Origin of the sequence: Rossellomorea aquimaris (assembly GCF_000935355.1) — a bacterium.
GTDB classification, from domain to species: Bacteria; Bacillota; Bacilli; order Bacillales; family Bacillaceae_B; genus Rossellomorea; species Rossellomorea aquimaris_B.
In genome coordinates this window covers 920,872-978,542 of record NZ_JXZC01000001.1, presented here as the reverse complement: position 1 = coordinate 978,542, position 57,671 = coordinate 920,872, and the positions used below count along the sequence as shown (strand labels likewise).

General features: G+C 40.3%; 58 protein-coding genes (2 of these 58 only partly in view). 47 read left to right on the top strand and 11 right to left on the bottom strand.

Annotation, left to right across the window (positions count from 1 at the left end):
- Positions 1–587 carry the 5' portion of a YhcN/YlaJ family sporulation lipoprotein gene (locus TV75_RS04930; RefSeq protein ID WP_044337528.1) on the bottom strand. Its footprint begins 16 nt before the window's first position, so only the first 587 of its 603 coding nucleotides appear in the window; its start codon is at positions 585–587; its stop codon lies off the left edge, out of view.
- Between the two features lie 177 nt (positions 588–764).
- On the opposite strand from TV75_RS04930, the gene TV75_RS04925 reads away from it, so the two are divergent.
- Positions 765–2,093, top strand: a complete 1,329-nt coding sequence (locus TV75_RS04925) for a PhoH family protein (protein ID WP_044337527.1) — start codon at positions 765–767, stop codon at positions 2,091–2,093.
- A gap of 123 nt (positions 2,094–2,216) precedes the next feature.
- Here the strand turns inward: TV75_RS04925 and TV75_RS04920 are convergent, their stop codons facing one another.
- Positions 2,217–2,714: a hypothetical protein gene (locus tag TV75_RS04920; RefSeq protein ID WP_044337526.1), complete on the bottom strand. Its 498-nt coding sequence runs from the start codon at positions 2,712–2,714 to the stop codon at positions 2,217–2,219.
- A gap of 136 nt (positions 2,715–2,850) precedes the next feature.
- Between TV75_RS04920 and glsA the strand changes: the two genes are divergently transcribed.
- From glsA to pyc, 4 genes are all read left to right on the top strand, one after another.
- A complete protein-coding gene (gene glsA / locus TV75_RS04915; protein WP_044337525.1) occupies positions 2,851–3,777 on the top strand; it encodes a glutaminase A in 927 nt (308 codons plus the stop codon).
- 231 nt (positions 3,778–4,008) lie between these two features.
- Positions 4,009–4,290 carry a YlaN family protein gene (locus tag TV75_RS04910; protein ID WP_044337524.1) on the top strand — a complete coding sequence of 94 codons (282 nt, stop codon included), beginning with the start codon at positions 4,009–4,011 and terminating at the stop codon, positions 4,288–4,290.
- A gap of 113 nt (positions 4,291–4,403) precedes the next feature.
- On the top strand, positions 4,404–5,621 hold the full coding sequence (locus TV75_RS04905; RefSeq protein ID WP_044337523.1) for an FtsW/RodA/SpoVE family cell cycle protein: 1,218 nt from the start codon (positions 4,404–4,406) through the stop codon (positions 5,619–5,621).
- A gap of 142 nt (positions 5,622–5,763) precedes the next feature.
- Positions 5,764–9,204, top strand: a complete 3,441-nt coding sequence (gene pyc, locus TV75_RS04900) for a pyruvate carboxylase (protein ID WP_044337522.1) — start codon at positions 5,764–5,766, stop codon at positions 9,202–9,204.
- Between the two features lie 35 nt (positions 9,205–9,239).
- Here pyc and TV75_RS04895 read toward each other — a convergent pair whose 3' ends face one another.
- Positions 9,240–10,160 carry a COX15/CtaA family protein gene (locus tag TV75_RS04895; protein WP_301280412.1) on the bottom strand — a complete coding sequence of 307 codons (921 nt, stop codon included), beginning with the start codon at positions 10,158–10,160 and terminating at the stop codon, positions 9,240–9,242.
- A gap of 491 nt (positions 10,161–10,651) precedes the next feature.
- On the opposite strand from TV75_RS04895, the gene cyoE reads away from it, so the two are divergent.
- The 8 genes from cyoE to TV75_RS04850 all read left to right on the top strand — a co-directional run bounded on the left by cyoE (position 10,652) and on the right by TV75_RS04850 (position 18,618).
- Positions 10,652–11,563: a heme o synthase gene (cyoE, locus tag TV75_RS04890; protein ID WP_044337521.1), complete on the top strand. Its 912-nt coding sequence runs from the start codon at positions 10,652–10,654 to the stop codon at positions 11,561–11,563.
- A 103-nt stretch (positions 11,564–11,666) separates the two neighbouring features.
- Entirely contained in the window at positions 11,667–12,743 is a 1,077-nt protein-coding gene (gene coxB, locus TV75_RS04885) for a cytochrome c oxidase subunit II (RefSeq protein WP_044337520.1), read from the top strand.
- A gap of 29 nt (positions 12,744–12,772) precedes the next feature.
- On the top strand, positions 12,773–14,644 hold the full coding sequence (gene ctaD / locus TV75_RS04880; protein ID WP_044337519.1) for a cytochrome c oxidase subunit I: 1,872 nt from the start codon (positions 12,773–12,775) through the stop codon (positions 14,642–14,644).
- A complete protein-coding gene (locus TV75_RS04875) occupies positions 14,644–15,273 on the top strand; it encodes a cytochrome (ubi)quinol oxidase subunit III (RefSeq protein ID WP_044337518.1) in 630 nt (209 codons plus the stop codon). The genes ctaD and TV75_RS04875 overlap by 1 nt, the downstream gene beginning before the upstream one ends.
- A gap of 4 nt (positions 15,274–15,277) precedes the next feature.
- On the top strand, positions 15,278–15,610 hold the full coding sequence (gene ctaF, locus TV75_RS04870) for a cytochrome c oxidase subunit IVB (protein WP_044337517.1): 333 nt from the start codon (positions 15,278–15,280) through the stop codon (positions 15,608–15,610).
- Between the two features lie 302 nt (positions 15,611–15,912).
- On the top strand, positions 15,913–16,818 hold the full coding sequence (gene ctaG, locus TV75_RS04860; RefSeq protein WP_044337515.1) for a cytochrome c oxidase assembly factor CtaG: 906 nt from the start codon (positions 15,913–15,915) through the stop codon (positions 16,816–16,818).
- A 73-nt stretch (positions 16,819–16,891) separates the two neighbouring features.
- Positions 16,892–17,353: a DUF420 domain-containing protein gene (locus TV75_RS04855; protein WP_044337514.1), complete on the top strand. Its 462-nt coding sequence runs from the start codon at positions 16,892–16,894 to the stop codon at positions 17,351–17,353.
- Positions 17,354–17,466: 113 nt separating this feature from the next.
- A complete protein-coding gene (locus TV75_RS04850) occupies positions 17,467–18,618 on the top strand; it encodes a GNAT family N-acetyltransferase (protein WP_044337513.1) in 1,152 nt (383 codons plus the stop codon).
- A gap of 106 nt (positions 18,619–18,724) precedes the next feature.
- On the opposite strand, the gene ytvI is transcribed toward TV75_RS04850, so the two are convergent.
- Both ytvI and TV75_RS04840 read right to left on the bottom strand, forming a co-directional pair.
- Positions 18,725–19,783: a sporulation integral membrane protein YtvI gene (ytvI, locus tag TV75_RS04845; RefSeq protein WP_044337512.1), complete on the bottom strand. Its 1,059-nt coding sequence runs from the start codon at positions 19,781–19,783 to the stop codon at positions 18,725–18,727.
- Between the two features lie 215 nt (positions 19,784–19,998).
- Complete coding sequence (locus TV75_RS04840; protein ID WP_044337511.1) at positions 19,999–20,358, bottom strand: YugN family protein; 360 nt, start codon at positions 20,356–20,358, stop codon at positions 19,999–20,001.
- 252 nt (positions 20,359–20,610) lie between these two features.
- Here TV75_RS04840 and TV75_RS04835 point away from each other — a divergent pair, with 252 nt between their 5' ends.
- Positions 20,611–21,045 (top strand): CBS domain-containing protein, encoded by a 435-nt coding sequence (locus TV75_RS04835; protein ID WP_156142316.1) that lies wholly within the window; start codon positions 20,611–20,613, stop codon positions 21,043–21,045.
- A gap of 213 nt (positions 21,046–21,258) precedes the next feature.
- Complete coding sequence (locus TV75_RS04830) at positions 21,259–22,308, top strand: CAP domain-containing protein (protein WP_253275466.1); 1,050 nt, start codon at positions 21,259–21,261, stop codon at positions 22,306–22,308.
- Between the two features lie 62 nt (positions 22,309–22,370).
- Here the strand turns inward: TV75_RS04830 and TV75_RS04825 are convergent, their stop codons facing one another.
- Entirely contained in the window at positions 22,371–22,859 is a 489-nt protein-coding gene (locus TV75_RS04825; RefSeq protein WP_044337509.1) for a PaaI family thioesterase, read from the bottom strand.
- A gap of 170 nt (positions 22,860–23,029) precedes the next feature.
- Here TV75_RS04825 and TV75_RS04820 point away from each other — a divergent pair, with 170 nt between their 5' ends.
- From TV75_RS04820 to TV75_RS04805, 4 genes are all read left to right on the top strand, one after another.
- Positions 23,030–23,446: a YlbD family protein gene (locus TV75_RS04820; RefSeq protein WP_044337508.1), complete on the top strand. Its 417-nt coding sequence runs from the start codon at positions 23,030–23,032 to the stop codon at positions 23,444–23,446.
- A 14-nt stretch (positions 23,447–23,460) separates the two neighbouring features.
- Positions 23,461–23,703: a YlbE-like family protein gene (locus TV75_RS04815; RefSeq protein ID WP_044337507.1), complete on the top strand. Its 243-nt coding sequence runs from the start codon at positions 23,461–23,463 to the stop codon at positions 23,701–23,703.
- A gap of 117 nt (positions 23,704–23,820) precedes the next feature.
- Positions 23,821–24,216 (top strand): hypothetical protein, encoded by a 396-nt coding sequence (locus TV75_RS04810; protein WP_052504421.1) that lies wholly within the window; start codon positions 23,821–23,823, stop codon positions 24,214–24,216.
- 166 nt (positions 24,217–24,382) lie between these two features.
- Positions 24,383–24,829: a YlbF family regulator gene (locus TV75_RS04805; RefSeq protein WP_044337506.1), complete on the top strand. Its 447-nt coding sequence runs from the start codon at positions 24,383–24,385 to the stop codon at positions 24,827–24,829.
- A gap of 67 nt (positions 24,830–24,896) precedes the next feature.
- On the opposite strand, the gene TV75_RS04800 is transcribed toward TV75_RS04805, so the two are convergent.
- Positions 24,897–25,211 (bottom strand): hypothetical protein, encoded by a 315-nt coding sequence (locus tag TV75_RS04800; RefSeq protein ID WP_052504420.1) that lies wholly within the window; start codon positions 25,209–25,211, stop codon positions 24,897–24,899.
- A 138-nt stretch (positions 25,212–25,349) separates the two neighbouring features.
- Here TV75_RS04800 and TV75_RS04795 point away from each other — a divergent pair, with 138 nt between their 5' ends.
- Positions 25,350–25,625, top strand: coding sequence for a YlbG family protein (locus TV75_RS04795; RefSeq protein WP_044337505.1), 276 nt, complete (start codon positions 25,350–25,352; stop codon positions 25,623–25,625).
- An 86-nt stretch (positions 25,626–25,711) separates the two neighbouring features.
- Here TV75_RS04795 and TV75_RS04790 read toward each other — a convergent pair whose 3' ends face one another.
- Positions 25,712–26,101, bottom strand: a complete 390-nt coding sequence (locus TV75_RS04790; RefSeq protein ID WP_044337504.1) for a DUF7147 family protein — start codon at positions 26,099–26,101, stop codon at positions 25,712–25,714.
- 99 nt (positions 26,102–26,200) lie between these two features.
- On the opposite strand from TV75_RS04790, the gene TV75_RS04785 reads away from it, so the two are divergent.
- The 4 genes from TV75_RS04785 (at position 26,201) to coaD (ending at position 29,358) form a co-directional block, all read left to right on the top strand.
- Complete coding sequence (locus TV75_RS04785; protein WP_044337503.1) at positions 26,201–26,515, top strand: hypothetical protein; 315 nt, start codon at positions 26,201–26,203, stop codon at positions 26,513–26,515.
- A gap of 90 nt (positions 26,516–26,605) precedes the next feature.
- Positions 26,606–28,015: a hypothetical protein gene (locus TV75_RS04780; RefSeq protein WP_044337502.1), complete on the top strand. Its 1,410-nt coding sequence runs from the start codon at positions 26,606–26,608 to the stop codon at positions 28,013–28,015.
- Between the two features lie 261 nt (positions 28,016–28,276).
- Positions 28,277–28,834: a 16S rRNA (guanine(966)-N(2))-methyltransferase RsmD gene (gene rsmD, locus TV75_RS04775; protein ID WP_044337501.1), complete on the top strand. Its 558-nt coding sequence runs from the start codon at positions 28,277–28,279 to the stop codon at positions 28,832–28,834.
- Positions 28,835–28,860: 26 nt separating this feature from the next.
- Positions 28,861–29,358 carry a pantetheine-phosphate adenylyltransferase gene (gene coaD / locus TV75_RS04770; protein WP_044337500.1) on the top strand — a complete coding sequence of 166 codons (498 nt, stop codon included), beginning with the start codon at positions 28,861–28,863 and terminating at the stop codon, positions 29,356–29,358.
- Positions 29,359–29,446: 88 nt separating this feature from the next.
- Here coaD and ylbJ read toward each other — a convergent pair whose 3' ends face one another.
- Positions 29,447–30,667 carry a sporulation integral membrane protein YlbJ gene (gene ylbJ, locus TV75_RS04765; RefSeq protein ID WP_044337499.1) on the bottom strand — a complete coding sequence of 407 codons (1,221 nt, stop codon included), beginning with the start codon at positions 30,665–30,667 and terminating at the stop codon, positions 29,447–29,449.
- A 177-nt stretch (positions 30,668–30,844) separates the two neighbouring features.
- On the opposite strand from ylbJ, the gene TV75_RS04760 reads away from it, so the two are divergent.
- Both TV75_RS04760 and TV75_RS04755 read left to right on the top strand, forming a co-directional pair.
- Entirely contained in the window at positions 30,845–31,624 is a 780-nt protein-coding gene (locus TV75_RS04760) for a patatin-like phospholipase family protein (RefSeq protein ID WP_044337498.1), read from the top strand.
- 4 nt (positions 31,625–31,628) lie between these two features.
- Positions 31,629–32,669 (top strand): SepM family pheromone-processing serine protease, encoded by a 1,041-nt coding sequence (locus tag TV75_RS04755; protein WP_044337497.1) that lies wholly within the window; start codon positions 31,629–31,631, stop codon positions 32,667–32,669.
- A gap of 35 nt (positions 32,670–32,704) precedes the next feature.
- On the opposite strand, the gene TV75_RS04750 is transcribed toward TV75_RS04755, so the two are convergent.
- The gene (locus TV75_RS04750) at positions 32,705–33,916 is read right to left on the bottom strand and encodes a nucleotidyltransferase (RefSeq protein ID WP_044337496.1); all 1,212 of its coding nucleotides are present in this window, start codon (positions 33,914–33,916) and stop codon (positions 32,705–32,707) included.
- A 239-nt stretch (positions 33,917–34,155) separates the two neighbouring features.
- On the opposite strand from TV75_RS04750, the gene TV75_RS04745 reads away from it, so the two are divergent.
- The 4 genes from TV75_RS04745 (at position 34,156) to TV75_RS04730 (ending at position 36,575) form a co-directional block, all read left to right on the top strand.
- The gene (locus tag TV75_RS04745) at positions 34,156–34,698 is read left to right on the top strand and encodes a YceD family protein (protein WP_044337495.1); all 543 of its coding nucleotides are present in this window, start codon (positions 34,156–34,158) and stop codon (positions 34,696–34,698) included.
- A gap of 64 nt (positions 34,699–34,762) precedes the next feature.
- On the top strand, positions 34,763–34,936 hold the full coding sequence (gene rpmF / locus TV75_RS04740) for a 50S ribosomal protein L32 (protein ID WP_044337494.1): 174 nt from the start codon (positions 34,763–34,765) through the stop codon (positions 34,934–34,936).
- 129 nt (positions 34,937–35,065) lie between these two features.
- Positions 35,066–35,824 carry an enoyl-CoA hydratase/isomerase family protein gene (locus tag TV75_RS04735; RefSeq protein WP_156142315.1) on the top strand — a complete coding sequence of 253 codons (759 nt, stop codon included), beginning with the start codon at positions 35,066–35,068 and terminating at the stop codon, positions 35,822–35,824.
- 130 nt (positions 35,825–35,954) lie between these two features.
- Positions 35,955–36,575, top strand: coding sequence for an RsfA family transcriptional regulator (locus TV75_RS04730; protein ID WP_044337493.1), 621 nt, complete (start codon positions 35,955–35,957; stop codon positions 36,573–36,575).
- A 742-nt stretch (positions 36,576–37,317) separates the two neighbouring features.
- On the opposite strand, the gene TV75_RS04720 is transcribed toward TV75_RS04730, so the two are convergent.
- The gene (locus TV75_RS04720) at positions 37,318–37,794 is read right to left on the bottom strand and encodes an N-acetyltransferase (RefSeq protein ID WP_044337491.1); all 477 of its coding nucleotides are present in this window, start codon (positions 37,792–37,794) and stop codon (positions 37,318–37,320) included.
- A gap of 232 nt (positions 37,795–38,026) precedes the next feature.
- On the opposite strand from TV75_RS04720, the gene TV75_RS04715 reads away from it, so the two are divergent.
- From TV75_RS04715 to TV75_RS04635, 17 genes are all read left to right on the top strand, one after another.
- A complete protein-coding gene (locus TV75_RS04715; protein ID WP_044337490.1) occupies positions 38,027–39,376 on the top strand; it encodes an acetyl-CoA carboxylase biotin carboxylase subunit in 1,350 nt (449 codons plus the stop codon).
- Between the two features lie 76 nt (positions 39,377–39,452).
- The gene (locus TV75_RS04710; RefSeq protein ID WP_044337489.1) at positions 39,453–39,668 is read left to right on the top strand and encodes a biotin/lipoyl-binding carrier protein; all 216 of its coding nucleotides are present in this window, start codon (positions 39,453–39,455) and stop codon (positions 39,666–39,668) included.
- 85 nt (positions 39,669–39,753) lie between these two features.
- Positions 39,754–41,295, top strand: a complete 1,542-nt coding sequence (locus tag TV75_RS04705; protein WP_044337488.1) for an acyl-CoA carboxylase subunit beta — start codon at positions 39,754–39,756, stop codon at positions 41,293–41,295.
- A 136-nt stretch (positions 41,296–41,431) separates the two neighbouring features.
- Positions 41,432–42,328, top strand: a complete 897-nt coding sequence (locus tag TV75_RS04700; RefSeq protein ID WP_044337487.1) for a ketopantoate reductase family protein — start codon at positions 41,432–41,434, stop codon at positions 42,326–42,328.
- A gap of 1 nt (position 42,329) precedes the next feature.
- The gene (locus tag TV75_RS04695) at positions 42,330–42,716 is read left to right on the top strand and encodes a DUF3397 domain-containing protein (protein WP_044337486.1); all 387 of its coding nucleotides are present in this window, start codon (positions 42,330–42,332) and stop codon (positions 42,714–42,716) included.
- Between the two features lie 90 nt (positions 42,717–42,806).
- Complete coding sequence (bshC, locus tag TV75_RS04690; RefSeq protein WP_044337485.1) at positions 42,807–44,426, top strand: bacillithiol biosynthesis cysteine-adding enzyme BshC; 1,620 nt, start codon at positions 42,807–42,809, stop codon at positions 44,424–44,426.
- A gap of 249 nt (positions 44,427–44,675) precedes the next feature.
- On the top strand, positions 44,676–45,107 hold the full coding sequence (mraZ, locus tag TV75_RS04685; protein ID WP_044337484.1) for a division/cell wall cluster transcriptional repressor MraZ: 432 nt from the start codon (positions 44,676–44,678) through the stop codon (positions 45,105–45,107).
- Positions 45,108–45,144: 37 nt separating this feature from the next.
- Positions 45,145–46,080, top strand: a complete 936-nt coding sequence (rsmH, locus tag TV75_RS04680; protein WP_044337483.1) for a 16S rRNA (cytosine(1402)-N(4))-methyltransferase RsmH — start codon at positions 45,145–45,147, stop codon at positions 46,078–46,080.
- Positions 46,081–46,106: 26 nt separating this feature from the next.
- Complete coding sequence (gene ftsL / locus TV75_RS04675; protein WP_044337482.1) at positions 46,107–46,469, top strand: cell division protein FtsL; 363 nt, start codon at positions 46,107–46,109, stop codon at positions 46,467–46,469.
- The gene (locus tag TV75_RS04670; RefSeq protein ID WP_044337481.1) at positions 46,469–48,670 is read left to right on the top strand and encodes a penicillin-binding protein; all 2,202 of its coding nucleotides are present in this window, start codon (positions 46,469–46,471) and stop codon (positions 48,668–48,670) included. Before ftsL ends, TV75_RS04670 begins: the two co-directional genes overlap by 1 nt.
- Positions 48,671–48,903: 233 nt before the next feature.
- The gene (locus TV75_RS04665) at positions 48,904–50,820 is read left to right on the top strand and encodes a stage V sporulation protein D (protein WP_253275465.1); all 1,917 of its coding nucleotides are present in this window, start codon (positions 48,904–48,906) and stop codon (positions 50,818–50,820) included.
- A 220-nt stretch (positions 50,821–51,040) separates the two neighbouring features.
- A complete protein-coding gene (locus TV75_RS04660) occupies positions 51,041–52,501 on the top strand; it encodes a UDP-N-acetylmuramoyl-L-alanyl-D-glutamate--2,6-diaminopimelate ligase (protein WP_044337480.1) in 1,461 nt (486 codons plus the stop codon).
- Between the two features lie 2 nt (positions 52,502–52,503).
- A complete protein-coding gene (locus TV75_RS04655) occupies positions 52,504–52,911 on the top strand; it encodes a hypothetical protein (RefSeq protein ID WP_052504419.1) in 408 nt (135 codons plus the stop codon).
- A 2-nt stretch (positions 52,912–52,913) separates the two neighbouring features.
- The gene (gene mraY, locus TV75_RS04650; protein WP_044337479.1) at positions 52,914–53,888 is read left to right on the top strand and encodes a phospho-N-acetylmuramoyl-pentapeptide-transferase; all 975 of its coding nucleotides are present in this window, start codon (positions 52,914–52,916) and stop codon (positions 53,886–53,888) included.
- A complete protein-coding gene (gene murD, locus TV75_RS04645) occupies positions 53,889–55,238 on the top strand; it encodes a UDP-N-acetylmuramoyl-L-alanine--D-glutamate ligase (RefSeq protein WP_044337478.1) in 1,350 nt (449 codons plus the stop codon).
- Positions 55,239–55,351: 113 nt separating this feature from the next.
- On the top strand, positions 55,352–56,452 hold the full coding sequence (gene spoVE / locus TV75_RS04640; protein WP_044337477.1) for a stage V sporulation protein E: 1,101 nt from the start codon (positions 55,352–55,354) through the stop codon (positions 56,450–56,452).
- Positions 56,453–57,118: 666 nt separating this feature from the next.
- Positions 57,119–57,671, top strand: the 5' portion of a protein-coding gene (locus tag TV75_RS04635) for a cell division protein FtsQ/DivIB (protein WP_044337476.1). It continues 233 nt past the right edge of the window; the window shows 553 of its 786 coding nt (coding positions 1–553); its start codon is at positions 57,119–57,121; its stop codon lies beyond the right edge, outside the window.

Below are 57,671 nucleotides of genomic sequence, written 5' to 3'. Positions count from 1 at the left end.
TACGTTTGATTTTCCTGTTTTTTCTGAAGTTGTTTTTCTTTCGTGTTATTCATTTTCTTATTGGGTTCATTCGGCGCATTTTCGGGGTCTGTTTGCTTTAACGATCTAGGAATTTCAGGCATGAGTCTGCCGGATATGTCAGCCAATTCATTCATGATACCTTGAACCGGTTCGCCCCTTTGAATGTCTTTGCTGATTTCATTTAAACGTGCATAAAGGTCCGGATCGGCGATGACAATGGCTTCTGCACCATATGGATCTTTCTGAAGTGCTTCTGCTACAGAATACTTGATGGAACCGACTTGAGAACGTTCAATATCGGAATCGATATCGATCCCAACAAATGCATACTTCCCAAAGACTACCGCGGTTGCGTCTTTTACATCAGGTACACTAGTCGTCAGGTCAACTAAATGCTTTGAGATTTGCTGTCCTGATTTTCGCTCAACATGTTGGATATTGCTATCCTGAACAGTGATCGGTTTATTGTTTTTACTGTTCGAATCATTATTATACCCGACCTCATTCTTGTTCGCGCATGCACCCAGAATGATGGTTACCATAAGTAGAGAGATGAGTTTAAACATGTGAAAACCTCCCGATTTAGAATCAATATCTTTCTTATTGTGTAATTTTCTTCTATCTTTATACGTTTATTCATATATTTTAAGAAACGGGCCGTCCTATTTGAGTAGCTGGGAATAACCGGAACAACATTGGCTACATACAATAGTAATAAGAAATCAGGAGCAGGAGGCATCGATTTGAATAAAATTTATGTATTAGATACCAATGTCTTATTACAAGATCCACAAGCCATCTTTTCTTTTCAAGATAATGAGGTGGTTATACCTGCAGTCGTTTTAGAAGAAGTGGACTCCAAAAAGCGTTATATGGATGAAATCGGAAGAAACGCAAGACATGTATCGAAGTTAATAGATAATTTACGGCAAGAAGGAAAGCTCCATGAAAAAATCCCCCTTTATACGGGAGGATCATTGAGAATTGAACTGAATCACCGCTCATTTCATCAGCTTCAAGAAATATTTGTAGAGAAGACCAATGATAATAGAATTATTGCCGTTGCAAAAAACTTATCTCTCGAAGAAGAAGCAAAAAAGGATGGGAAATCAGTCATACTTGTTAGTAAAGACACACTCGTAAGGGTAAAGGCTGATGCATTAGGGTTACAGGCAGAGGATTTCCTGAGTGACAGGGTTATCGAGGTAAATGATATCTACACAGGATTTATTGAACTATATACGGAGAGAGAGTTACTTGACAAATTTTATGATAAAGGGGAACTGACCCTTACTGATATAACGAAACAACGATTTTACTCCCACCAATTCCTTATTATGAAGGATGCACTTGGAAGCTCTGCTTCTGCATTAGGGATGGTGGATGCAACTGGACTGAAAGTAAAGAAGTTGGTATACGATCAAGAGCATATGTGGGGTATCAAGGCCAGGAATGTTCAGCAAACGATGGCAACTGAACTGTTACTAAGAGATGATATTTCATTAGTCACCATGATTGGAAAAGCCGGCACAGGAAAAACCTTGCTTGCACTGGCTGCTGGGCTCCTTCAAACAGAAGACTTTAATAAATTTAATAAATTGCTCGTTGCTCGTCCGATAGTACCCGTAGGAAAGGATATTGGTTATCTTCCAGGAGAAAAACAAGAAAAACTCAGACCTTGGATGCAGCCGATTTACGACAACCTGGAATACTTGTTCAATACAAAGAAGCCAGGTGAACTGGATGATATCCTCGCTGGTATGGGATCGATTGAAGTGGAAGCTTTAACTTATATCAGAGGTAGAAGCATCCCGGATCAGTATATCATCATTGATGAAGCTCAGAACTTAACAAAGCATGAAGTGAAAACAATCTTAACCAGGGTAGGAGAACGAAGTAAAATCGTTTTGATGGGAGATCCAGCTCAAATTGATCATCCATACCTGGATGAGTACAACAATGGCTTAACATATGTTGTAGAAAAATTTAAGGATCAAAAATTAGCCGGACATGTTAAACTCATGAAAGGTGAAAGATCCGGTCTTGCTCAACTTGCTGCTGACCTCCTTTAGTACTTTCATTATTTAAAACACAATTATAACGTATGAAAAAACCGGTTCAGAGGTTCCTGAACCGGTTTTTTGTAAACATTTTTAACTAAGGGCTCCCTTGAGTAGCAAATCCCTTATACGATCTTATTCTACCCGAAATGCTCTTACATCGGTAATTGGGTTGTCTCTATTCGATCCGTTTTTGTAGTAGATATGAACGGGACCGTTTTCCCTTAGGGGCTTTCCTTCTTTTGAGAATCCAATGAGTAATTGATCTGCCTGTGAAAGGTCCATGCGATAATCATCCGAGTCGGTTTCGATTACAAGAGATGACGCATTTTCAAGAGGTTCAGCATTTGTAAGAAACGGCTTTAACGGAATAGCGAATGTTCCGTTCAAAATCTTTTCCTTTTCATACTTTTTCTCTGTCTTAAGTGTTGGTGGGTAAGTTGCGCCTTCTTGAATTTCCCGGGACCAATGCTTGGACACGGCTTTTGTATATTCTTCTAATTCATCAATCGTCTCATTCGTTTCATCAAAATATGTAGTTAAATCCACTTTTCGATCATCAAATATCCAAACGCCCGAATCCAAGGTTATCGTGAATTTCACCTGACCTTTTATTGGTACTATGCTTTCCAATTTAGATTCCTCCTCTCGCTGATAGTTTCAGTATATCCGTTATCTTAAAGTTTGTCACACAAAGCTGAAAGCATTTTCAACGTTTTCAATCGGGGAAAGTAGGGAAACTAAAGGTAGGACTAAAGGAGCTGATACAATGGTGGTTAGAACCCAGGAGCTTTTGGAAGAATTAGTGGAGAAAGCAAGGCCTTTTGCTTCAGAGGGGAAGGTGGCGGATTACATACCTGCATTAAAGGATCAAAATCCCAGTGATTTGGCAATAAGTATATATACTTTGGACAATCACTCTTGTTATGCAGGGGATCACTTAAAGAAATTCACATTGCAAAGTATATCTAAAGTCATTACTCTTGCCCTTGTATTAATGGACTATGGGGAGGATCATGTGTTTTCTAAGGTTGGTATGGAGCCTACGGGTGATCCTTTTAATTCCATAGCAAAACTCGAAACCCATAAGCCCTCTAAACCCCTGAACCCGATGATCAATGCAGGTGCACTAGCTGTAACGAATATGATTAAAGGAAACACTGGAATGGAAAAGTGGGAACGATTAATCGAGTTCATCAATCACATGACTGGTGATACGGTATCATATAATGAAGATGTGGCTTATTCAGAACTCCAAACAGCAAATTTAAATAGATCGCTTTGTTATTATATGAAGCAGCACGGAGTGATTACTGGAAATGTAGAAGATTTACTCGTTCTCTATACGAAACAATGTGCCGTGGAAATGAGTTGTGTCGATCTTGCTAAGATGGGTGCTGTTTTCGCTAATGATGGCGTTGATCCTGAAAGCGGGAGAGAAATTATTACGAGGGATGTTGCAAGAATTTGTAAGACGTTCATGGTTACGTGTGGAATGTATAACACCTCTGGCGAATTTGCCATTAAAGTGGGCATCCCGGCCAAAAGTGGCGTGTCAGGTGGAATCATGGGGGCCGTTCCAGGGAAGTGTGGAATCGGAATCTTTGGACCTGCACTAGATAATGTCGGGAATAGCAATGCAGGGCTAAAGCTCCTTGAAATGCTCAGTGATGAATATTCCTGGAGTATATTTTAACCTAAGGGTCCCATCAATCGCATACGGGTATGAATCAAAAGCATTGGTTGTTTAGCGGGTTCTGGAAAAAGCGGTTATAAAAGAGATTTTTCACGGTGATCCCTCCGGAAAAATAATTCGAAAATCTGTCATTGAATCCCGCCGAATACACTTATTTTTCTTGCAATTTCTCTGATTTAACGATAAAATTTTAAGACAGGAATGCACTTTGTTCGGAATGGGGGGATCACTGTGGCGTCAGAAATGACAATCAATCATCGAGAAAAAGCCTATGAGCTGTTAAAGGCCGACGCAGAAAAGATTTTACAACTTATTAAAGTACAAATGGATAATTTAACGATGCCCCAATGTCCTCTTTATGAGGAAGTATTGGATACCCAAATGTTCGGATTATCTCGTGAAATAGAATTTGCAGTCCGTTTAGGGCTAGTGGATGATCATGATGGTAAAGAACTGATTGATTCTTTAGAAAGACAACTTTCTGCCCTTCATGAAGCATCTACAAAAAAGTAAAATAGTCATGACAACTCAAACAATACATGGATCTGTTGTTTGAGTTTTTTTGTTAAGGATATTGATTGCTTGGGATCTATTCTATGATATAAGAGAAAAAGGATTGAAATGTTATGATTAAAAAAATAGCAAAGTCCTATGATTATTCGTTAATCGCTGTATATGTATTTCTTTGTTTGTTTGGTCTGGTAATGATTTATAGTGCGAGTATGGTCATGGCTGTGGAACGGTTTGGTTGGGAAAGTGACCATTTCTATAAAAGGCAGATGCTCAATATCATCATTGGATTCATTGCCTTTACCGTAGCAGCGTGGTTTCCGTACAAAGCCTTCCAAGTGGGGAAAATAATCAAAGGTCTCATGTTTATTATTATTGGATTATTAATCGGGGTACATATCTTCGGTTATGAAGTAAACAACGCAAAAAGCTGGATCAATTTAGGCTTCATGCCCATTCAGCCATCGGAGTTCGCCAAGCTCGCAGTCATTATTTATCTTGGCTCTGTGTACTCCAAGAAACAGGCATACATAGATGATTTTAATAAGGGTCTTGCCCCGCCATTACTATTTTTGGGTTTTATATGTTTTTTAGTCTTTTTAGAGCCTGACTTTGGTACGGCGGCGATCATTTTCGCCATTGGAGCAATCGTCATTTCATGTTCCGGGATCAGTTATAAGACATTCTTCAAACTGGCTGGTTTAGGCGTAGGGCTGCTGATCGTACTATCACCTGTCATTTACCTGGCAAGGGGCTTCATTTTCACAAGAGAAAGACTTAGCCGGATTGAAGCTTATCTATCACCGTTTAAATATGCCCAGGGAGAGGGCTATCACTTAGTGAACTCTTATCTTGCAATCGGTTCCGGCGGGGTAAAAGGGCTTGGATTGGGACAAAGTGTTCAGAAACTGGGTTATCTGCCTGAACCACAAACGGATTTCATTATGGCTATCATCGCTGAAGAATTAGGTGTATTCGGTGTAAGCTTTGTGATCCTCGGTCTGTCTTATATCGTGCTCCGGGGGATCTATACTGGGGTTAAATGTCAGGATCCATTTGGAACGATGCTGGCAATCGGAATATCGAGCATGATCGGTATTCAGGCCTTCATTAATTTAGGCGGTGTATCTGGATTAATTCCGATTACAGGTGTCCCACTTCCATTCATCAGCTATGGAGGATCATCATTATTGGTTCTATCTTTGTCGATGGGTGTCCTTGTAAATGTGTCGATGTTTGTAAAATATGAAGAAAAATATAAAACAAAGAAGGAAAATGGCTATCCTTCGGAGAATATTGATAATAGCAAAAAAATATATGGTGTAAAAATGTAGGTCACTTTGATAGAGTATCTAAAACTCTAAGTCTAGGGTCTGCCCCCTAAGATACTTCTAAATTATCTTTCGGGTCAGTCCTTTTTTCATAGACTGCATTATAGAGATTTTCAATCATGAATAGCTTAAAGGAGAGAGAGTATTGAAGAAAATTAAAAAAGTACTAGTAGCAAATCGCGGTGAAATTGCCATCCGTGTGTTCCGTGCCTGTACGGAGCTTAGTATTAGAACCGTCGCCATTTACAGTAAGGAAGATTCGGGAGCGTATCATCGTTATAAAGCGGATGAGGCATACTTAATAGGTGAAGGGAAGAAACCTATTGATGCTTATTTAGATATAGAGGGGATCATTCGAATCGCAAAGAACTCTGATGTCGATGCCATCCATCCTGGGTATGGGTTCCTATCTGAAAACATTCATTTTGCCAGACGTTGTGAAGAAGAGGGGATTACTTTTATTGGGCCTCATTCAGAGCACTTAAATATGTTTGGGGATAAAGTCAAGGCGCGACATCAGGCTCAATTGGCCAATATCCCTGTTATTCCGGGAACAGATGGCCCCGTAGATACTTTGGAAGAGGTCATTGCCTTCGGTAAGGACCATGGCTTCCCAATCATCATTAAAGCTTCATTAGGTGGCGGCGGACGCGGAATGCGCATCGTCCGTAACCTGGAAAGCTTAAAAGAAGCTTATGAGCGCGCCAAATCTGAAGCGAAAGCAGCTTTCGGAAATGATGAAATATATGTTGAGAAATTTGTGGAGAATCCTAAGCACATTGAAGTCCAGATACTCGGGGATGAAGACGGCAATATTGTTCACTTATATGAACGTGATTGTTCCATCCAGAGACGTCACCAAAAGGTAGTTGAAATCGCACCATCCGTATCTTTGAGTGATCAGCTGCGTGAAGATATTTGTGAGGCAGCCGTCCGTTTGATGGATAATGTAAAGTATGTGAACGCCGGAACGGTTGAGTTCCTGGTAGCAAATGATCAATTCTATTTCATTGAGGTAAACCCTCGCGTTCAAGTAGAGCATACGATCACGGAAATGGTTACAGGTGTGGATATCGTTCAGTCTCAATTGATGATTGCAGAAGGTCATGCCTTACATAGCAGTAAGCTTGGGATCCCTGTTCAAGAAGAGATCCGGACAAATGGGTTTGCGATTCAATCCCGTGTTACAACAGAAGATCCATTAAATAACTTTATGCCTGACACCGGGAAGATCATGGCTTATCGTTCAGGAGGCGGATTCGGGGTTCGATTGGATGCAGGTAACGGCTTCCAGGGAGCAGTCATTACTCCATATTATGATTCACTTCTTGTTAAACTGTCTACGTGGGCCTTAACCTTTGAACAAGCTGCATCAAAAATGGTCAGAAATCTTCAAGAATTTAGAATACGTGGAATAAAGACGAATATTCCGTTCTTAGAAAATGTTGTTAAGCATGAAAACTTTATTACAGGCAGATATGATACCTCCTTTATTGATACGACACCTGAATTGTTTATTTTTCCGAAAAGAAAAGACCGTGGTACGAAGATGCTTACTTATATCGGAAATGTAACCGTAAATGGTTTCCCGGGTATCGAGAAGAAGAAAAAGCCTGTATTCTCTAAGCCAAGGATTCCAGTCCTTGACTTAAAACAAGATTTTAAACCGGGGACAAAGCAAATTTTAGATCAACATGGTGCCGAAGGGTTGGTTAATTGGGTCAAGGAACAAAACTCAGTACTGCTGACTGATACCACTTTCCGGGATGCACATCAATCTTTACTTGCTACGCGTGTCAGAACAAATGACCTCAAGCAAATTGCAGAGCCTACATCTCATTTACTTCCCGATATGTTCTCCTTTGAAATGTGGGGAGGTGCAACGTTTGATGTAGCCTATCGTTTCCTGAAGGAAGATCCTTGGAATCGATTATTAACAATGAGAGAGCGCATTCCAAATGTTCTTTTCCAAATGCTTCTGAGAGCTTCCAATGCTGTTGGTTATAAGAACTACCCTGATAATGTCATTAAAGAATTTGTTGAGAAATCCGCATTTGCAGGAATAGACGTCTTCAGGATATTTGACAGCTTAAACTGGGTCAAGGGTATGGAAGTAGCCATTGATGCTGTAAGGCAAAGTGGAAAAATCGCAGAGGCTGCCATTTGCTATACCGGTGACATAGAAGATCCTACCCGGACAAAGTACAGTATTGATTACTACAAGGATATGGCAAAAGAGTTAGAAGCAAGCGGCGCGCATATTTTAGCGATCAAAGATATGGCAGGGCTCTTAAAACCACAGTCTGCCTACCGCCTTATTTCGGAACTTAAAGATACGGTTAGCCTGCCTATCCACCTACACACTCATGACACGAGCGGTAACGGAATATACACTTACGCAAGAGCCATTGAAGCCGGTGTAGATATCGTCGATACAGCACTGAGCACCATGTCGGGACTAACATCTCAACCAAGTGCCAATACGCTATTCTACGCATTAAAAGGAACCGAAAGAGAACCGAATGTAAACATTGACTCCCTTGAAACTCTTTCTCACTATTGGGAAGACATCCGAAAGTATTATACAGACTTTGAAAGCGGCATGATGTCCCCACATTCAGAGGTGTATAAGCACGAAATGCCAGGGGGGCAGTATAGTAACCTTCAGCAGCAGGCAAAAGCTGTAGGACTCGGGCATCGTTGGGAAGAAGTGAAAGAAATGTATGCAAGGGTCAACCATCTCTTTGGGGATATCGTAAAGGTTACTCCTTCATCTAAAGTCGTTGGAGATATGGCGCTATTTATGGTTCAGAATGATTTATCGGAAGAAGATGTAATCGAGAAGGGTGAAAAGATCGATTTCCCTGACTCAGTGGTGGAATTATTCGAAGGGTATCTTGGGCAACCTCATGGAGGATTCCCGAAAGATTTACAAAATGTGATTCTGAAAGGGCGCACTCCATTGACCGTTCGCCCAGGGGAGCTCCTTGATGATGTTGACTTTACCGCCCTTAAAGAAAAGCTCTTCGAGGATCTTCAGCGACCTGTCACGAGCTTTGATGCCCTTGGATATGCCCTATATCCGAAAGTGTTCATGGAATACGCACAAACAATGGATCAGTTTGGAGATATTTCAGTTCTTGATACCCCGACATTCTTATTCGGGATGAGACTGGGTGAGGAAATAGAAGTGGAAATTGAAACTGGGAAAACACTGATTGTTAAGCTTGTTTCGATTGGTCAGGCTCAGGCAGATGGTACCCGTATTGTTTATTTCGAGCTGAATGGCCAGGCCCGTGAAGTTGTCATTAAGGACGAGAGTATTAAATCAACAGTCGCAGCCAAGATGAAGGCTGATGTGAAGAATGAAAATCATATCGGGGCTTCCATGCCAGGAACCGTTATAAAGGTCATTGCAGAAAAAGGTGAAACGGTTGAAAAAGGAGATCATCTAATGATCACAGAAGCCATGAAAATGGAAACGACCGTTCAAGCACCGTTTGCAGGGGTAGTGAAAGACATTTATGTACAAAACGGCGATGCCATTAATCCTGGAGATCTATTAATTGAAGTGCAAAAAGCATAAAGAAAAGGATTCCGGATAAATCCGGAATCCTTTTTCTATTCTTTAAGTTTACTTCTTGAAGCAAGTAAAATGAAGTAGCATAGTAATCCGAATAAACAAGAGATGATCAATGCGTGTAATAAAGCAATCCCAAGGTTCAATCGTGTGAACACAACGAGTGCTCCAGACATGACCTGAAGGGATACCAGCGTAAATGCAATGATCCATCCCCAATAAATAACCTTTTGATGTTTGTGCTCTTTAATTGCAATATAGGTGATATATGCGATCCATAAGAAAATGAGTCCTGCTGCCGCTCGATGTCCCATTTGAATCCATTCATAGAGATTTGCGGGCAGACCCGGGGACGAGTTAACGCATAACGGCCAATCTTTACAGACTAAGCTCGAATCCGTGTGCCTGACTAAAGCACCGGTATAAACCACAATATAACTATATAAAGTGACTCCTATTGTATGGAATCTCATACGTTTATTAATAACCAATGAGTTGGCATCAAATTTCTGATCGACTTCAAAAATCAGAAGTGTTAACAATAGAACTGAAGCAAATGATATAAGGGAAATCCCGAAATGCAGCGCAAGTACGAAGTCTGATTGACCCCAGAGTACAGCAGCAGCTCCGATTAGACCCTGTAATACTAAGAAAAAGAAAGAGAGTGCAGCAAGGAATTTTGTTTCACGCTTATATCCAATCGCTCTCCATGACCATATCGATAATGCTAATACTAATAACCCTACACCACCGGAGACAACCCGGTGTGCCAATTCTATAACAAGCTCGAACGTTATGTCGCTTGGAATCAATTGTCCGTTACATAATGGCCAAGATCGACCGCAGCCCATACCAGATTCGGTCTTCGTAACGAGGGCTCCTCCCAATAGAACAAATAACATACCAAGAGTAGTGAGAACGGCAAGCCACTTTAATCCTTTGTGGACACCTTTATTATGCAATCTATTCACCTTCTTAATTAATAGACTCTACACACTTTCTAATTTATAAATATAGTAGAAAAATATATATGCCCCTACGATAATACATAAAAGGTAAGTAAAACTCAACCGATAAAATGTTACAGAATTATGAGCATTATGAGGATGATAATTATTTATATGAAGAGAATAGGTATTAGTAGATAATGACTAATTTACAGAAAAACAAAATCTGTAAGCGCTTAGCTTCGTTTTATGGTATGATGGATTTAAAATGTTTGTAGAAATATGAAGAAACGTCTGCGATTTTCTTTCTTCACAATTTCTTCACATTATTGTTTAATTCTTCCCCAAAAAGGAAAAAATATATGGTTTAATATAATATTGATAGCATATATACTATTTCTTATCTGTGTATGAATTAGCAGATGGATATAGAAATAGAGAATCATTTCCTATATAGTATAGAGGTGGTAATTTGCCTCTTGCTTTTTATAGAGAGGAGGAAGAGTATGTCTAGTCGAATGATGACTAACGCTCAAGAAGCAGATTTGACAACCTCAACTGCTTGGAAGGATTTCTTAGCATTAATCAAAATTGGTATCGTTAATTCAAACTTAATTACAACCTTTACAGGTATGTGGTTAGCGTTTTACTTTACGAATACACACTTTCTAAATTCTCTTGATACAATGTTCCTGACGTTGATAGGTTCTTCCCTTATTATTGCGGGTTCCTGCTCCATAAATAATGTGTATGATCGAGACATCGATCCTCTGATGGAACGTACGAAGGGACGCCCTACCGTAACAGGTAAGATCAATGCTCCTAAAGCGTTGTCTCTGGGATTAATTATGATTGCAGTGGGAATTATAATGTTATTTATGACTACCGTCACTGCAGGTGTGATAGGAATCATTGGGGTTTTTAGTTATGTTGTATTATATACAATGTGGTCTAAGAGGAAATATGTAAGCAATACGATTGTAGGCAGTATCTCAGGTGCGGTCCCGCCACTAATTGGTTGGTCGGCTGTAGATGCAAATCTGGATATCATCGCATGGGTTCTGTTCCTAATGATGTTTATCTGGCAGCCCCCTCATTTCTACGCTTTAGCGATGAAGAGAGTGGAAGAATACAGAGCAGCGAATATACCGATGCTTCCAGTAGTAAAGGGATTTGCTACAACAAAGCACCATATCGTTGCATGGGTTGCAGCATTACTGCCCCTGCCATTCTTCTTGTTGGATTTAGGAATGTTTTTCTTTATTCTTGCAACAGCCTTTAATATTGGATGGCTTGCACTGGGCTTAGCCGGTTACAAAATGAAAGATGATATTAAGTGGTCGAAACTTATGTTTGTCTATTCACTCAATTATTTAACTATCTTGTTCGTAGCGATGGTAATCGTTACCGTAATTTAAGATTAGTGGGAATTCTTTCTGATAAGAAATCCAAATAGATATTTTTTATGAGTCCTTGTTTTATTCAAAAGTATATTACACGAAAGAGGGGTTTGATTAAGCTATGAAAGCAAGGCTATCTAAGTGGCGCTTATTCTCAATTGTAGCAATGTTAGCGCTAGTTCTTTCTGGTTGTGGAGAGCCATTTCTCTCCACTTTACAGCCAGCTGGTGAAGTAGCACAGACACAATATGATTTAATGATACTGTCTACATTAATAATGGTATTAGTAATCATTGTAGTAGTAATCGTCTATATGGTTGCGATTATTCGTTTCCGTAGAAAAAAAGGAGATACTACTATTCCCAAACAAGTTGAAGGAAGTCACACACTTGAAATTGTGTGGACAGTTATTCCGATCATCCTTCTTCTTATCCTGGCTGTTCCGACCGTTACGTCTACATTTGAATTAGCTGATACTAAAGCTATGGATAAGAAAGACGCAGACGGGAATCGCGAAGCACTAGTTGTAAACGTTCGCGCTAACCTTTACTGGTGGGAATTCGAATATGAGGATCAAAAAATCATCACTTCCCAGGATTTAGTTGTGCCAACTGATCAAAAGGTTTATTTCAATGTCACAGCTTCTGACGTTAAGCACTCCTTCTGGATTCCAGCTGCCGGAGGAAAGATTGATACTAACGTCGATAACGTAAACACATTTTTCCTTGAGTTTGATGGAGAAAAGTCTGAAGAAGCAGGTGGGTTATTCTACGGAAAATGTGCTGAGCTCTGTGGACCTTCTCATGCTTTAATGGACTTTAAAGTAAAAGCGCTTCCTAAGGACGAGTTTACGGCATGGGTAGAAGATATGCAAAATGCAGGAGAACCTAAACCGACTTCTGATTTAGCTCAACAAGGACAAGAAATCTTCAACCAAAAATGCTTAAGCTGTCACGCAGTATCACCTCAGGATGGACGTCCGGAATCAGCTCGTCTTGCTCCGAACTTAGCAAACTTTGGTGAGCGTACCAGAATCGCAGGTATTTTAGATCACAATGAAGAAGAATTGAAAAATTGGTTAGTTGACCCTGAGCAGTACAAGCCAGGAAATAAAATGACAGGTACATACGGTAACCTGAAGGAAGACGAACTTGATGCCCTTGCAGAATATTTAATGGGGTTAAAAGTTCAAGATTAATTGGGGATTAGTTAAAGGGAGGTTTAATCGTGAGTAGCTATGCACAGAAAAAAGGCTTCGGCGCGACTCTTTGGGATTACTTAACAACAGTAGACCACAAAAAGATCGCCATCCTTTACCTTATGGCCGGAGGATTCTTCTTCCTGCTCGGTGGATTGGAAGCTCTTATCATTCGTATACAGCTGGCTGTTCCTAACAATGACTTTGTTAGTGCAGGCTTATACAACGAAGTTTTAACAATGCACGGTACAACGATGATTTTCTTAGCGGCCATGCCGCTGATTTTCGCATTCATGAATGCGGTTGTACCATTACAAATCGGTGCTCGTGACGTTGCATTTCCATTCCTGAATTCATTAGGCTTTTGGTTATTCTTCGCAGGTGGGGTTTTCCTTAACCTCTCATGGTTTTTAGGGGGAGCACCAGATGCAGGGTGGACGTCATATGCTTCACTTTCAATGGCATCTAAAGGACATGGTATTGATTTCTATGTACTAGGTTTACAGATTTCAGGTGCAGGAACACTGATTGGTGGGATCAACTTCCTTGTAACCATCATTAATATGCGTGCTCCAGGTATGACATACATGCGTATGCCGCTATTTACCTGGACAGTATTTGTTACCTCTGCACTTATTTTATTCGCGTTTCCTGCATTAACGGTAGGATTATTCTTAATGTTATTTGATCGTATGTTCGGTTCGAATTTCTTTGATGTAGCGAATGGCGGTAACACCATTATCTGGGAGCATTTCTTCTGGATTTTTGGGCACCCTGAGGTATACATCCTTGTATTACCTGCTTTCGGAATTTTCTCTGAGATCATTCCGCACTTCTCTAGAAAACGTCTATTCGGTTACTCATCCATGGTATTTGCGACCGTGCTTATCGGTTTCTTAGGATTCATGGTTTGGGCTCACCATATGTTTACAGTAGGTCTTGGTCCAATCGCAAATGCAATCTTCGCTGTTGCGACAATGGCCATTGCCGTTCCAACAGGAATTAAGATCTTTAACTGGCTCCTTACGATGTGGGGAGGAAGTATCAGCTTCACGACTCCAATGCTCTACGCAGTAGCGTTTATCCCTACTTTCGTGGCAGGTGGGGTTACTGGAATCATGAATGCAGCTGCAACAGCTGACTATCAGTTCCATGATACGTATTTCGTTGTTGCCCATTTCCACTACGTTATCGTAGGTGGGGTAGTATTTGCCCTGTTGGCAGGTACTCACTATTACTGGCCAAAAATGTTCGGGACAATGTTAAATGAATTCTTAGGGAAAATCACTTTCTGGTTATTCTTTATCGGATTCCACTTAACATTCTTTATTCAGCATTTCCTTGGTTTAATGGGTATGCCTCGTCGTATCTGGAAGTTCTTGCCTGGACAAGGATTAGAAACAGGAAACCTGATTTCTTCCATTGGAGCAGGCTTCATGGGAGTTGCGGTTATTGTTCTTCTTGTTAATGTCATCATGACCCAAGTTAAAGCTGTTAAGGTTTCTAATGACCCTTGGGGAGATGGACGTACGATTGAATGGGCGATTCCATCACCACCTCCATTCTATAACTTTAAGCAAACTCCACTTATCCGTGGTTTGGATGCCTACTGGTTAGAAAAGATGGAAGGTAAGAAAGACTTAACTCCAGCAGAACCAATCGGAGACATTCATATGCCGAATAACTCCATCTTACCGGTAATCATTTCTCTTGGATTATTCATCGCAGCCTTTGGTGCTATGTATCATCCGGATGGTGATAAAGCATGGGCAATCCCTGTTCTGGTAATTGGTATGCTTATCACATTAGGTGCAATGTTCTTCCGTTCAGTAATTGATGATCATGGATATCATGTTCACAAAGAAGATTTAATGGATGATGATAAAGGGGGTAAGGCATAATGCACGCTGAAGAAAAATTCACGCCAAAGACCTGGCCAGCCTCCCCTGAAAAGGCGACCCTTGAGGGGAAAAACAAGTTCATGGGCTTCTGGTTTTTCCTTGGTGGAGAAACGGTTCTTTTCGGATCTCTTTTCGCAACATATTTAGCGCTTAAAGACAAAGTTCCTAGTGACAGTCATGCACTTGCTGCTGACATCTTTGATTTACCACTTGCATTTATTGCAACTATGTTACTTTTAACTAGTTCTCTAACAAGTGTTTATGCAATGTATCATATGAAGAACTATAACTTCCAACGCATGCAGGCTTGGTTGTTAGTAACGGTTCTTCTAGGTGCAGCTTTCCTTGGATTAGAGATTTATGAGTTTAATCATTACGTACATGAATACGGGCATACATTTACTAGTAGTGCATTTGGTTCAGCCTTCTACACGCTAGTTGGATTCCACGGAGGACACGTAGCTTTCGGTCTTCTATGGATTGTAAGCTTAATGCTTCGTAACGCTAAACGCGGTTTAAACCTTTACAATGCTCCAAAGTTCTATTTAGCTTCTCTATACTGGCACTTTATCGACGTTGTATGGGTATTCATCTTTACAGTAGTATACTTAATGGGAATGGTGGGATAAACTGATGGCGAATCAACAATCAAATTCAGGTAACCCAAGTGTAGATTACGAATATCGTCGTAAGAAAAATGCAGAAGACATGAGAATGCAGGTTACATCCTTCATGTTAATGATTTTCTTAACATTAGTGGCGTTCATTGCAGTCGCAGGAGATTTTGATAAGTACTTTATTGTACCTTTCATCCTCTTACTTGCAGTCGTTCAACTAATTTTTCAACTTTATTACTTCATGCATATGAGTCATAAAGGTCATGAAGCTCCTGCATTGTTCCTGTACTCTGGTGCACTTGTTGCATTTATCACAGTATTGGCATTTGTAACGATTGTATGGATCTAAAGAAAAAAGTCAGCCGGAGGGCTGGCTTTTTTTTGGTTGTGGATTTCTAGATATGCTTGTCGGGCCTACCCAGCCGCTTCCGCTTTTCATTGTCCAGCTACGGGGCTTAGAGGCTCGAGGTCATAAGTCGGGAATGCCCAAAAGGCAAAAAGCGCCTTTCCGGCATTCCCGACTTATGCTTGTCGCCTCTGGGCAAAGCCCCTCCGCTTTTCTAATTGTCAAGAACTTGTCATTACCTTACATTGAAGTGGGGGAGGGTTGTCAGTATAATGGGGATAGGAAACGTGAAATGAGGTGAAGAAATGCCTTTGGGTATTTTTGGTTTTATGGCTTTATGGAGCCCGTTTTTTCTCTTGGCTTTAGCATTTATCACGGTCGTGTATTTCTTAATCACGATCAAATGGAGAGACAGCTTTAAAGAAAGTAAAAAGCTGACCCGCAAAGAAGCCACTTATTTTATTTTATCAATGGTTCTACTATATGGCATTAAGGGTTCGCCGGTAGAAATTATGAGCACAATTTTATTTTCAGCTCACATGGCACAAATGGCGTTACTATATTTAGTGGTCACTCCCCTGCTTGTATTGGGAATTCCTAAATGGGTCTGGAAGGCTGCAGTTGAGTTACCGGTGGTTAAGCAAGTATTTAAGTTTATGACAAAACCATTGATCTCTTTACTATCTTTCAATATCATCTTTTCGATTTATCATATCCCTTTAGTGTTTGATAATGTCAGGACCGATGCTACTCTTCACGGTTTGGCAACCATCATTCTATTCTTGTTGGCCTTATTCATGTGGTGGCCTTTACTGAATCCGGTGGATGACGATATTGATCTAAGTGGGCTCAAGCGTATCGGATATATTCTTGGTAGTGCAGTCTTATTGACTCCGGCATGCGGTTTGATTATTTTTGCCGAGAATCCTTTATATGCCCCTTATTATGATCCACAGGAGTTTCTTAAAGCGCTGGCACTATGTGTGCCCGTTACTACTCTTGAAGGCTTGACGTTGACTGGGCCGGAATTATTTACGGATATGTCAACACAAAATGATCAGCAGCTTGGCGGTGTGATCATGAAGATTGTTCAGGAGATTGTATTTGGAGTTATGCTCTTCAACTTGTTCTTTCAATGGTATCGTAAAGATCAGGAGAAACAGGAAAAGCTCTCGTATGATCCTATTGATCCCAAGTTGACAGAACAGTAACGAATCAGGGGATGATTAAACGTCATTCCTTTAATTACATAGCTTAGTATCTTTAGAAAAGAGAGGATTAGAGATGGGTTTACCTATTTTACCTACAATTAGTACCACTTTTATCGTATTAAGTGCAGTGACAGTCGCAATTGGATGGTGGCAGATTAAACAGAGAAAGATTGAGCAACATCAGAAAACCATGACACTTGCAGGTGTTTTTGCGCTTATCTTTTTCATCATTTATATGAGCAGAACGATTTTTGTTGGGAATACGTCCTTTGGCGGTCCCGATAGCATCAAGATTTATTATACGATATTCCTGGTTTTCCATATTACATTGGCAACAACCGGGGCAGTGTTTGGCTTAATGAGTTTGTGGACAGGCTATAAAGACCGTTTAGCAAGGCATCGAAAACTAGGACCGATAACGAGCCTTATCTGGTTCTTCACAGCGATTACAGGCGTTGCAGTTTACCTCCTTCTATACGTATTTTATAAGGGTGGGGAAACCACTTCGGTCATCAGGGCAATACTGGGGTACTAATCTAAACCTATTATGCGTTTACCGCATAATAGGTTTTTATTTTTTGCTTGGTCTCAAAAGGGGATAACGGATATTCGTCGAATGTAAATATAGGAGAAAGGAGCAGATGAAGAATGATCACTAAGTTAGAACACAATCAGCTTGAAGAATCTTTACAGTTATCTGAATATGCGTTTCAATATACTGTACCAAGAGAAGACAGGGAGAGACGTATTCAACAGACTAAGAACCATACTGTGTATGGAATATATGAAGAAGAGAAATTAGCTGCAAAGCTTCATTTGATACCTTTGGAAATACAGATGGGTAAACATGTGTATCCCATGGGGGGCATTGCAGGAGTCGCCACCTATCCGGAGTTTAGGAGGAGGGGGTACGTACGTCGATTGATGAACCATTCATTACAAAAGATGAAGGAAGATGGCCAAGTCTTATCCATGCTCCATCCATTTTATATTGATTTCTATCGCAAATTTGGTTGGGAGGTATTTACGTATTTCCACAAGGCACAGCTGGAGAAGAAGGACCTAGTCCCTTTAAAGCCTCATAATGGACAAATTAAAAGATTTACGAAGGATACGTATCCTAATGAATTAGAATCGATTTATAATCGCTACGCTGAAGAATATAATGGCATGCTCGTCCGTTCAGAAAACTGGTGGAGGGAAAGAAGCATCACGGATTTGTGGATAGCCATATATTATAACGAACAAGCTGAGGCAACCGGATACCTTACATATGAAGTGAAAAAGGAAAAGATAAAGGTTGAAGAATTTGTTCCCCTTACAAGTGATGCAAGAATTGGATTATGGAACTTTATTTGTCAGCACGACTCTATGGTGAAAGAGGCAGAACTTATTTTGAACCCGTGTGAACCATTACTGTATATGTTGAGGGACCCTGCAGTTAAGATGGAAAAGTACCCATACTTCATGGCAAGAATCGTCGATGTGGAAAACTTCTTGAAGAAATATTTAAAAGAAATCGATTTTTCGTATCAACTGTCACTCTCCATTACGGATCCGACAGCCGCATGGAATACCAATACCTTTTTTGTAAATAAAAATGAAGTGATTGTGGGAGAAAAGATGGAGGATCCGGTCTCAATGGATATAAACGCTTTCACGGGGTTAGTTTTTGGAATACATACCCCACAGGCCCTATTGCAAATGGGAAAACTTCAATGCGGGCAAGGGCAAGGAGAGCTTCATAAGCTCCAAGCCTTTTCTCAGGGGAAACAGCCGTTTTTTTATGATTTCTTTTAATGAGGTCCAACTTAACAGATCAACAATAATGTGAACATAGTCAAAGGAATTTTAATCGGTGATTCAAAAAAGGACAAATCCTGGTCGACAGGATTTGTCCTTAAAATTATAACTTGAAATTCGTTTTTATAATACCTGCCTCTTTAGCGGAGTTAAAAACAATGAGTAGTAATGGACCTATGATAAAGCCCAATACACCAAAGAGTTTAAGCCCAAGATACATGGCGATCAATGTAGCAAGCGGGGATAGACCAATATGGGTTCCCATCACTTTAGGCTCTACCGTTCTTCTAATAATAAGAAGAATGGCAGCTAAAACAGCAAGTTGAGTTCCTAATGCTATATTTCCTGTTAAGAGATGGAAAATAGCCCAGGGGCCCAAAACGACGATGGACCCTATCAAAGGAATGAAGTCAATCACCCATATGATAATCGACATTACGATTGCAACATCGGGAGATATAAATAATAATCCAATTAAGGAAACGATAAAGATGATAATACTCACCAGGAATTGAGCTTTAAAGAATCCAAAAATAACATAAGTGAGCCGGGAAGTCATAAACGCTACTTTCTCTGCAGTTCTTTCTGTCAGGTGACCATAAATGGATTTCTTAATGCGTGGTAAATCCAACATGAAAAGAAAGAGAGCAATTAAGTAAACTAGAAAACTGACTAAGTAATTGGGTATATAAGATAAAAATACGCTTATCTTTTCAATATTGACAGAGTTAAGAATCTTCGTCTTCCCACTATTCAGGAAGTTTTGAACGTCTTCACTGAAGCTTTTCACTAATTCATCAGGAAGATCCTCCGTCGCGTTCAATAGCCTATCCTCATAATCAAGCCATATATCGCTTAATTGGTTAACATATTTCGGTGCATCTTCTATGAGCTTAATACCCTCACCTACGACTTTCGTAGTTACGAAGAACGAGGAAACGCTAATAAGAAGTAGAAATAGTATAAAAACAGAAAGTACAGCAATTCTACGTTTTGCCGAAAAACGCTTTTGAATAAAGCTAACGGCTGGCTCCAGGAAAAGAGCAGTAATAATCGCAGTAATGAGGGGAACGGAAACAGGTAAAATAAAAAAAGCAACTATAGCAAGTATTAAGATGATAAGCGTAATCATTAATACTTTTTTCGTGAAAAACTTGGACAATTGTGTACCCCTTTCTAACAAAAACCTCTTACTATATATTATATGAGAGAATGGGGAGAATGAACAGTAGGAAGAAAATGAAATTTTAAAGGATATTTTTCTGTTTACATGCATGTTTATCGATTGTTGAACAGGAGAGATTGAGGTATTGCACACTCTAATTAAGACATAGAAAAAGACTGTCTGAAGATAGACAGTCTTTTTAAATTCAACTATTACCAAGCGAAATTCGTTGCTTCTTTTTTGACATCCGTAATAAGTTTTTCACAAGAAGTGACCAGGTGTTTAGGGAATTCTTCACCTTCACCGTATTCTACACCATGTGGATAATAGTGCTTACCTAATAGTGGGGTCATTAATTGGATAACTGCGTCATGCTTACCGATATCTCCTTCAACAGCAAGACCTTGGATTCGCAAGTAGAAAATGCCTTCTCTAATTTCGAATTTGCGATCGTACGTTACTCTTTCGTAATCCCATTGCCCTGCACGAACTAGACCATGAGATTCCATAATTTCGTCTAATCGGTTTAAATCCACTTTTAAGCTTTCAAATTCTGTTCCTTCAAATCGCATAATAATTCCCTCCTATATTGTCTGGCATGATGGCTCTAAAAGCACTCATGCTGTACGTATGGTTGAAGCATTTATATCGGTGTATGTACAATGATACTAATGCGGTATTTCTCATTCTTAATAATAGTGGAAAAACCTTTATCTTGCAATGTCTTGAAGCATTTGATTATGGCAATTTTATAAAAGGTGAATATCCTTCAGGAGAAAGTGAAAAATATAGAAAGTAATTCTGAACACATGAGGAGGATAAATTTGACACAAATCAAAGATATAATGACAAAAGATGTTGAAACCTGTTCATTACTGGATAATGTTTATGAGGTTGCTCTTAAAATGAAGGAACATAATGTAGGATCCATTCCCATCGTGGATGGTGAGAAGATTGTTGGAATGATGACGGACCGGGATATAGTCCTCCGCTGTATTGCTGAAAAGCACCCTGCTTCATCGAAGGTAGAGGATATTATGAGTACACATTTAATAACTGTAGGACCTGAAGCCGAAGCGGAAGAAGCGGCTTATATCATGGCCGAGAATCAGATCCGCAGACTCCCTATTGTTGATGGAGACCGATTGGTCGGGATGATCTCTTTAGGTGATTTTGCTATAAGGGAATCACTGGGCAGACAGGCCTACGTTGCGTTAGAAAATATATCTGAATCGAATTTCAGAAATAAACCGTTTTAATCCTGATGATGAGATGATCTATGATCATCTCTATTTTATTTCAGGCAGAAACCTTTCCCTAAAGAGATTCATTTGTTTTAGAAGGCATGAAAATATGCTATCCTTTATACTAGACTGAAGTTTTAGAATCATGAACAATGGTATAATAATTCTAGTATATGCAGCATATCTTGATAGAGAAAGTAGAGAGGAGGGAAATTTCTGAGAACCGTTTTGCGTATTTTGATCATTCTTGTCATTATTTTATTTATTGGTATTTATCAAGGTCAAAAACAAGAAAATGAACCTCTAAAAGGACCAGAAACCCAAACTCTTAAAGAAGACAACGAAAACCAATTGAACCAATCAATCGAAACTTCAGGTGAACGTCCTACATCCGGTTTATCTACCTGGATTGGTAAGGATACAAAAAAGGTAATAGAAGCTTTTGGGGACCCTGAGCGGGTTGAACCAAGCTCCTATGGTTATGAATGGTGGATCTACCCGATTTCGGATAAGCAGTACATACAAATGGGCGTTAATAATGATAAAGTCGTTACGCTGTTTGCCATTGGGAATCAAGTGGATGTGTCCCCTTATAAATTGGGGCAAAGCTTGGAAGACATATACCGTTTTACAATTGTTGATTCCGAAATCGTGGTAAATGATGATTCAGGGGCTTATCAATTTGAACTGAATGAAGAAGACCTGAATACACGGCTACTCATATCCCTCGGAGATATTTATGCACAGCTTTATTTAGACAAATTCACCGGTAAGCTTACGAGTATCCGCTTTCTGGATAGCCAAACATTGATTGAGATGCATCCATATGAAATGATGTATCGAGGGGAATTGGCAGAAGCAGAGGACCCGAGTGAAGATGAATGGGATAAAGTGAATAGTGCCAGTGAACAGCAGATCTTCGATATTACCAATGTGCTCAGGCATCAATTTGAGGAAGGTACCTTAAAATGGGATGAAGAAACGGCAAAGGTAGCAAGAGGGCATAGTAGGGAAATGTATGAAGAGGACTATTTCTCACATGATTCACCTACCTTCGGAAACCTTTCCGAGCGCCTGGAAAGTGAAAACGTTATGTTCAAAACAGCAGGGGAAAACATTGCTTCCCAGTACACCGATGCTCCCGAAGCCGTTCATGGCTGGCTCAATTCTGAAGGACATCGAAAGATACTATTGGAACAACAATTCACTCATCTTGGTGTCGGGGTATACAAAAGGTACTACACTCAAAACTTTATAGAGAAATTCGAAAACGAATAAAAGGAAGGTTGATTCCCAACGCTAAAAGGGGAGTCAACCTTTCTTTTGGAAAAAAAGCTCGTCTATTGTTTCTTTTTGAATATAAAAAAGGATCCGGTAGAATGAGCGACAATCTTGCCGTCTGAACATACAACTTTCCCATCCACAACAATTGTCTTGCTGCCCTGATGAACCACTGTTGCATGAGCAGTTAATCGTTCTCCTTTACCTGGGGCCAAGTAGTGAACATTTAAATTTGTGGTCACGGCACCATAACCCTCTGGAAGCATCATATTGGCCAATGTCCCCATAGCTGAGTCAACCAAAGTAGCCGTTACTCCTCCATGAACGATCTTCAGGGAATTATGTGTAACTGGGGTTATCGGAATGCTTATTTCGAAATTCCCGTCTTTTACTTCACGGTCCATTGCAAATATTCCGCCAATGATTGATCCATTTTCATTTTCTTTCTTACGTTTTACTCCTTCAAGAAGCTGCTTCAATATAAGAAGTTCCTCATCCGTTGCCCCTGAAAGACATTCATCAAATAACTGTTGTACCCGTTCTTTCATCTTCATACATCCTTTTCTCTATTCACAGCAGCCTGTTCATGGAAACTGTTTTGTTGAAAATCGACTTTAATATACATGTAAATATTACTACAAAAAGGAATGTATCACCATTCTTTTCAATCCTTCATAAAGTATAGTAGGTAGATGCCTGTAATGGAGGTGTTCATAAAATGGGTAAATCACTACACCCAAAGGTAAAAGAGTTTAAAGGATTTGTGAAGAAGCACCCAAAAATTGTAAGGGATGTACGGAATGGCGATGCTAATTGGCAAGATCTCTTTGAAGACTGGTACTTACTTGGGGAGGATGATACAAAATGGGATAAGTATAGAGACCAAGTCACCAAAGAAACAACAGCAACAAACCAGGTAAGTAAAAACGGCTGGATGGATCAAGTAGGAGAAATGGTGAAAAAAATGGACGCTAATCAATTGCAGCAACATATTAACAGCTTAAGCGAAGCCCTGGGAGCCGTGCAAGGTGTACTTAGTCAATTTCAGTCAAATAACAATAGGGGATCAAAAACGGCGACCAAAACAGAAACACCATCTAAACCCTCCCATCCATTTTCATTCCGAAAAGATTAGGAGGGCGACGAAATATGAGAGCAGATATTATTGAGTATATTTATGCCAAAGAAGATCTGAAATTATTTTTAAGGGATCAGCCACAGTGGTATCGCACCCTTTCACGTAATCCCAATGAATTAGAGAAATTCGAAATTGCCTCCATCAACCATTTTCAAAAGACGATTCCTCATCGAGTACAAAAATTCTCAAACGGAGTGCAAATGGCTTCCATGATGATCAGTATGTTTCAATCAATGAATAGTGCCGATAGTTGAGGTGCTATTTTTTTGTTGTGGGCATGCATTAAATACTTCATCACCCCCTCCCATCAAATATTATGAGTAAAATTCATGTGGATAGGGCAAGGCTATTAGTAAGGAGTGGTGTACACGATGAAGAAAATCATTTTTCTATCCATTGCGTTACTTATTGTATTAAGCGGCTGTAAGGAAAAAATGCCTGAACCAGAAAGCTTTACGTTCACAAAAAAAGTAGAAGCAGCAAACACTGAACAAAAACCTCTTTCCATCAAACATATGGTACAAGGAAGTCAAGTGTATATTGAATGTATCGTTCCCAATGTAACTTTCACTTCAGAAAAAAGCGGAGCAAAAAAAGGGAAGATTGTCGTTCGTTCAAATACAGGAAATTTGTATAAGGAATATCATACAGCTGCCTTTGTTGTAAAAGGATTACCAAAAGGTGTACATCTTCTCAACGTGGAAATCGTAGGGACGAATAACAAACCTTTAGGGATGAAAAAGCAGTTTTATGTGACGATTCAGTAGTATTATTTATCATTGACCGCCGTGAAAATTATTTCACGGCGTTTTTGATGCAGGATAATTTAAAGTTGGCCAGGCATTCCATTAAGTGAGCAAATCTAAAAAATCAATTTGTATATTCGCTTCCTTTCGTAAAACATGTTAAAATGTCGTTACGGAGGTGAGCATTATGCTTGCTACTATAGAAAGAATGGAAATATTGGATTCAGCTGACGAATTATCTCAGTGGATTTTAGAATCTGATGTGGCAGAAAATTATCGTAAGTCTTTATATAAACTTCGTAATCATTCTGAAACTCAGCGAAAAGTACAAACCTTTGCGCGGATGAAGGAAAGTTACGAAGAAGTTCAGCGTTTCGGCCGTTACCACCCTGACTACAAAACCATCATGAAAGAGATCCGTGAAGTGAAAAGAGAAATGGATCTTGATGAAAATGTAGCAGAATTCCGGCGTGCGGAAAACGAATTGCAAGATCTCCTTGATCAAGTGAGCCTGCTAATCGGCCATTCTGTATCAAAAAATGTAAAGGTTCCTTCAGGGAATCCTTTCTTTTCAAGCGGAGGGTCATGCGGAGGAGGCTGCGGTTCTGGCGGAAGCTGCGGCTGTTCAGCGTAAACAAGTTGAAAGAAGAGCGGACAATGCGTCTGCTCTTCTTTCATTTAGAGAAGATCAAAACCTATACCTACTGCCTTAACCTAACACAATCCACGCAGAGGTTCCCGCAGCAAAACATCTTTTCCTGCGGAACATAGAACCGGTGGCGATATACATATATTGATTCATCTTCCCTGAAAAAAATCGTATCTGAGTGCAATCTTTTTCCCCGCATCGCTTTAGCCGACCACTTTTTAATGGAGTATTCAATGTCACTTTTCTCTTTCTTGGATTGTATATAGATAAATGGAATGCCTGCGCTCCATTTCACATGAGCATCCTCAATCCCATCTTCTTGCCGAAGCTGGTCGATAAAAAAGTCCCAAATCACATTTAAGTCCATGGTGGCCCTCCATTCTCTACTTCGTTATGTAGTATTCACTGTCAGCTTAATTATTGAATGTTCACACCATTACGTATTGCTTACCCCCACATTATTATGCTAGACTTAGAAAAAAGTGATTCCTAGAGGGGAAACTATATGTTAACAGAGAGACAAGGTTTAGTTGTTTGGTTACATAGTTTGAAACATGCCAAATCCCTGAGACGATTTGGGAATGTTCACTATGTTTCGAAGAAAATGAAATATGTTGTACTTTATTGTAATCAAGATGAAATTGACTCGGTAATGGAACGAATATCTACCTATTCTTATGTGAAAAAAGTAGATCCTTCATTTAAGCCATTTATTAAGTCTGTTTTTGAAAATTCCCGCCCGGATAAGGCAAAGGAATATGATTACAAAATGGGATTTTAATGTTTGCTGCCAAAGAGTGTTGTTTTGGCAGCTTTTTTCTTTGGGTATAAGCCCCCTGTTACAAAAAACTGCACGATTAATATCCTTTATTGCAAAGGCAGTATATAATGATTTAAGCGCAGTATCGCGATCAGATGTTGATAGTACAATTCTTTTTCTGGATAGAGACTGGAGGGTTTCACATCCATTTGGATGATGACCTTGTCTAATTCGTTAGCCGTTTCTTCAAAAAGGGAGTAGCGCTGATTCGGTGTGATGTTCGGGTTTGGAATTCCTTCCCTGCACACATAGATTGCTTGGAATTTCCCCTGTTCTGTAGGTTTCATCACAAGAGCCAGGGACGATACGGCCCGGTTATTAACAATTGTATGAAATGCCATCATATGCTGTAATCGTTCTTTATTAGCTTTTGCAAGCTCCATAAGTTCATAAATATCTGAATATCCTTCTCCTAATTCAATAAAACGTTGAATCATTCATTCAATCTCCTTTTCTTACCGAGTTTATCAATTCCTTATTATTTCAAACATATAGTGATAAGTAAAGATTCTAAATAACTTATAGGGGTGATCGTAATGGTATGGTTATTTCTATTTCTCGTCCTGGGATTATCATGTTTATATGTAATCGGAGGGAGGCAGGAAAGGAAAGACATTGAGATAAAGAATAGTGATTCCTTTATCGTGACAGCAATCCTGTCGACACTGGCGGCTCACGGAATCTTATCTCTCATGGAAGAAAATGAACTGCAAAACTCTTCACTTGAAGATTTACAAGAAACTCTTCTCAGTAATGGTTTGGTCGATGAAATTGAATGGAATCATTTAATGAACGATCATTTAGGCGACTCCCCTTTTCTCACAGACAGTAAAGATCTGGATATTGGATGAATAAAAAATGGTAATCTCCTTAAAATATCCCACCACTCTCTGCCTGAATCTGCTATTCTTTATGTAGCAGACGGAGTTAAGGAGTATGGTATGAAACGCGTTCTATTTACATTTGGTCTACTTATGGTTCTGATCAGCTCTGGCATCCTTTTCTTTCAATGGATGGGATTTACGACGGAAAGTGCCGAAGAGTCCGGAACTGTAAAAGTGAATCAGTCTTATTTCATTACGCATAAGGAAAAAAATTTTCTTGTTACACAAACCATTCAATTTTTATCAACGATTCCCAAACAAATAACAATTGAATGGCCGGATGGTGCAATGGATTTTACATGTGTAAATGATAGAGGGGAAAATTGTTTAACCAAACAAAACGGGGAATTCCTACTAAGCAATCTCCACAATGAGCTTCAGGAAATCACGATTTCCTATTCATTTGAACAGCCACTAGAAACAGAAGTAATGTTAGTAAAAGAGTGGCATCCTACACTTTCTTCTGTTACTACAATAAATACAGATATTCATATAACGGAAAAGAACTTCAGGACTGGAAAATGGATAGCAGGATATAAATATGCCAGCCATAAAAAAATGAATTATATTGATTACTATTTCTTCAGTGGTGGAGGGGAGCCATCCGCTTTATATTGGACAAGAGAAACGATGATGGAAAAAAAGTCATCTACTGTGAGAATGTTGTACGACACGACTGACATTGAAGGTATCCGGGGGGCTTCCCTGAGTTCCTTTAAAGGATTTGTGACGGTCATCATCACGAACAAAATAAAGCCCTATCGATCTCCATATTTGATTGTGAGGAATACAGCTGACGGGGAGCTCCTGAATGAAGTGAAAGGCGGCTTACTTTACCAACAGCATGAAACCGCTGATGAAGAGGTTTGGCTCAAAGAGTTTATCGTTGGCATCAGCTTAAAAAAACAACCGCTCACTTCAAAATCCGCATGGGCTTATAAAGAAATAATGGAAGGACTAACATCCCTCCAATTGGATGAATTTAAGCGAAGAATTGAGAAGGATCAGACAAAATCCGTCGATGCATTAAAATTAGATATGACAGTAGGAGCGGTTACAGGCTTTGACTCTACATTTTTCACTGAAAATACAAAAGGGAAAAAGAATGTCCCGATGGTATTTAAAGCCGATCACCCAGTGGTCATCAACAAGAAATCACATAACCTGTCATACATTTCTTATAAACAGAAAGAGTACATTCAATTCCCACAAGCCGTGAAGGCTCTTGGACTGAATATCAAAGAGATTCAACCCAACGTATTCTTTACATCAATGAATGGAAATTCATTCAGATTTTATGTAAATGAAGATTATTTTATTTACAATGAAGAAAATTACGGCTTATTAACGAAACCTGTCCAATCGATTGGGGGCTACCATTATATGGATGTTCAGTGGTTTGAGAAATTGTTTAAGGTAAAAGTGTTGAAAAAAGAAACCTCAATCGAAATCAAAGAAGAAATGTAAAAAGCCCTGCAGAAATTCTGCAGGGTCCTTCTATATCCATTTCTGGAAAGAAGGCAAAGGGAGAGGAGAAACCGGAGGAAGAACTTATGGGGAATCGTAAGTCTTCTCCGCGGTTGGCAACAACATCAGTTAGGATGCTGTTACTTCCATTATCACCTATCAAAATGATTTTATACATTTTTAGAACAATTTCAGTATGTAGCGATATCTGTCGAGATATGATAGGATAGTGAAGAAAAAATACATATTTGGTGGATGATTATGAGAGTGATATCGGGTACGTTAAAGGGTAGACCGTTGAAAGCTGTTTCTGGCAGTGGAACACGGCCGACTACAGATAAGGTGAAAGAGTCTATATTTAATATGTTAGGCCCCTATTTTGAAGGGGGATCAGGATTGGATTTGTTTGCAGGGAGCGGTGGACTGGGAATAGAAGCCCTGAGTCGGGGGCTTGATTCTGTTATATTCGTAGACCGTGATGCAAAAGCATTTCAAACCATTAAGGCAAACATCCGGGATTGTGACTTAATGGACCAGAGTGAAGTGTATCGGAATGAAGCAACGAGGGCGTTAAAGGCTATTTTAAAAAGAGAGTTAACCTTTGATTATATTTTCCTGGATCCCCCTTATAAGCAACAGAAGCTTCAACAACTCCTTGAGTTCATCGATGAGCACAACCTTTTAAATGAAAGCGGTTACGTCATGTGTGAACATGGCTCGGATATTACCTTGGAAGACAGAGCCGGGAGCTTGAAGAAAGTAAGGGAAGAAACGTATGGAATTATAAGGATTTCCATTTTTTCGAAAGAAACCGATTGAAGGAACAAAAGGCAGGGGGTAAAAATATGACGAGCATTGCAGTTTGTCCGGGAAGCTTTGATCCGATTACTTATGGACATTTAGATATTATCACACGAGGTGCGAAAGTTTTCGATCAAATTTATGTTGTGGTCTTAAATAATTCTTCTAAAAAACCACTTTTCTCAGTAGAGGAAAGAATTGAATTGATTCGTGAGGTAACAAGGGAAATTCCAAATGTAGTGGTGGATTCTTTTCAAGGACTTCTAGTAGATTACGCAAAAAAAGTAAATGCGAAAGCAATTATTAGAGGGTTGCGTGCGGTATCGGATTTTGAATATGAGATGCAGATCACGTCTATGAACAGGGTTTTAGAAGATGATATTGAGACGTTCTTTATTATGACGAATAATCAATACTCTTTCTTGAGCTCGAGTATTGTAAAAGAAGTGGCTAAGTACGGGGGGAACATATCCGAATTAGTCCCGAAGCGTGTGGAAGAATCGTTAAAGGAAAAATATAGTGAATTAAATAAGCCTGAATAATGAAACAGGGTTGATCCCAGAGTCTGGACCTTACCTTTCACATGATGTGGAAGATAACTGGCATAGGCAAAGGGATCAACCCCATTTTTTATTTATACACTTGTCTTCTTGCATACAGAACGATGTAGAGTATCAAACTGAAAATAGTGACCACTGGACCTGCAGTCTTAAACCAATATAGCATTTCCGTCCAGAATGCATTATTTTTCATGGCGAAAACGGGTATGGCATTTGAGAGCTGCTCATCGGAAAATCTCTCATATATCGGCTTCCAAATAAGAATGGTCGTGACGGACGCCGCTATTCCGTGAACAAAACGGGCATAGAAAAAAGGTTTGAACCGTATATCGGTTTCGGCTAAGATGCTTGCAACTTGTGCTTGGACACTAAATCCACTGAATCCTAATATAAAGCTTGTAATGATGGCTTGTTGAAGGAGAGTGGCTTCATTCACTCCACTTGTCAGCTTTGAACCTAACGTAATTTCAAATAATCCGGATATAAAAGGAATACTTAACTGCTCCGGTAATTGAAGCAGAATAAATAGAGTTGAAAAGCCTTCTGCAAAAAAGGTCGTTATGTGAAGATGGTAAAGCATTTTATTTATGACTGAAAATAAGATTATGAAACCACCAATCATTAGTAAGGTTTGGATAGAAGAGGTGACAGCATCTCCCAAGAGTTTCCCTATAGGGCGCTTATCTTCAAGTCTTGTTCGATGAAGAGCAGAAAAGGCTTCCCGAATGATAAAGCCCTTTTTCCCCGAAGAGGAATTCCTCATTTCTTCCTTTTCTTTTCCACCATAGAACCTCATGACGACACCTACACAGATGTTTCCAATATAATGAGCGGCAGCTAAAACGATACCAAGTGTAGCGTTTTGAAAGAACCCGACTGACACAGCTCCGAATATGAACAAAGGATTGGAAGAGTTCGTGAAGGAAACAAGGCGCTCAGCTTCCAATTTGGTGATTTGTTCTTCTTGTCTCAGGCGGGCCGTCAATTTTGCTCCCGATGGAAAACCTGATGCCATTCCCATTGCCCACACAAATCCTCCGACCCCGGGAACCCGGAATAATGGTCTCATCAAGGGCTCAAGCATGACCCCGATAAACCTGACTACCCCAAATCCAATCAACATTTCAGACACGATAAAAAATGGTAGTAAGGAAGGGAAAACGATCTCCCACCACATATCTAATCCACGTATGGACGCCTCAAGAGATTCTCCGGGCATTATGATGAGAGATACCGCAAACACAGTCACGCTTATGGATAAAGCCAAGGTTTTGATTTTCGATTTAAACAACCGGACTTCCCCCTCTTATGAAATAAGTTCCTGCTATATCAATTCCTTGTGAAATGGGAAAAGAATGATAAAATGGGATTAATTCAACTTGTCCTCATATTACTCAATATACTCATACATAATTGAAATAGACCATATGATGAAATGTACCGATAACTCGGGAAAAGGGGGAAGGGCATGGAGAGACCGAAAATTGGATTAGCCCTCGGCTCGGGTGGGGCAAGAGGTTTTGCACATTTAGGTGTGTTAAAGGCATTTGATGATGCAAAGATTCCGATTGATATGATAGCAGGGAGCAGTATGGGCGCTTTGGTCGGCTGCTTTTATGGGGTAGGGCATAAGATGGAAGATCTTTACAAACTTTCTGCCACTTTCAGAAGAAAATATTATTTAGATTTTACAGTTCCGAAGATGGGATTTATTTCGGGTAAAAGGATAAAAGAATTCATTCAGCTTTTCACACATAATAAAAATATTGAAGATTTAAACATCCCGGTAAGTGTAGTCGCCACAGACATTACAAATGGGGAAAAAGTAGTATTTACGACTGGACCTATTTCAAGTGCGGTCAGGGCAAGTATCGCGATTCCTGGTATATTTGTACCTGAAAGAATAAACGGCCGTTTACTCGTGGACGGAGGAGTCATTGACCGGGTACCAGTTTCCGTTGTAAAAGAGATGGGTGCTGATATCGTCATAGGAGTCGATGTATCTCATGTGAAACGTAATGCAGAAATCACAACGATTTATGATGTGATTATGCAAAGCATCGATATCCTTCAACTAGAAATCGTCGCACACAGGGAATTTGCTTCTGACTTTATGATAAGACCACATGTAGAAATGTATAGTACCAGAGCATTCAAAAATATTGAAGAAATTATAGATATGGGAGAGGAAGAGGCGAAGAAGGTTATTCCTTCTATTCAGAAGGCTTTAGATAATTGGAAGGAGTAAGAACATGAAAACGAAAACATTAATCAGGACCCTAGTCATCATGACCATTATTATGGTTGCTACATCCTTTTATTATCTTCCATTCTATGTAACGAAGCCGGGAGGTGCACATGAACTGGATCCGATCGTTGATGTGAAGGATGGATATGAGGACGAAGGTGAATTAATGCTTACAACCGTCAGGATGGGAAGAGCAAATATCTATGCCTATCTTATAGCAAGCTTAAGAAAATACGAATACATCTTTCCGGTTGAGGAAATCAGAAGTCCTCATGAAAGTGACGAGGAGTATAATCTTCGTCAACTTCACCTTATGGCCGACTCTCAAAACCATGCCATTGAAGTTGCCTTCAAAAAAGCAGGTAAACCCTATAAATACACATATAAAGGAATATATGTGTTAAATATTTATCCTTCAATGCCAGCAGAAGAAGTCTTGAAGCCTGGTGATCGAATTACTGCTGTTGATGGCAATGCATTTCAATCCTCAGAGGAATTTATCGAATATGTCAGTAAGAAAAAAAGTGGGGATAGCGTGAAGATTACTTTCGTTCGGGATAAGGAGGAGATGGTTGAAACGATTTCTCTTCAATCTTTTCCAGATCTGCCGGATAAAATAGGTCTTGGAATTACCCTCAGTGATGATAAAGAAATCAAAACCAACCCGACGGTGAAACTGGATACTGAAGAAATAGGTGGCCCTTCCGCAGGATTGATGTTTAGCTTGGAGATTTATAATCAATTAACGAAGGATGACCTCACGAAAGGGTATTCCATTGCGGGAACCGGTACGATTTCCGAAAATGGGGAAGTTGGGCGCATTGGCGGTATTGAACAAAAGATCATTGCTGCTGACAAGGCGGGTGCAGAGTATTTTCTTGCTCCACATGAAACAGTTACAAAGGAAATGAAAGAAAAATATCCTGATCTTGAATCAAACTATATTGCTGCCAAAAGAACGGCTGAAGACATTGATACGGACATGAAAGTAATACCCGTGAAAACATTTGATGAAGCATTAGCATTTTTACAAACATTAGAATAAACAAAGAGGCTGCCTTCTGTCAGCCTCTTTTCTATTTATATAATAATTGGCGGTTGAGACCATTCTTGATGAAGTAATTTTTTTCGGGCTGCCGCATTTTCTAAACCTAATGAATAAATTTCAGCCGCTCTGACATCTAAGGTTATATCACATTGATTTGCACTGGAAAGCTTGCTGATTAAAGGCAAAGGCATTTCTTTTTTCTTAGAATGGATAAATTCCCTCCCTGTCTTATTCATTCCAAGTAGGCGAATATAGCGTGGAGAGTTATGTCTGCTTCGCATCTCTACCTTTTTTGTACTGGTTAAAACATGAAGGAGCATTCGTTGAAGCCGCGTCCAAGTATATCGTTTTGTTTTAAGCTTCATCATGAATTCTTCAAAGGAAGTCGAGCTTTTAACTAACTCTATCATCCGATTCTCTATACCTTCTTCTATTTCATATATCTCCTTCAGCTCCTCTTTGGACGACGAAAGAAGCTTATACTGCAAAAATGTCCAGTAATTTTCCCAGCGATGGAATTCCCCGTACTCGAGTCGGTACTGAGATAATTGATCAACAGAAGTAGAGGGGAGATAGGAGTCAATCTTGCTATCACCCTCACTGCTGAAAATATGTTTCCTGATGCTTGTAGCGCTCGCAATCGAAGGAGAAGAAAAGTGCTCGTCATGGTATCCGGCAGATTCTCTTGTGATGGTGTAAGCTTTTAATGGCGTGTGAAGCTGATTTCTAGCTTCCATATAGTGAAATCCCAGTATATTATTCGGCTTACTTAAATCGATGACCGAATCCCCGCTCCCTAACCTTTGGAAGGCTTTGGCCAGAGCAGAAGGATAGCTCGTGCCTTCCTGGATAAACTCACTTATATATGTATTGTATTTCTCCTTATTCGCTTGGATGAATTGGACCGTTTTCTCGAAAGTATCGATATCTCCATCTTCACTGCCGAAACAAAAGCTTTCACAGCCGATGGCCTCAAGGAGAGAAATGGCTCCCCTGGAAAAAAATTCAGCATGCTGTGTTGCAAAGCAATAAGGAAGCTCAATGACAACGTCAACCCCTGCTTCCAATGCCATTTTGGTGCGGGACCATTTTGAGACCAGTGCTGGCTCTCCACGTTGAAGGAAATGCCCACTCATAACCGCAATCACCACATCCGCTCCAGTGGTTCTTCTCGTTTCCCTTAAATGATGTAAATGACCATTGTGAAAGGGATTATACTCTACTACTACTCCTGTTGCTTTCATGAATTTCTCCACATCCTTTCTAAGTCGGAACTATCTGCTATTTAGTTCATTATATAAGGAAATGATATAGATTCTCTCCTTTTATAACATAATCATAACTAATATTATAAAATATTTGAAAATCCTTATATTTAAACGTTATAATTACAACACTATGGTTGTAAAGAGTGTAAAGAAAAAATATTGACAAACGGTATTATGAAAGCTATAATTACCTTTGTTGCCTTGAGGTGATTACATTGAAATGGTCAATAATACAATTACAAAAATTTAGAGACAAGGGACTTTCCATTGACGAAACAATTAATTTGGATGAATTGAAAGAAATCGATCCCCAAATTATAGAAGTCTCACCTATTCGAGTGTCTGGAAAGGCAGATATCGGATCAAACCGGGTCACCTTCCATCTTCATATAGAAGGAAAGTTAGTATTACCTTGCTCAAGAACCCTTGTGGATGTTGATTTACCAGTTGACATTAAAACGATCGAAACCTATCTTCTAAATGAAAGTGATTATGATCAGTATGAGGAAGAGGAAGTACATCGAATCCAAGGTGATGTTATTGATTTAAAACCTGCTATAAGAGAATTGCTGTTACTTGAGATTCCGATGCAAGTAATCAGTGATGAAGCGAGAGAACAAGATGAGATGCCTTCTGGTAAGAACTGGGAAGTTCTGACGGAAGAACAAGCTTATCAAGTCGAGCAAGAGGAAGAGAAAAAGGTTGATCCTCGTCTCGCTGACTTAGCAAAACTTCTTGATCAAAACAAGAAATCTTAAAAGCGAAGTACCAGTTCGACTGGCTTCATAATGAGTATGAATCTCTTTTAAGGAGGTGGGAAGAATGGCAGTACCTTTTAGAAGAACATCTAAAACAGCAAAAAGACAACGTCGTACACACTTCAAACTACGTGTACCTGGTATGGTAGCATGCCCAAACTGTGGTGAAATGAAACTAGCACACCGTGTTTGTAAAGAGTGCGGAACGTATAAAGGAAAAGAAGTTGTAAACAAATAATTGTTTATAACAAAAAAAGCGTGAAAGAGGCCATGGCTCTTCACGCTTTTTTTATTGTCATTTTAAAGAAATCTCTGTTCAACCCATTTATAAAACCATACACTATAAGTATGGAAGGAGAGGTCTGATTTGGGAGAATATATGATACATATGAATGAAGATGGGATCCTGCAGTTTATCATCAATCGTCCGGAAAAGCGAAATGCAGTGAGTTATGAAATTATGGAAGGACTCGAAAAAGCGTTAAATGAGTGTATTCATAATGATCATGTGAAAGCGCTGCTTATTACTGGTAGTGGTGATCAGGCTTTTTGCTCAGGAGGGGATTTATCTCAATTTTATAACCTGAAAACTGAAAGTGAAAGTTATGGAATGCTCAGTAAAATGGGCAGCCTCATTATGAAACTAGCCTTTCTACCAAAACCTACAATCGCCTTTATTAACGGAACGGCGATTGGCGGAGGGTGTGAGATTGCCACAGCTTGTGATTTTAGAATTGCCAAAAGGACCTCTAAAATGGGTTTCGTTCAAGGGAATCTGGCCATCACCACAGGCTGGGGAGGGGGGACCTTACTTTTTGAAAGGCTTTCAGCGTCTAAAGCACTCTCGTTACTGATGACAGCGAGGGTGGAAGAAGCAGAAGTCCTTCATGATATAGGGTTTATAGATGAATTAGTTGATACCAATGTCCCAATCCATGAAATTCCCCTTATTAAGATGATTTCACTGAAATCAGAGGGGGTCTTGAAGGCATATAAGCTGCAACTCCTGAGGAAATGGGATGAAAAAAGAGTAGAAGAGAATATAATGAAGGAAATCAGCCAGTGTGCAAAGCTTTGGGCGAGTGATGAGCATCACGAGGCAGTGGAGAGATTCTTTAATAAATAAACCATGCCAAAAGGAGCGGGTTCAGAAAACCTGTTCCTTTTTGTATGGATAAAAAAATAGTGATGCAGATTCTATCTTCTCTAGTAAGCGCATATGTATGGATAAACTGGATCTTACAGGGGGGATGGAAATGTCTTCAAATAGACAGGATGCATGGAGTCAAGATGAAGATGTGTTGTTAGCGGAAGTGGTATTACGTCATATACGAGAAGGCGGTACCCAGCTTCAAGCATTTGAAGAGGTAGGAAGGAAACTATCAAGAACATCAGCGGCTTGCGGCTTTCGTTGGAACTCATTTGTTCGTAAACAATATAAATCCGGAATTGAACTTGCTAAAAAGCAGAGAAAGCAATCTAAGAAGGATTCTCCAATAGGTAAGGTAAATGAAGATAAACAAGAATTGCCGAAGCAGGTAGAGAGTTCTCCAGAGCATGAAGCCCCTGAGGTGTTTTCAATGGGCAGTATGATAAATTATCTTCAAAAAGCTGAAGAAGCCGTTCGTAACGGTGAAAAAGTAAGGAATGAAAATACACAGCTTCATGGACAAATCTCTTTTTTGAAAGAAAAACTCCAAGAGGTTGAAGGGGAGTTGAAAGAGTATGAAGCGAAATATAATCTTCTTGAAGAAGATCATAAGTCATTATTAGCTATTTTTGAAAAAGCAAGGAAAATGGCTCTTTTGCAAGGGAATGAAGATAAAGTGAAGTTTCAGATGGATAAAAACGGGAACCTACAGCGGTTGAATAAATGAAGACAAAGATAGGCTGGCTAAATGAATTCATTTAGCCAGCCTATCTTTGTTCATTGTGATAATGGTTATCGTATGCTTGTCGCCTCTGTTCGAGCCGCCTCCGCTTTAGTTATCATCCAGCTCCGGCGGCTAGAGGCTCGAGGTCATAAGTCAAACCAGCCAAAAAGGCAAAGAACGCCTTTCCGGCTGGTTCGTCTTATGCTTGTCGCCTCTGTTCGAGCCGCCTCCGCATTAGTTATCATCCAGCTCCGGCGGCTAGAGGCTCGAGGTCATAAGTCAGACCCACCAAAAAGGCAAAGGACGCCTTTCCGGTGGGTTTGTCTTATGCTTGTCGCCTCTGTTCGAGCCGCCTCCGCATTAGTTATCATCCAGCTCCGGCGGCTAGAGGCTCGAGGTCATAAGTCAGACCCACCAAAAAGGCAAAGGACGCCTTTCCGGTGGGTCTGTCTTATGCTTGTCGCCTCTGTTCGAGCCGCCTCCGCATTAGTTATCATCCAGCTCCGGCGGCTAGAGGCTCGAGGTCATAAGTCAGACCCACCAAAAAGGCAAAGGACGCCTTTCCGGTGGGTCTGTCTTATGCTTGTCGCCTCTGTTCGAGCCGCCTCCGCATTAGTTATCATCCAGCTCCGGCGGCTAGAGGCTCGAGGTCATAAGTCAGACCCACCAAAAAGGCAAAGGACGCCTTTCCAGTGGGTCTGCCTTATGCTTGTCGCCTCTGGTCAAGCCGCCTCCGCTTTAGTAGTTAACTGATTTTCTGTTCTTTAACCCCTTCTGGGAACCATACGTATGGATTTTCACCTAAATCTCTTTCCACTTCGTACGTAACGGCTTCGAACCCCATTTTCTCCCAGAATCCCTGGGATTTAATACGGGAATTTGTCTTAATGGGTAAACCAAAGCTTTTCGCAAATTCTACGAGCATTTTTCCGTAACTTTTGTTCTGATATTTTGGTAATACCTCAAGTTTCCATAGTTCCAAGTAATTTTGGGGAGGATCGAAGTACTGATCAAAACGGGCATTGCGCTGATACAAGCTCATTCTGGCAACCAAGGTATCTCCAAAGTAAATTCCATAAAAAGGTGACTCGCTATCGTTTTCAATAATGTTTGCTTGTAAGTCTTCCAGCATGGATAATTCCTGTACACCATATTCTTTAAATTTCTTAAACTCTTCAAGAGTTTTATAATTTACTTTTAATTTTTCCACTTTAACAGCCATCGTATAACCTCCTAGAATGCTAAAAAATATGTTTGAGAAAACATGGTGAATCATGGATCCGTTTGTAACGGATCTAATGATCATGCAAGTATTTACTATTATTATATAACAAATAAACAAAAAATTCTGCACTTAATTAAGAAAACGTTTACAATAAAGAAGAAGGATTTCGACGATTTTTGTAGAATTCGTAATATGAACAGAGGTGTTCTATGAAGAAAGGGGAGAGATTGTGCGAAAAATTCTAATTGCAAATAGGGGAGAAATTGCTTCAAGAATCATTAAAACCTGTAAACAATTAAACATTCAAACAGTCGCGGTTTATTCCGATGCAGATCAGGATATGCCCTTCGTTAAAGAAGCGGATATTGCACACCGCATAGGTGAATCACAAGTGAATCGCTCATACTTGGTAGTGGACAATATACTCGACGTAGCGAAAAAGGAAAAGGTGGATGGAATTCATCCCGGGTATGGTCTGCTATCAGAAAATGCAGACTTCGCCAGAAGAGTTGAAGAAGAAGGTTTCACCTTCATTGGTCCTGCTCATGACATTATCGAAAAGATGGGCGACAAGGTAGAGGCTAGAAGGGTGATGCAAGAAGCGTCTGTACCGGTCGTACCTGGAAGTGATGGAGGTGTCGAAACCCTTGATGCTGCCAAGCGTGTAGCAATTGATATTGGCTACCCCGTTATGTTGAAGGCCAGTGGTGGAGGCGGGGGAATCGGTATGATCCGCTGTGAAAATGAGCAAGCGCTCGTTCAAAGCTTCGACTCTACTAAAAATAGGGCAAAAGCCTATTTCGGGAAAGAGGAAGTCTTTCTTGAAAAATGTATTGAGAATGCGAGACATATTGAAGTTCAGATCTTTGGGGATCATCATGGGAATTTGGTGCATCTTTTTGAGCGGAATTGTTCTGTACAAAGAAGAAATCAAAAAGTGATAGAAGAATCACCTTCTCCCGGGCTTTCTCAAGAAACGAAGGAGAAGATGTTTGCCTCTGCTGTACAGGCAGGGAAGGCAGTCAGCTATACGAATGCCGGAACAGTTGAGTTCATTGTTGATGAAGATGAAAATTTTTATTTTCTGGAAATGAATACCCGACTACAAGTAGAACATCCGGTCACTGAAACCATCACGGGATTAGATTTAGTGAAGTGGCAGCTTTTAGTAGCTTCAGGAAACCCTCTCCCTCTATGCAAACAGGAGGAAATCCCTGTGAACGGTCATGCAATTGAGTTTAGAGTATACGCCGAGGATCCGAAGACGTTTTACCCGTCTCCAGGTCAATTAACGACCTTGCAATGGGGAGAAGGAGAAGGTGTTCGAATTGATAGCGGATACGCAGAAGGAAACAAGGTTACTCCATTCTATGATCCGATGATTTCTAAATGCATCATCGAAGGAAAAGATCGTCAAGATGCATTACATAAAGCCAAGGTCTTCTTTGAAGGGGTAACCATTGAAGGAGTAAAGACGAATGTCACTCTATTCAAGAATATCATTGAAGATAAAGGCTTTATCGAAGGATCTTACACCACGAAATGGCTTCAGGACTTCTTGACAGCCAACCGCACGTAAGAAGAATGGGCATTGGGCATTATGTTAGACACTGATAAGAATTCAACTAAAAGAGAACAAACTGGAGGAATCGATCATGAAGGAAATTACATCAACAATGGCAGGAACGGTTTTAAATGTACTTGTAGAACAAGGCGGAGTAGTGTCTGGTGGGGATACTGTATTAATGCTTGAATCAATGAAAATGGAAATTCCTGTGGAAGCTGAAGCGGGTGGGAAAGTTTCGGAAATTAAGGTGAGTGTAGGGGATTTTGTCAATGAAGGGGATGTATTACTCGTTATTGAAGGTTAAATCGAGTATGCAAACATTAAGTCAGAGATGATTTGAACATCTCTGACTTGTTTACGCATTTACATAAAACGACGGAGGGGATAGTATGTCGACATCTAAAACGATCATCAATACTCTCGAACAAACGAGAGAAAGGATTACTTCGGGTGGTCAGCCGAAATATCACGAGAAATTGAAAGAACAGAAAAAGATGTTTGTTCGTGATCGGCTTCAACAGTTATTTGATAATGGGGATTATCAAGAAGATGGTATGTTTGCAAACAATAAGGCAGAAGATCTGCCGGCGGATGGAGTCGTAACGGCAATTGGAAAGGTTGGAGGCCAGACTGTTTGTGTGATGGCCAATGATTCTACAGTTAAAGCAGGATCATGGGGAGCAAGAACCGTTGAGAAAATCATCCGGATTCAAGAAACCGCGCTGAATTTAAAAGTGCCTATCTTTTATTTAGTAGATTCAGCCGGAGCTCGCATTACCGATCAGTTAGATATGTTCCCTAATCGACGCGGTGCCGGTAAAATCTTTCATAATCAAGTGAAAATGTCAGGGATGGTTCCACAAATTTGTGTACTTTTTGGACCGTCGGCAGCTGGTGGCGCGTATATCCCTGCTTTTTGTGACATAGTGATTATGGTTGATGGAAATGCATCTATGTATCTCGGTTCTCCTCGTATGGCTGAGAAAGTAATCGGCGAAAAAGTGACACTCGAAGAGATGGGTGGTGCAAGAATGCATTGTACTGTCAGTGGATGCGGAGACCTTCTTGCAGCATCTGAAGAGGAAGCGATTGAAGAAGCGAAGAGATATTTAAGTTATTTCCCGGCGAATTATAAACACAAGCCTGCCGTCAAGGATGGTCTCGCTCCTAAGCATGAGAAGCTGTTAGAAGACATTATCCCGGAACATCAAAATGCACCTTTTAATATGTACGATTGCATCGATACATTGATTGATGAAGGCAGCTTCTTTGAAATGAAAAAACTCTTTGCACCTGAATTAATAACAGGTTTCGGGCGAATGGATGGAAAAGTGGTCGGGATCATTGCCAATCAGCCAAAGGTAAAGGGAGGAGTACTTTTCCACGATTCTGCAGACAAAGGGGCAAAATTCATCCAGTTATGTGATGCATTCCATATTCCCTTATTATTCCTTGCAGATGTCCCTGGTTTCATGATAGGGACGAAAGTGGAGAGAGCAGGTATTATTCGCCATGGAGCTAAGTTGATCGCTGCCATGAGCTCTGCAACGGTTACGAAGATTTCTGTCATCGTAAGAAAGGCATACGGCGCCGGTCTATATGCAATGGCAGGTCCAGCTTTTGATCCTGATGTTTGTATTGCCCTCCCTACAGCTCAAATTGCCGTAATGGGGCCTGAGGCAGCGGTAAATGCCGTTTATTCAAATAAGATACAAGCTATCGAAGACCCCAAGGAGAGAATTCAATATGTTCAAGAAAAGCAAAAAGAATATAAAGAACACATTGATATCTATAAACTGGCTTCGGAATTAATAGTCGATGAAATTACAGCTCCTAATGAGTTACGTTCTGTTTTAATTCAACGTTATAAGCTCTATGAAACCAAAGAAGTTCAATTTAGTGAGAGAAAACATCCCGTATATCCTGTTTAATGATAGTTAGAAAGGGCTCGCTCCTTAGGGACGGGCCCTTTCTTTTAAACGTGGACTGATTCTTTTAGCCTATAGTTTTCTAGTTCCGGGGAATTTGGTAAACTATTCTTAAAAACATGTTCGAAAAGGAGTCTTTATGAAAATAGGAATCATCGGAGGAGGAGCAGTCGGACTTCTATTTGCGGGTTATTTGGGCCGGAAGTTTGATGTCACTCTCTTTGTAAGGAGAGAGGCACAGGTTCAGTCCCTATCAATGAACGGTATAAATGTACATAAGGAAAGTTCTTCATTCACAACGCAGGTCCGGTCCGATCAACTTACTGAAGTTCCCTTGAAGTTTGACCTAGTGATTGTGGCAGTAAAGGGATATGATTTAAAGTCCTTGGAAAATGTGTTAGTGCTTATGGATAAGAATCAACCACTACTATTCCTTCAAAATGGGATTGGACATTTGGATTGGGTGAAATCATTGCCCCACCAGAATTTGCTTGCTGGTTCGGTAGAACACGGAGCGCTGAAAGAAAACGACCATACTCTCCTTCATTCAGGAGAAGGTAAGACAAATCTCGCTTTAATTAGAGGAGAATGGGGAGTTGTAGAAGAATTAGTATCACAGAGCATTCCTTCATTTCCATTTTTACTAAAACAAGACTTCGAGGAAATGCTCCTAACCAAGCTATTCGTAAATGTACTAATTAACCCTCTAACGGCTATAACCCGGATAACCAACGGGAAGCTGGTTGAAAACCCACACTTGCATCAATTACAAAAAGATTTATTTCAGGAACTGCTTCTCCTCTTTCCTCAAATGGAAGGGATTATTTCCTTTGAAAGGGTTGAAGAAATTTGCACCAATACATATCAAAACAGATCTTCCATGTTAAAAGACATTGAATCCAGCAGGAAAACGGAAATAGAATCTATCTTAGGCGTTCTAGTTGAAAAAGCATATAAAGAACACCATTTTGTACCCATCATGAATATAGTTTACAGATTAGTTAAAGGAATAGAAAGAGAAGGTCTGGGGGGATAAAATGGCTTCGATTTTTTCGACCATCATTGCCATCTTTGTATTGATTCCATTTTTAGGATATTTCATTAGTTTCATTCTAGCGAAAGAAATCATGAAAAACCATCGGAAAGCCGTACATTTGGCCATTGATATTACAACCTTTCTACTTATTGTCTCTGTTCACTTTATTGTGATTGCCATTTGGCAAACTTCGTATCTATGGCTTATTTTCCTTGTGATTTGCTCCATTGGCATTCTATTTGCCATCATGTATTGGAAGGCTAAGGGGGAAATCCATTATCCCAAGGTATTGAGGGGTTTCTGGAGGATGAACTTTCTGTTATTCTTTACGGCCTATATTGCATTAATGATAACAGGATTGATCCTCCGCATCCTAGAATTATATTAGAAAAAAGAACAGGCAAGTTTTTTCCTTTTCTTAATGTGGAATGATATACTCATCGTTAGGATATTAAGAGCTAGAAAAGGAGTAATTCAAATGGAATTGGAAAGCTTAAACATTCCAGCAATAAATCAGTTTGCCTCTCAATACTTAAAACAAGAAGAGCCCGTCACTTCTTTTTTTCACTATAATGTTAACAGTTCTTCAGTCTATTTAGACCGCATGAAAGATCTAGATTCCAGACAGTTTCAGAGAGAGGATCTTGCAGAATGTATATCTTCTTACATGAAGCCATTGCCGTCATCCAAGAAGGTTGAAGAATCGTTGGCTAAACTGAGGAACAATGCCGTAACCGTCATTGCTGGCCAACAGGCAGGTCTGCTGACCGGCCCACTTTACACGATACATAAGATCATTTCTGTCATTCAATTAGCCAGACAGCAGGAAGCTGAGTTAAAGCATCCTGTGGTTCCTGTTTTTTGGATTGCAGGAGAAGATCATGATTATCAAGAAGTAAATCATATATATGTAGAGAATGGATCAAAGATTGAAAAGGTCGGATATCCGGAGAGAATAGTAGAAAAGAAAATGACCTCTCATATTACGTATACAAAACCAGTGATGAAGAAATGGCTTGATGACATACTAGTGATGCTGGGAGAAACACAGCATACAAAACAACTGGCATCGGACCTTACTAAAATGATTGACGAAGAAGAGGATATTGTTAGATTCTTTGCCCACTTTGTAATGAGCTTATTTAAAGATTTCGGCTTATTGGTCATTGATTCGGCCTATCCATTACTAAGGAAACTTGAATCGAGACATTTTCATCATTTGATCGAAAGCAGTCAATCCATATCGGATGCGGTGTTTAAGCAACAAGATGAAATCCGTAAAAAAGGATATAGCACTCAATTAGATATTTCCCCTGCAGCAGCCAATCTCTTTATTCAAATTAAGGACGAAAGGGCTTTGTTAGAAAGAGAAGGGAATATGTTTTTCGAGAAGAATAGTGGTAAAACATTTTCAAATGTGGAGCTGCTATCCATTCTTGAAGATAGTCCAGAATCATTCAGTAATAATGTGGTCACGAGACCTATGATGCAGGAATGGTTATTTCCAACCCTCGCATTTGTTGCCGGACCTGGCGAAATTGCCTATTGGGGCGAATTAAAAAGAGCCTTTGAATTTGTGGATCTAAAAATGCCGCCAGTCGTCCCGAGGCTAAATATAACCATTGTGGAACGTGAAATAGATAAGAGGATTCACGACCTTCAATTGACTCTACATGGTGTGATTACAGAAGGTGTTTCTACTGCTCGTGATGCCTTTTGGAAATCCCTCGAGCGTCCCACTCTAGAGTTGGGAATGAAAGAGATCCAGGAAGAACTCCAACGGAAATATAAGAGGATTCGCGAACAGGCTGTTAGTATTGATCAAGGATTAGAACCGATTGTTGATAAGAACCTTGAATTCCACTTGAGTCAGTTCGATTATCTACGCAACAAAGTGGATAAAGCCCTGAAAGATAAGCACTCGCTAACATTTAATCAGTTTATGAAGGTGGAAAACAGCATCAGGCCAAATGGAGGGCCACAGGAAAGAACGTGGAATGTTCTCTATTTCTTAAACAAATACGGACCCGACTTCGTAAGAGATCTGACACTTCAAGATTTCACCTTTGACGGAACTCATAAAGTGGTATATATCTGATTAGAAGCCATTTGCAATATTACCAGTCGACAATCAAAAAAATAAAAGGACCTAATTCGTTTTTTATTGCGAATTAGGTCCTTTTTACGTTGTATAAAGACAAATTTCAACGGTGAAAAATTGTCTGGAAAAGAGAGAAAAAGACTAATGAAAAATAGAGGAAATAATTTGCAAGTGAAGAATTTAGAAAAGAGTGGAGAAAAGTGGGGGGATGTGGTACATTTGTGTTAGAAAGTGGGGGCAGTGCATATGTTCATGGGCGAATATCAACATAACATTGATAATAAAGGCCGTTTAATCGTACCTGCCAAGTTCCGTGATCACCTCGGAGATTCATTTGTCATCACCCGAGGGTTGGATCAATGTTTATTTGGTTATCCCATGGATGAGTGGCGAGTTCTTGAAGACAAGCTCAAAGCCCTACCACTGACAAAGAAAGATGCCCGTGCCTTCACTCGATTCTTCTTCTCTGGTGCGACTGAGAGCGAATTAGATAAGACAGGCAGGGTGAATATTCCTGCTTCGCTTGTGAATTATGCACAATTAGATAAAGAATGCATTATTTTAGGAGTTTCCAATCGAATTGAGATTTGGAGTAAATCATTATGGGAAGACTATTTCACACAGTCTGAAGATTCATTTGCTGAGCTTGCAGAGAATATGGTAGGGTTTGATATTTAACCCCCACAAAACGTTCGATTGGAAAGGTGAAATCAACATGTTTAAACATACAACTGTATTATTGAAGGAAACGGTGGATGGCCTGAATATTAAAGAAGATGGAGTGTATGTGGATTGTACTCTGGGTGGAGCAGGACATAGCGAGTATCTTGTTAGCCAGTTATCACCGAAAGGGCATCTGTATTGCTTCGATCAGGATGAAACAGCCATCGGCCATGCAAAAGATAAGCTTTCATCCTATCAGGATAGGGTTACATTCGTTCAATCAAATTTCAGGAATCTAAAGGAAGAACTTGAGCAACTTGGAGTACATAGTGTGGACGGGATTCTTTACGACCTCGGTGTATCATCGCCTCAGCTGGATACTCCGGAAAGAGGTTTCAGTTATCACCATGATGCTCCTCTCGATATGAGAATGGACTTGCAAGGTGAAGTAACTGCTTATGAAGTGGTTAATCATTGGTCGTTTGAAGACTTAGTTCGGATATTTTATCGATATGGGGAAGAAAAGTTCTCAAAGCAAATAGCGCGAAAGATAGAAGCGGCAAGAGATATCAAGGCGATTGAAACAACGGGTGAACTTGTTGAACTCATTAAGGATGGTATTCCTGCACCTGCAAGACGAAAAGGTGGCCACCCGGCTAAGAGAGTCTTTCAAGCCATACGAATCGCCGTGAACGATGAACTGGGAGCCTTTGAGGATTCTCTCGAACAAGCGATAGAGCTTCTTCATAAAGGAGGAAGAGTAAGTGTCATTACCTTCCATTCCCTCGAAGACCGTATTTGCAAAACGATGTTCAAAGAGAAGGCATCAGGTCCTGATTTGCCTCCGGGTTTACCGATTATTCCAGAGGGATATGAAGCGGAGCTGAAGCTTATAACAAGAAAACCGATCCTGCCTAGTGAGGAAGAATTGGAAGAAAATAATCGCGCTAGGTCAGCTAAATTAAGAATCGCAGAAAAAAATATATAATATAGAAGGAAATAGGAGGGAGAATTTTGAGTAACTTAGCCAGAAAGTACGAGCAGCAAAAAGTTGAGAATCAATCCGTTCAAGCCAAACCTAAGCGCCTGAGTGAAGAGAGAAGATCCGTCATTACACCAGGGGAAAAGATCCTTGTGGCGATTTTCGCAGCAGTTTTTTGCTTCCTAGCCGTTCAAATTGTTACAACACAAGCTGCTATCTATGATGTGAATAAAGATGTTCAGCACGTAGAATCAACCATTGAAAAGCAGGAAAAGGCAAATAATGACCTTAAGCTTCAAGTGAGTGAGCTAAGTACGTATGAACGTATTCTTGAAAAAGCAAAAGAGCTTGGACTTAATTTGAAAGAAAAGAATGTTAAGGTTGTTGAACAATAATGAAAAAAAGACCAAGTATGAACATAGGGGCAGCCATCCTTTTCGGGATTTTCGGCTTGCTCTTTTTTGTATTGATGGTTCGCTTTGTCACGATTCAGGTCACCGGGGAAGCTGAAGGAAAGGTCCTGGCATCACAAGCGGCAAAAAAATATATAAAGAGTCACATTTTGGAAGCCCACAGGGGAACGATCTTTGACGGGAAAGGAGAAGTCATTGCAGAGGATACTTCTGCCTATACACTCGTAGCCATTTTAGATCCCAGCATCACAAGTGACCCGAAAAAGCCTAAGCATGTGACAGATCCCAGGAAAACAGCAAAGGCTCTGGCTCCATATCTTGAAATGAAGGAGAGCGAAATTTATGAACGCCTTAATCAAGATGGACCGTATCAAGTGGAATTTGGATCTGCTGGCAGAGACCTGTCCCATCAATTGATGCTGGAGATTAAAGAAGAAAACATACCTGGAATCACATTCAGGAAAGAAGCAAAGCGATTTTATCCAAATGGTTCTTTCGCGCCTCATCTTATTGGGTTTGCGCAAAAAACCACTGCAGATAACGGTGACACCAAAACCGTCGGAAAAATGGGTGTAGAAGCAAGCTTTGATGATGTGTTAAGCGGCAAGGATGGGTCAGTGGAATATAAGAGTGATGTATGGGGATATTTATTGCCAAATGCAGATGAGCATGTAACATCACCACAAGATGGAAAAGATATTTATTTAACAATTGACAAGAAAATTCAAACATTCCTAGAAGAAGCCATGAATGAAGTACAAAAGAAATATAAACCAAAGAAAATATTTGCGATCGTATCAGATCCGAAAACGGGTAAGATACTGGCCATGTCTCAAAGACCATCCTTTCATCCTGACACGAGAGAAGGTCTACTGGATAATTGGACAAACTTCATTGTGGAGGAAACAATTGAGCCGGGTTCAACGATGAAGGCTTTTTCATTGGCCGCTGCAGTAAATGAAGGAAAATTCAATCCGAATGAAGCCTATGAATCTGGTAGGTATTATGTTGATAATGTTCCTAATCCCATCCGGGATCATAATGGAGGAGAAGGTTGGGGGACGATTTCATATTTAGAAGGCGTTCAAAGATCTTCTAATGTGGCATTTGCGAATTTATTGGACAAAATTGGTTTCAAGAAGTTCGAAGGGTATTTAAATAGTTTTGGATTTGGTGAACCGACAGGTGTGGGGTTACCACATGAGGCTTCTGGATCTATCCTTTATCATTACCCGATTGAAAAATACACCACCATCTTTGGGCAAGGAACAACCGTTACCCCGCTTCAAATGATTCAAGCTGAATCGGCCATTGCGAACGACGGGAAAATGATGCAACCCTATGTAATCTCGAAGATAGTAGATCCAAATACGAATAAAGTGGTTGAAGAAACAAAACCAAAAGTTGCCGGAAACCCAATTACGAAGGAATCTGCTGAAAAAGTACGTGAATACTTAGAATCAACCGTTACCTCTGAGAATGGCACAGGTACCCGTTTTGCCATCGATGGCTATCGCGTTGCAGGGAAATCAGGTACCGCCCAAATACCTGACCGAGAAACGGGAAGGTATATGTACGGAAAGGAAAATTATCTATTTTCATTCATGGGTATGGCGCCTGCTGACGACCCACAGCTAATCGTCTATGTAGGTGTTCAGCAACCCGAATTAGAACCGACTGAAATCGGTTCAGATCCCGTAGCGGCTGTGTTCAACCCCGTGATGCAAAATAGCTTGAAATACTTGAATATCAAACCTCAGGAAAAAGTGAGTTTGAAAAAACGGTCTCTCCCTGATACGAAAGAAATGAGTGTTGAAGAAGCTAAAGAAGAGTTGAAAAAAGCAGGGGCTTCACCCGTTGTTGTCGGAAACGGATCGGAGGTCCAGAAGCAGCTGCCCAAAGCTGGCAGTACGATACTCGAAGGGGAAAGGGTTGTAATCAAAACAGACGGAGACACCACGATTCCTGATATGAAGGGATGGTCTGTAAGAGATGTCTTTAAAGTGGCGAATCTTGCAGGTTTGAAGATCAATATGGTTGGAAACGGCTACGCCGTCAGCCAAAATATTCAACCGGGGGTTCCAGTGCAGAAAGAAGAGCCTCTAGTGGTTAATTTTAGTACTCCGGAAGAACAGGTACAGCAAGATGAAGACGAGAATACGGAAGAACCACCACTGAACTAAATAAACAGGGCTGACTTATGTATGTGACTCACTCGAGGGCACCTGGATCGATTTCTTTGGAATCGATTTAGGGACGAGTGCCATTCACATTAAAGTCGCCCTTTTTCTTATGGGCTGAAACGATTGAATTGACGTGGATGATAGAGCATCCCTCATCCTTTCATGGATTTCGAACATACCCAAATAAGTCCAAGCATATAATGGAACGAGCCATAGAAGGGGAGGTTCCATTAGTGAAAAGAGTATCCAATGTAACGGTAAGGAAAAGGTTAGCAGTAGCGCTTGTAGTAGGAGTCCTGATTTTCTCCATTATCGATATAAGGCTGGGGTATGTCCAGTTTTTTAAAGGGGACTGGCTTACTGGTTTAGCAAAGGATTCCTGGAGTCGAAATATCCCATTTCAACCGGAGAGAGGGAAAATAGTAGACCGAAATGGGGTAGAATTAGCTGGAAACCAGAGTGCCCCGACGATATTTGTCGTTCCGAGACAAATCACTGATCCTCAGGGAACGGCGGATAAACTGGCGGCTGTTCTTAATATTTCAGTAGAATCTGCATATAAATATGTTACGCAGAGGGCAAATATGGTGCTGATTAAAGAAGCTAGAAAGATCTCATATGAAAAAGCGAAAGAGGTCAGGGATCTTAATTTAAAAGGGGTTTACTTAGGAGAAGATTCTAAGCGCTATTATCCATATGGCAGTTATCTATCCCATGTACTTGGTTTTGCAGGGATTGATAATCAGGGGTTGATGGGGCTTGAACTTTCATATGATGAGGAGCTTAGTGGGGATAAGGGATATGTGAAATTTTTCTCAGATGCCAAAGGGAAAAGAATGCCTGACATGGCAGATGACTTTGAGAAGCCTGAAAATGGCCTGGATTTAAAGCTGACGATCGATTCGAAGGTTCAAACCATCGTGGAGCGTGAATTGGATATTGCACAAGCCACTTACAATCCTGATGGGATTATCGCAATTGCCATGAATCCTAAAAACGGGGAAATATTGGCAATGTCAAGCCGTCCTACTTTTGACCCGGCGAATTTTCAGAATGTACCCCAAGAGATATACAACCGGAATTTACCGATTTGGAGCACCTATGAACCTGGTTCAACGTTTAAAATCATTACTCTTGCCGCAGCGCTGGAGGAAAATAAGGTGGACCTTTATAAAGAAAAATTCCACGATTCAGGCCATGTTGAAGTTGCCGGATCCACTCTTCATTGTTGGAAGCGGGGAGGACATGGAACCCAAACATTTTTGGAAGTGGTCCAAAATTCATGTAATCCGGGATTTGTCGAGTTAGGTGAGAGATTAGGTAAAGAAAAACTATTCAGCTATATACATGATTTTGGATTTGGGCAAAAGACCGGAATCGACCTTCAAGGGGAGGGGAAAGGAATTCTCTTTAATATAGATAGAGTCGGTCCTGTTGAACAAGCGACGACTGCCTTCGGTCAGGGGGTGGCCGTAACGCCGATTCAACAGGTTGCAGCTGTATCAGCAGCCGTAAATGGTGGGATACTGTATCAACCGTACATCGCAAAAGAGCTGGTTGATCCTTCCACAGGGGAAGTGGTGATGAGGAAGACACCACAAATGAAAAAGAGGGTCATTTCAGAAGAAACATCTAAACAAATCCGTGAAGCATTGGAAAGTGTTGTAGCAAAAGGAAGCGGTAAGAAAGCTTATGTAGATGGTTATCGTGTAGGCGGGAAAACGGGAACCGCTCAAAAAGCTAAGGATGGTAAATACTTAGAAAATAATCACATCGTTTCCTTTATGGGAGTTGCGCCTGCGGATGATCCTGAAATTGTTGTATACGTGGCTGTTGATAACCCTAAAGGCACGATTCAATTCGGTGGAGTCGTAGCAGCCCCGATCGGAGGAAGTATCATTGGCGATAGTTTAGAGGCGATGGGAGTCCCTAAGCGTAAAGGTCAAATTGAGAAAGAGATGACTTGGACCGATATTCCATTGATTGAAACCCCTGACTTGGTTGGATTAACAAAAAAAGAGTTACAGGAGCAGCTTGTTAATCTTGATTTGGATATAAGTGGAACCGGGGATAAAGTGGTTAGTCAATCTCCTGATCCGGGGGTGAAGATCAAGCAAGGTTCAAAAGTAAGGGTGTATCTATCGGAATAAGTGCCGGGGATGTCAGCATGATGGCTTGTTTCATGATATACTTCTTATTTATGCCAGGGCTTTATCATCCTAAGGTGAGGCCCTGTATTCCTTTAAATGATGTTGAAGTCTGCAAGTTTTCAATAATTATAACGAACTAAGTTAAAAGGTTTATAGCTTTCATACGCATTTTTTTGTAAAATATAAAAAGGTTGCTTTCTACCTGTGAGGAGTTGAAAAGATGAGATTGCACACTTTGCTGGAAGTATTACCGTTTTTCTCAGTAGAGGGTGAAGGGAATCCAGCTATTTCAAACATCGCTAACCACCATAAGAAAGTGAAAAATGGTGATCTATTTATCTGTATTAACGGATTAGAGATTGATAGCCATTCACTCGCCCCACTGGCAGAGAAGAACGGTGCAGCTGCGATTCTCGCTGAGAGGAGCATAGAAGCAAACGTGCCGGTTATTATCGTTCCGGATACGAAGAGAGCAATGGCCATCCTAGCCGACTACTTTTATAAGCAGCCCTCCCATCAGCTTTTGTTGGTGGGGGTGACAGGCACAAATGGGAAAACAACGACCACCCATCTGATTGACCAGGTGCTTACCCACTGTGGAATAAAGACCGGTTTAATCGGTACAATGCACATAAAAGTGGGGGATGACTTACAAGTAAGTCACAATACGACTCCTGACAGCTTAACCCTCCAACAAACGTTTAAACAGTTTTGTGATAAAGGGGTACAATCTGCGATCATGGAAGTCTCTTCACATGCGTTAGATCAGGGCAGGGTTCACGGATGTGACTATGATATTGCCGTGTTTACAAACCTGACTCAGGATCATCTGGATTATCACAAGACCATGGACGATTACCGAAACGCAAAAGGCTTATTGTTTTCACAATTAGGGAATACTTATTTTAAGAAATCCCCTAAATACGCCATCATTAATAAAGACGATGAAGCAGCTGATTTTATTATCAGGACAACGGCCGCACATGTATTTACATATGGTCTGTCTCCTTCTGCTGACTTCTGTGCCAGAAATATTGTCCTGAAAGCAACAGAATCCGCTTTTACACTCGTTTCACCATTCGGAGAAAGAGAGATGGTATTAAAATTTGCGGGGCAATTTAATGTATATAACGCTTTGGCTGCGATTGCAACAGCCAGTGCTGCAGGTATACCCATCGAGGACAGCGTAAGAAGCCTGGAGAGCGCACATGGAGTCAGGGGACGGTTTGAAACGATCTCTGAAGGCCAGCCCTTCTCGGTTATCGTTGATTACGCACACACTCCAGATGGTTTGAAAAATGTATTAGCAACAATCCAATCGATTACCAAGGGGAAGATTATTGTGGTGGTCGGGTGTGGAGGGGACAGGGATAAGATTAAGCGGCCGATAATGGCTGCGATTGCCTGCAAATATGGGGACTTTGCTATCTTCACCTCTGATAATCCGAGGACCGAGGATCCAAATGGTATCCTCAAAGATATGGAAGCTGGTGTGGTCGGGAAGCAGTATCAATTAATTGTGGATCGGAAAGAAGCAATTAAACAGGCTTTAAGTCTTGCCGAAGCTGAAGATGTTGTCCTGATTGCGGGTAAGGGTCATGAAACCTATCAAATTATCGGAAACAACGTATACGATTTCGATGACCGCGAAGTGGTCAGACAAATCATAAAGGGGATGTAAGAATGCTCTTTTATGATGATGTAAAGAAATTATTTCCTGAAACATCAGGAATACTTCTACCAGGCTTTACGTTTCTAGTAGTTTCAAATTCAACTAGTATGGGAATGGAGAAGGGACTATACGTCCCTTTTGGTGATGAAATAGACCTTTTTGAAAGTATTGAAAAAGGAGCGATTGCTTCCCTTTGGCCAAAGAATAAAGAAGTACCTTCATTTGTTCCGAACCACTTTCCATTATTCATTGTTGAAGATGTTTACAAGGCATACATCGACTTACTACAAAATTACAAACAAAATTACAATCAAGAAAAGTGGGAAATTATGACGAAGTTTATTTTTAACAACGAACCAGAACAAAATCACACAATGGACGTATTATTGAACGAATCCAACGGAAAAGGAGGGGAATAATAATGATGGAACAAGTGATCTTCTTTACAATCATCATGGCATTTCTCATAACCGTATTGCTTGCACCTGTCTTTATTCCCTTCCTGAGAAGATTGAAATTTGGGCAAAGCATCCGTGATGAAGGCCCCCAGTCTCACCAAAAAAAGACTGGTACACCGACAATGGGTGGAATTGTGTTCTTAGTTTCCATCGTGATTACTACATTTGTAATGATAGGGAAATATTCAGAGCCAGGTCCTGAAACCTATTTAATGATTCTTGTGACCGTCGGGTTTGGGTTATTGGGGTTCCTAGATGACTTTATTAAAGTTGTGATGAAGAGGAACCTGGGACTGACATCTAAGCAAAAGCTATTAGGTCAGATTGTCATTTCTGTCATTTTTTATCTCATCTTTAAGCAAAATGACTTTCCGACTACGGTCTCGATTCCGTTAACGGATTTTTCCTTTGAATTAGGTTGGTTTTATTGTTTATTCATTATCTTTTGGCTTGTTGGATTTTCTAACGCTGTCAATTTAACAGATGGGTTGGATGGATTAGTATCAGGAACGAGCGCCATTGCCTTTGGTGCACTGGCTGTATTAGCCTGGAATCAATCCCAATATGACGTAGCGATTTTCGGAGTGGCAGTAGTTGGAGCGGTTCTAGGTTTCTTAGTATTCAATGCCCACCCTGCTAAAGTATTTATGGGGGATACAGGATCTCTAGCCTTAGGAGGAGCAATCGCCACGATTGCCATTCTAACCAAATTGGAAATCATCTTAATTCTTATCGGTGGAGTATTTGTCATCGAGACGCTCTCCGTCATCTTACAGGTCGCATCATTTAAGACAACAGGAAAACGAATATTTAAAATGAGCCCGTTGCATCATCATTATGAATTAGTCGGTTGGTCTGAATGGCGTGTTGTTGTAACGTTTTGGACTGTCGGTTTGCTATTTGCCGTTTTAGGAATCTATATTGAGGTGTGGTTATAATTGAAGAAGATAACGAAGTTCAAACATAAAAAAGTTCTTGTATTAGGTTTAGCAAAAAGTGGGGTTAGTGCTGCCTCTCTTCTACATAAGTTAGAAGCATTTGTAACGGTAAACGATCAAAAACCATTAGCTGATAATCCTGAAGCGCAGGGGCTTCTTCAGGAAGGCATTAAAGTGATCTGCGGAAGCCACCCAATCGAACTTCTTGATGAAGGCTTCCAGTATGTGATTAAAAACCCCGGAATACCCTATCACAACCCATTAATAAAGAAAGCAATCGAAAAAAACATCCCCGTTCTGACAGAAGTGGAACTTGCCTACTTAATTTCTGATGCAGAAATGATTGGGATTACAGGAACCAATGGTAAAACCACGACAACGACACTTCTTTTCGAAATGCTAAAAGAGGCCAACCAAAAACCTCTTATTGCAGGAAATATCGGAACGGTCGCTTCTGAAGTAGCTCAGGAAGCGAAAGAAGATGAAAAAATGGTGGTTGAGCTCTCATCATTCCAGCTGATGGGGATTGAAGAGTTCGCTCCTCATATTGCCATCATTACGAATTTATATGATGCACATTTGGATTACCACGGTGACTTGGATGAATATTGGAAGGCGAAATCCAATATAACGAAAAATCAAACAGAAGATGATTATTTGATCTTTAATGCAGATCAAGAACATGTTTTAGAATCAGTCGCCTTTACAAAAGCACAATTGATTCCCTTCTCAACAAAGGAAGAAGTAGCGGCAGGGGCCTATATTGAAAATGGGGCTATCTACTTTAAAGGTGAGAAGATTGTTGAGGTAGCTTCTATTGTTTTACCTGGTGCGCATAACCTGGAGAATATCCTTTGTGCGGTTGCTGCATGCAAAATTTACGGAGTGCCAAATGAAAGTATTGAGAAGGTACTTGGGACTTTTACAGGTGTTAAGCATCGTACACAATTCGTTCGTGAAGTGAAGGGTGTAAAGTTTTACAATGATTCGAAGGCAACGAATAGTCTGGCGACGAAAAGTGCCCTGCATGCGTTTGAGGGTCCAACCATCCTGCTGGCTGGCGGTTTGGACCGGGGAAATGAATTCGATGACCTGATTCCATATTTGAAGAATGTAAAAACGTTGATCACCTTCGGGGAAACGTCCGAGAAGTTCGTTAAAACAGGTAAAAAGGCAGGGATACAAACTGTTATTCCTGTCGATAATGTTGAAAAGGCAGTTCCTGTTGCTTTTGAACATGCTGAAAGTGGAGATGTTGTTTTATTGTCTCCTGCATGTGCAAGTTGGGATCAATATCGAACTTTTGAACAACGTGGTGACATTTTTATTGAAGCGGTGCATAAGCTTTAATAGGGGCTTGTCTATGAAGAGCATCAATACTCTAACAACCAGTACACCAATCCAAGATAAGTAGTTTTCTATGCTCGAACGGCTCTAAATTTGTCTATTCGAGGTGTTTAGGATTGCCTTTAAAAAAATCGACTCCCGATTTTATACTCATTATGGTTACACTCACACTACTTGCAATTGGTTTGATCATGGTGTACAGCGCGAGCGCTGTCTGGGCTGATTACAAATTCGAAGATTCCTTTTTCTTCGCAAAAAGGCAAGTGCTCTTTGCAGGTGTAGGGTTAGTCGCTATGTTCTTCATCATGAATGTGGAGTACTGGACATGGAGAAGTTGGGCGAAAATCATCATCATCATTTGTTTTGTCCTTCTTGTACTGGTGTTAATCCCTGGTATCGGGGTTCTAAGGAATGGTTCCAGGAGCTGGATAGGAGTAGGTGCTTTTTCCATTCAGCCTTCAGAATTTATGAAACTTGCCATGATTGCGTTTCTCTCAAAGTATTTATCGGAAAACCAAAAGTATATTACTTCCTTTAGAAAAGGAGTCCTGCCGGCGCTTCTCTTAGTATTCTCTGCTTTTGGAATGATCATGCTACAACCGGATCTGGGTACGGGTACTGTAATGGTTGGTACTTCAGTAGTGATGATCTTTATTGCAGGGGCGAGGGTCATGCATTTTGTAGGCCTGGGGATGATTGGATTAGTCGGATTCATTGGACTTGTTATATCTGCACCTTATCGCATTGCACGGATAACGTCCTTTTTAGACCCATGGCAAGATCCATTGAATAGTGGCTTCCAAATTATTCAGTCACTATATGCAATCGGTCCGGGAGGCTTGTTTGGATTAGGTCTGGGACAAAGCAGGCAGAAATTCTTCTATCTGCCAGAACCTCAAAATGATTTTATTTTTGCTATTTTAGCAGAAGAGCTCGGTTTTATTGGTGGGACGCTTGTATTGCTTCTGTTTTCATTGATTTTATGGAGAGGCATTAGAATCGCTTTGGGGGCTCCTGATTTATTCGGGACTTTTCTGGCGTTAGGAATCGTGTCAATGATTGCGATCCAGGTAATGATCAATGTAGGGGTTGTAACAGGGCTTATGCCTGTTACGGGAATCACCCTCCCGTTTCTTAGCTACGGGGGCTCCTCGTTGACCCTCATGCTAATGGCTGTCGGAGTGTTGCTGAATATTAGCCGCTATACGAGACAGTAACGATTTAACAAGGAGATTGACAGTAAAAGCCGGGAAGAAGTGAATGGTAAAGGCCTGATTGTCAGGAATGCATCATTCATGTCCTCCTGTCTTTAATGGTCAGTCTCTTTTTTGATTAACGAAAAAACGCATAAATTCCTATGTTTTTTATTGAAATAACGATAGGATATTTAAAAGTGGGATGTTACAATTAATTACATATATGTAATGCATTATGATCAGACCTTTTCAAAATAAAGGAGAGTTTATTACTTTTGTTAGTAAAAACTTTTACAATTCAATGACATACTTTCATTATATAGAAATTGTTGTTTAAAATAGAGTATAAGAGTGTAATAGTAAGGATGTCCTCTTTTTGAAACGGTCACTGGAAATACATATACGAAAAGTGTTGTGGGTGATGTATCTTAGATATGGCTGGATTATTTGAGCAGTGATTTTTAGAGGCTAAACTCCAGAATATCCATCCTGTAACTGAATCATAAGGGTTTCTTTTTCAACATTATGTCATATGGCAGAAAATAACGTTCTGTTCCTCTTTTAACATTTGCTGCCTTCATATAGAATGAAAGGTATCCCAATGTAAAGAGTACTTTCATTATAAGACGTGGAGAGAATATTTTATTCATGACTTAATGAATACAAAGTGAAATTGAGGAGAACGAAATGAAAAAAGAAAATGTTGTTTCCCTTGAAGATCGTATTCCTAAATTAAAACAACACCGAAAAAAGAAAGCGAATCGCAGGCTGCTTTTTCTACTTTCTTTATTCTTACTCATGATTCTATCGGTTGTTTACTTTCAGTCACCTTTAAGTCATGTGAAAGAAGTGGTGGTACACGGGAATGAACTTGTTTCAAATGAGACGGTCCTTCAGTATAGTGGAATTGACAGCGGTATGAATTTGTGGAGCGTAAACAAAGACAAAACTGAGGAACAATTAAAGAAGCTCCCTGAAGTGAAGAATGCGAAGGTGAAGATGTCCTTTCCTAATTCCTTTGAAGTACACATCCAAGAATATGACAAAAAGGCATATCTTTCGAAAGGTAATAAATTCTTTGTCATATTAGAGAATGGGGAGGTCCTGAATAAAGGCACGGAATCAATACCTGTGGACGCTCCTTTACTCAGAGGTTTCGAGGAAGATAAGGTACTGGTGAAAATGGTGGAAGAATTAGGGGAACTTCCGAAAGAAGTTCAGCATCTCATTTCGGAAATTA

What these genes read in the sequence shown, in the direction of transcription:
- glsA (WP_044337525.1), top strand. Translation starts at nt 2,851, where the DNA reads ATGGTGGTTAGAACCCAGGAGCTTTTGGAAGAATTAGTGGAGAAAGCA.
- TV75_RS04905 (WP_044337523.1), top strand. Translation starts at nt 4,404, where the DNA reads ATGATTAAAAAAATAGCAAAGTCCTATGATTATTCGTTAATCGCTGTA.
- cyoE (WP_044337521.1), top strand. Translation starts at nt 10,652, where the DNA reads ATGTCTAGTCGAATGATGACTAACGCTCAAGAAGCAGATTTGACAACC.
- coxB (WP_044337520.1), top strand. Translation starts at nt 11,667, where the DNA reads ATGAAAGCAAGGCTATCTAAGTGGCGCTTATTCTCAATTGTAGCAATG.
- TV75_RS04875 (WP_044337518.1), top strand. Translation starts at nt 14,644, where the DNA reads ATGCACGCTGAAGAAAAATTCACGCCAAAGACCTGGCCAGCCTCCCCT.
- ctaF (WP_044337517.1), top strand. Translation starts at nt 15,278, where the DNA reads ATGGCGAATCAACAATCAAATTCAGGTAACCCAAGTGTAGATTACGAA.
- ctaG (WP_044337515.1), top strand. Translation starts at nt 15,913, where the DNA reads ATGCCTTTGGGTATTTTTGGTTTTATGGCTTTATGGAGCCCGTTTTTT.
- TV75_RS04855 (WP_044337514.1), top strand. Translation starts at nt 16,892, where the DNA reads ATGGGTTTACCTATTTTACCTACAATTAGTACCACTTTTATCGTATTA.
- TV75_RS04850 (WP_044337513.1), top strand. Translation starts at nt 17,467, where the DNA reads ATGATCACTAAGTTAGAACACAATCAGCTTGAAGAATCTTTACAGTTA.
- TV75_RS04840 (WP_044337511.1), bottom strand. Translation starts at nt 20,358, where the DNA reads ATGCGATTTGAAGGAACAGAATTTGAAAGCTTAAAAGTGGATTTAAAC.
- TV75_RS04825 (WP_044337509.1), bottom strand. Translation starts at nt 22,859, where the DNA reads ATGAAAGAACGGGTACAACAGTTATTTGATGAATGTCTTTCAGGGGCA.
- TV75_RS04820 (WP_044337508.1), top strand. Translation starts at nt 23,030, where the DNA reads ATGGGTAAATCACTACACCCAAAGGTAAAAGAGTTTAAAGGATTTGTG.
- TV75_RS04815 (WP_044337507.1), top strand. Translation starts at nt 23,461, where the DNA reads ATGAGAGCAGATATTATTGAGTATATTTATGCCAAAGAAGATCTGAAA.
- TV75_RS04810 (WP_052504421.1), top strand. Translation starts at nt 23,821, where the DNA reads ATGAAGAAAATCATTTTTCTATCCATTGCGTTACTTATTGTATTAAGC.
- TV75_RS04805 (WP_044337506.1), top strand. Translation starts at nt 24,383, where the DNA reads ATGCTTGCTACTATAGAAAGAATGGAAATATTGGATTCAGCTGACGAA.
- TV75_RS04800 (WP_052504420.1), bottom strand. Translation starts at nt 25,211, where the DNA reads ATGGACTTAAATGTGATTTGGGACTTTTTTATCGACCAGCTTCGGCAA.
- TV75_RS04795 (WP_044337505.1), top strand. Translation starts at nt 25,350, where the DNA reads ATGTTAACAGAGAGACAAGGTTTAGTTGTTTGGTTACATAGTTTGAAA.
- TV75_RS04790 (WP_044337504.1), bottom strand. Translation starts at nt 26,101, where the DNA reads ATGATTCAACGTTTTATTGAATTAGGAGAAGGATATTCAGATATTTAT.
- TV75_RS04785 (WP_044337503.1), top strand. Translation starts at nt 26,201, where the DNA reads ATGGTATGGTTATTTCTATTTCTCGTCCTGGGATTATCATGTTTATAT.
- TV75_RS04780 (WP_044337502.1), top strand. Translation starts at nt 26,606, where the DNA reads ATGAAACGCGTTCTATTTACATTTGGTCTACTTATGGTTCTGATCAGC.
- rsmD (WP_044337501.1), top strand. Translation starts at nt 28,277, where the DNA reads ATGAGAGTGATATCGGGTACGTTAAAGGGTAGACCGTTGAAAGCTGTT.
- coaD (WP_044337500.1), top strand. Translation starts at nt 28,861, where the DNA reads ATGACGAGCATTGCAGTTTGTCCGGGAAGCTTTGATCCGATTACTTAT.
- TV75_RS04760 (WP_044337498.1), top strand. Translation starts at nt 30,845, where the DNA reads ATGGAGAGACCGAAAATTGGATTAGCCCTCGGCTCGGGTGGGGCAAGA.
- TV75_RS04755 (WP_044337497.1), top strand. Translation starts at nt 31,629, where the DNA reads ATGAAAACGAAAACATTAATCAGGACCCTAGTCATCATGACCATTATT.
- TV75_RS04750 (WP_044337496.1), bottom strand. Translation starts at nt 33,916, where the DNA reads ATGAAAGCAACAGGAGTAGTAGTAGAGTATAATCCCTTTCACAATGGT.
- rpmF (WP_044337494.1), top strand. Translation starts at nt 34,763, where the DNA reads ATGGCAGTACCTTTTAGAAGAACATCTAAAACAGCAAAAAGACAACGT.
- TV75_RS04730 (WP_044337493.1), top strand. Translation starts at nt 35,955, where the DNA reads ATGTCTTCAAATAGACAGGATGCATGGAGTCAAGATGAAGATGTGTTG.
- TV75_RS04720 (WP_044337491.1), bottom strand. Translation starts at nt 37,794, where the DNA reads ATGGCTGTTAAAGTGGAAAAATTAAAAGTAAATTATAAAACTCTTGAA.
- TV75_RS04710 (WP_044337489.1), top strand. Translation starts at nt 39,453, where the DNA reads ATGAAGGAAATTACATCAACAATGGCAGGAACGGTTTTAAATGTACTT.
- TV75_RS04705 (WP_044337488.1), top strand. Translation starts at nt 39,754, where the DNA reads ATGTCGACATCTAAAACGATCATCAATACTCTCGAACAAACGAGAGAA.
- TV75_RS04700 (WP_044337487.1), top strand. Translation starts at nt 41,432, where the DNA reads ATGAAAATAGGAATCATCGGAGGAGGAGCAGTCGGACTTCTATTTGCG.
- TV75_RS04695 (WP_044337486.1), top strand. Translation starts at nt 42,330, where the DNA reads ATGGCTTCGATTTTTTCGACCATCATTGCCATCTTTGTATTGATTCCA.
- bshC (WP_044337485.1), top strand. Translation starts at nt 42,807, where the DNA reads ATGGAATTGGAAAGCTTAAACATTCCAGCAATAAATCAGTTTGCCTCT.
- mraZ (WP_044337484.1), top strand. Translation starts at nt 44,676, where the DNA reads ATGTTCATGGGCGAATATCAACATAACATTGATAATAAAGGCCGTTTA.
- rsmH (WP_044337483.1), top strand. Translation starts at nt 45,145, where the DNA reads ATGTTTAAACATACAACTGTATTATTGAAGGAAACGGTGGATGGCCTG.
- TV75_RS04670 (WP_044337481.1), top strand. Translation starts at nt 46,469, where the DNA reads ATGAAAAAAAGACCAAGTATGAACATAGGGGCAGCCATCCTTTTCGGG.
- TV75_RS04660 (WP_044337480.1), top strand. Translation starts at nt 51,041, where the DNA reads ATGAGATTGCACACTTTGCTGGAAGTATTACCGTTTTTCTCAGTAGAG.
- TV75_RS04655 (WP_052504419.1), top strand. Translation starts at nt 52,504, where the DNA reads ATGCTCTTTTATGATGATGTAAAGAAATTATTTCCTGAAACATCAGGA.
- mraY (WP_044337479.1), top strand. Translation starts at nt 52,914, where the DNA reads ATGATGGAACAAGTGATCTTCTTTACAATCATCATGGCATTTCTCATA.